At 72.7% G+C, this 53,936-nt stretch carries 58 protein-coding genes, 2 tRNA genes and 2 pseudogenes (1 of these 62 running past the window's edge); 24 read left to right on the top strand and 38 right to left on the bottom strand.

What is annotated here, in order from left to right; translation table 11 throughout:
• The 3 genes from ACWCV3_RS05250 to ACWCV3_RS05240 form a co-directional block, all read right to left on the bottom strand.
• A protein-coding gene (locus ACWCV3_RS05250; protein WP_451218588.1) for an FdhF/YdeP family oxidoreductase crosses the window boundary here: on the bottom strand, positions 1–636 show its 5' end (the start). It extends 1,689 nt beyond the left edge of the window; only the first 636 of its 2,325 coding nucleotides appear in the window; it begins with the start codon at positions 634–636; its stop codon lies beyond the left edge, outside the window.
• A 75-nt stretch (positions 637–711) separates the two neighbouring features.
• Positions 712–1,230 (bottom strand): SRPBCC family protein, encoded by a 519-nt coding sequence (locus tag ACWCV3_RS05245; RefSeq protein WP_451218586.1) that lies wholly within the window; start codon positions 1,228–1,230, stop codon positions 712–714.
• 449 nt (positions 1,231–1,679) lie between these two features.
• Positions 1,680–2,864 carry a baeRF3 domain-containing protein gene (locus ACWCV3_RS05240; protein ID WP_451218583.1) on the bottom strand — a complete coding sequence of 395 codons (1,185 nt, stop codon included), beginning with the start codon at positions 2,862–2,864 and terminating at the stop codon, positions 1,680–1,682.
• Between the two features lie 184 nt (positions 2,865–3,048).
• Between ACWCV3_RS05240 and ACWCV3_RS05235 the strand changes: the two genes are divergently transcribed.
• On the top strand, positions 3,049–3,222 hold the full coding sequence (locus ACWCV3_RS05235; protein ID WP_451218580.1) for a hypothetical protein: 174 nt from the start codon (positions 3,049–3,051) through the stop codon (positions 3,220–3,222).
• Between the two features lie 4 nt (positions 3,223–3,226).
• Here the strand turns inward: ACWCV3_RS05235 and ACWCV3_RS05230 are convergent, their stop codons facing one another.
• The 5 genes from ACWCV3_RS05230 to ACWCV3_RS05210 form a co-directional block, all read right to left on the bottom strand.
• Positions 3,227–4,417, bottom strand: a complete 1,191-nt coding sequence (locus ACWCV3_RS05230) for a sensor histidine kinase (RefSeq protein ID WP_451218577.1) — start codon at positions 4,415–4,417, stop codon at positions 3,227–3,229.
• Positions 4,418–4,433: 16 nt separating this feature from the next.
• Positions 4,434–6,122: a sodium/solute symporter gene (locus tag ACWCV3_RS05225; RefSeq protein ID WP_451218574.1), complete on the bottom strand. Its 1,689-nt coding sequence runs from the start codon at positions 6,120–6,122 to the stop codon at positions 4,434–4,436.
• Positions 6,119–6,451 (bottom strand): hypothetical protein, encoded by a 333-nt coding sequence (locus ACWCV3_RS05220; protein WP_451218571.1) that lies wholly within the window; start codon positions 6,449–6,451, stop codon positions 6,119–6,121. Before ACWCV3_RS05220 ends, ACWCV3_RS05225 begins: the two co-directional genes overlap by 4 nt.
• 114 nt (positions 6,452–6,565) lie before the next feature.
• Positions 6,566–7,339 (bottom strand): LytR/AlgR family response regulator transcription factor, encoded by a 774-nt coding sequence (locus ACWCV3_RS05215; RefSeq protein ID WP_451218979.1) that lies wholly within the window; start codon positions 7,337–7,339, stop codon positions 6,566–6,568.
• Positions 7,340–7,482: 143 nt separating this feature from the next.
• On the bottom strand, positions 7,483–9,363 hold the full coding sequence (locus ACWCV3_RS05210; RefSeq protein ID WP_451218977.1) for an ABC transporter ATP-binding protein: 1,881 nt from the start codon (positions 9,361–9,363) through the stop codon (positions 7,483–7,485).
• Positions 9,364–9,467: 104 nt separating this feature from the next.
• Between ACWCV3_RS05210 and ACWCV3_RS05205 the strand changes: the two genes are divergently transcribed.
• Positions 9,468–10,232, top strand: a complete 765-nt coding sequence (locus ACWCV3_RS05205) for a crotonase/enoyl-CoA hydratase family protein (RefSeq protein WP_451218568.1) — start codon at positions 9,468–9,470, stop codon at positions 10,230–10,232.
• A gap of 42 nt (positions 10,233–10,274) precedes the next feature.
• Here the strand turns inward: ACWCV3_RS05205 and ACWCV3_RS05200 are convergent, their stop codons facing one another.
• Together ACWCV3_RS05200 and ACWCV3_RS05195 are read right to left on the bottom strand one after the other, a co-directional pair.
• Positions 10,275–10,616, bottom strand: coding sequence for a hypothetical protein (locus ACWCV3_RS05200; RefSeq protein ID WP_451218566.1), 342 nt, complete (start codon positions 10,614–10,616; stop codon positions 10,275–10,277).
• A 13-nt stretch (positions 10,617–10,629) separates the two neighbouring features.
• Positions 10,630–10,962, bottom strand: a complete 333-nt coding sequence (locus ACWCV3_RS05195) for a hypothetical protein (RefSeq protein WP_451218563.1) — start codon at positions 10,960–10,962, stop codon at positions 10,630–10,632.
• 246 nt (positions 10,963–11,208) lie between these two features.
• On the opposite strand from ACWCV3_RS05195, the gene ACWCV3_RS05190 reads away from it, so the two are divergent.
• The 4 genes from ACWCV3_RS05190 to ACWCV3_RS05175 all read left to right on the top strand — a co-directional run bounded on the left by ACWCV3_RS05190 (position 11,209) and on the right by ACWCV3_RS05175 (position 15,951).
• Positions 11,209–12,294 (top strand): mechanosensitive ion channel family protein, encoded by a 1,086-nt coding sequence (locus ACWCV3_RS05190; RefSeq protein ID WP_451218560.1) that lies wholly within the window; start codon positions 11,209–11,211, stop codon positions 12,292–12,294.
• Between the two features lie 198 nt (positions 12,295–12,492).
• Positions 12,493–14,712, top strand: coding sequence for an NADP-dependent isocitrate dehydrogenase (locus tag ACWCV3_RS05185; RefSeq protein WP_451218557.1), 2,220 nt, complete (start codon positions 12,493–12,495; stop codon positions 14,710–14,712).
• A gap of 93 nt (positions 14,713–14,805) precedes the next feature.
• Positions 14,806–15,147: a hypothetical protein gene (locus ACWCV3_RS05180; protein ID WP_451218554.1), complete on the top strand. Its 342-nt coding sequence runs from the start codon at positions 14,806–14,808 to the stop codon at positions 15,145–15,147.
• Positions 15,148–15,162: 15 nt separating this feature from the next.
• Positions 15,163–15,951 (top strand): N-formylglutamate amidohydrolase, encoded by a 789-nt coding sequence (locus ACWCV3_RS05175; protein WP_451218551.1) that lies wholly within the window; start codon positions 15,163–15,165, stop codon positions 15,949–15,951.
• Here the strand turns inward: ACWCV3_RS05175 and ACWCV3_RS05170 are convergent.
• Together ACWCV3_RS05170 and ACWCV3_RS05165 are read right to left on the bottom strand one after the other, a co-directional pair.
• Positions 15,948–16,817: a glutathione S-transferase C-terminal domain-containing protein gene (locus ACWCV3_RS05170; RefSeq protein WP_451218549.1), complete on the bottom strand. Its 870-nt coding sequence runs from the start codon at positions 16,815–16,817 to the stop codon at positions 15,948–15,950. The two genes, ACWCV3_RS05175 and ACWCV3_RS05170, sit on opposite strands and share 4 nt — an antisense overlap.
• A gap of 114 nt (positions 16,818–16,931) precedes the next feature.
• Positions 16,932–17,054 (bottom strand): putative leader peptide, encoded by a 123-nt coding sequence (locus tag ACWCV3_RS05165; protein WP_451218546.1) that lies wholly within the window; start codon positions 17,052–17,054, stop codon positions 16,932–16,934.
• Between the two features lie 120 nt (positions 17,055–17,174).
• On the opposite strand from ACWCV3_RS05165, the gene ACWCV3_RS05160 reads away from it, so the two are divergent.
• Together ACWCV3_RS05160 and ACWCV3_RS05155 are read left to right on the top strand one after the other, a co-directional pair.
• Positions 17,175–18,011, top strand: coding sequence for an alpha/beta fold hydrolase (locus tag ACWCV3_RS05160; RefSeq protein ID WP_451218543.1), 837 nt, complete (start codon positions 17,175–17,177; stop codon positions 18,009–18,011).
• Between the two features lie 165 nt (positions 18,012–18,176).
• A complete protein-coding gene (locus ACWCV3_RS05155; protein WP_451218540.1) occupies positions 18,177–18,692 on the top strand; it encodes a DinB family protein in 516 nt (171 codons plus the stop codon).
• Here the strand turns inward: ACWCV3_RS05155 and ACWCV3_RS05150 are convergent.
• The 4 genes from ACWCV3_RS05150 to ACWCV3_RS05135 form a co-directional block, all read right to left on the bottom strand.
• Positions 18,616–19,056, bottom strand: coding sequence for a hypothetical protein (locus tag ACWCV3_RS05150; protein WP_451218537.1), 441 nt, complete (start codon positions 19,054–19,056; stop codon positions 18,616–18,618). The two genes, ACWCV3_RS05155 and ACWCV3_RS05150, sit on opposite strands and share 77 nt — an antisense overlap.
• A 384-nt stretch (positions 19,057–19,440) precedes the next feature.
• Entirely contained in the window at positions 19,441–21,639 is a 2,199-nt protein-coding gene (locus ACWCV3_RS05145) for a SpoIIE family protein phosphatase (RefSeq protein ID WP_451218534.1), read from the bottom strand.
• Positions 21,636–22,022, bottom strand: a complete 387-nt coding sequence (locus tag ACWCV3_RS05140; protein ID WP_451218532.1) for an STAS domain-containing protein — start codon at positions 22,020–22,022, stop codon at positions 21,636–21,638. Before ACWCV3_RS05140 ends, ACWCV3_RS05145 begins: the two co-directional genes overlap by 4 nt.
• A gap of 47 nt (positions 22,023–22,069) precedes the next feature.
• A complete protein-coding gene (locus ACWCV3_RS05135; protein WP_451218529.1) occupies positions 22,070–23,278 on the bottom strand; it encodes a phospholipase D-like domain-containing protein in 1,209 nt (402 codons plus the stop codon).
• A gap of 359 nt (positions 23,279–23,637) precedes the next feature.
• Here ACWCV3_RS05135 and ACWCV3_RS05130 point away from each other — a divergent pair, with 359 nt between their 5' ends.
• The gene (locus tag ACWCV3_RS05130; RefSeq protein ID WP_451218526.1) at positions 23,638–24,960 is read left to right on the top strand and encodes an aldehyde dehydrogenase family protein; all 1,323 of its coding nucleotides are present in this window, start codon (positions 23,638–23,640) and stop codon (positions 24,958–24,960) included.
• A 172-nt stretch (positions 24,961–25,132) separates the two neighbouring features.
• Here ACWCV3_RS05130 and ACWCV3_RS05125 read toward each other — a convergent pair whose 3' ends face one another.
• Entirely contained in the window at positions 25,133–25,465 is a 333-nt protein-coding gene (locus ACWCV3_RS05125; RefSeq protein ID WP_451218523.1) for a hypothetical protein, read from the bottom strand.
• Between the two features lie 421 nt (positions 25,466–25,886).
• On the opposite strand from ACWCV3_RS05125, the gene ACWCV3_RS05120 reads away from it, so the two are divergent.
• Entirely contained in the window at positions 25,887–26,807 is a 921-nt protein-coding gene (locus ACWCV3_RS05120; RefSeq protein WP_451218520.1) for a CDP-diacylglycerol diphosphatase, read from the top strand.
• Here ACWCV3_RS05120 and ACWCV3_RS05115 read toward each other — a convergent pair.
• Together ACWCV3_RS05115 and ACWCV3_RS05110 are read right to left on the bottom strand one after the other, a co-directional pair.
• Positions 26,786–27,826 carry a MerR family transcriptional regulator gene (locus tag ACWCV3_RS05115; protein WP_451218517.1) on the bottom strand — a complete coding sequence of 347 codons (1,041 nt, stop codon included), beginning with the start codon at positions 27,824–27,826 and terminating at the stop codon, positions 26,786–26,788. The genes ACWCV3_RS05120 and ACWCV3_RS05115 overlap by 22 nt on opposite strands.
• Positions 27,790–28,464, bottom strand: coding sequence for a HEAT repeat domain-containing protein (locus ACWCV3_RS05110; RefSeq protein WP_451218515.1), 675 nt, complete (start codon positions 28,462–28,464; stop codon positions 27,790–27,792). The genes ACWCV3_RS05115 and ACWCV3_RS05110 overlap by 37 nt, the downstream gene beginning before the upstream one ends.
• 405 nt (positions 28,465–28,869) lie before the next feature.
• On the opposite strand from ACWCV3_RS05110, the gene ACWCV3_RS05105 reads away from it, so the two are divergent.
• Positions 28,870–29,295 carry an ATP-binding protein gene (locus ACWCV3_RS05105; RefSeq protein ID WP_451218512.1) on the top strand — a complete coding sequence of 142 codons (426 nt, stop codon included), beginning with the start codon at positions 28,870–28,872 and terminating at the stop codon, positions 29,293–29,295.
• A 272-nt stretch (positions 29,296–29,567) separates the two neighbouring features.
• Here the strand turns inward: ACWCV3_RS05105 and ACWCV3_RS05100 are convergent.
• Together ACWCV3_RS05100 and ACWCV3_RS05095 are read right to left on the bottom strand one after the other, a co-directional pair.
• Positions 29,568–29,641 (bottom strand) — tRNA-Pro (locus ACWCV3_RS05100).
• 77 nt (positions 29,642–29,718) lie between these two features.
• Positions 29,719–30,237 carry a hypothetical protein gene (locus tag ACWCV3_RS05095; protein ID WP_451218511.1) on the bottom strand — a complete coding sequence of 173 codons (519 nt, stop codon included), beginning with the start codon at positions 30,235–30,237 and terminating at the stop codon, positions 29,719–29,721.
• 99 nt (positions 30,238–30,336) lie between these two features.
• On the opposite strand from ACWCV3_RS05095, the pseudogene ACWCV3_RS05090 reads away from it, so the two are divergent.
• Positions 30,337–30,747: pseudogene (locus tag ACWCV3_RS05090) on the top strand (Gfo/Idh/MocA family protein); the annotation flags it as partial.
• Positions 30,748–30,837: 90 nt separating this feature from the next.
• Complete coding sequence (locus ACWCV3_RS05085) at positions 30,838–31,842, top strand: Gfo/Idh/MocA family protein (RefSeq protein ID WP_451218508.1); 1,005 nt, start codon at positions 30,838–30,840, stop codon at positions 31,840–31,842.
• A 178-nt stretch (positions 31,843–32,020) separates the two neighbouring features.
• Here ACWCV3_RS05085 and ACWCV3_RS05080 read toward each other — a convergent pair whose 3' ends face one another.
• Complete coding sequence (locus tag ACWCV3_RS05080; protein WP_451218505.1) at positions 32,021–32,959, bottom strand: alpha/beta hydrolase; 939 nt, start codon at positions 32,957–32,959, stop codon at positions 32,021–32,023.
• Between the two features lie 124 nt (positions 32,960–33,083).
• Positions 33,084–34,481, bottom strand: coding sequence for an amino acid permease (locus ACWCV3_RS05075; RefSeq protein WP_451218502.1), 1,398 nt, complete (start codon positions 34,479–34,481; stop codon positions 33,084–33,086).
• Positions 34,482–35,219: 738 nt separating this feature from the next.
• Between ACWCV3_RS05075 and ACWCV3_RS05070 the strand changes: the two genes are divergently transcribed.
• Positions 35,220–35,675, top strand: a complete 456-nt coding sequence (locus ACWCV3_RS05070; protein ID WP_451218499.1) for a tellurite resistance TerB family protein — start codon at positions 35,220–35,222, stop codon at positions 35,673–35,675.
• A gap of 32 nt (positions 35,676–35,707) precedes the next feature.
• On the opposite strand, the gene ACWCV3_RS05065 is transcribed toward ACWCV3_RS05070, so the two are convergent.
• From ACWCV3_RS05065 to ACWCV3_RS05035, 7 genes are all read right to left on the bottom strand, one after another.
• Entirely contained in the window at positions 35,708–36,634 is a 927-nt protein-coding gene (locus ACWCV3_RS05065) for a M56 family metallopeptidase (protein WP_451218496.1), read from the bottom strand.
• Positions 36,635–36,642: 8 nt separating this feature from the next.
• Positions 36,643–37,029 carry a BlaI/MecI/CopY family transcriptional regulator gene (locus tag ACWCV3_RS05060; protein ID WP_451218494.1) on the bottom strand — a complete coding sequence of 129 codons (387 nt, stop codon included), beginning with the start codon at positions 37,027–37,029 and terminating at the stop codon, positions 36,643–36,645.
• A 48-nt stretch (positions 37,030–37,077) separates the two neighbouring features.
• Positions 37,078–37,284 carry a twin-arginine translocase TatA/TatE family subunit gene (locus tag ACWCV3_RS05055; RefSeq protein ID WP_451218491.1) on the bottom strand — a complete coding sequence of 69 codons (207 nt, stop codon included), beginning with the start codon at positions 37,282–37,284 and terminating at the stop codon, positions 37,078–37,080.
• 185 nt (positions 37,285–37,469) lie between these two features.
• Positions 37,470–37,829, bottom strand: a complete 360-nt coding sequence (locus tag ACWCV3_RS05050) for a PRC-barrel domain containing protein (protein ID WP_451218489.1) — start codon at positions 37,827–37,829, stop codon at positions 37,470–37,472.
• Between the two features lie 392 nt (positions 37,830–38,221).
• The gene (locus tag ACWCV3_RS05045; RefSeq protein ID WP_451218974.1) at positions 38,222–39,430 is read right to left on the bottom strand and encodes a cytochrome P450; all 1,209 of its coding nucleotides are present in this window, start codon (positions 39,428–39,430) and stop codon (positions 38,222–38,224) included.
• Between the two features lie 391 nt (positions 39,431–39,821).
• A complete protein-coding gene (locus ACWCV3_RS05040; protein WP_451218486.1) occupies positions 39,822–40,283 on the bottom strand; it encodes an ATP-binding protein in 462 nt (153 codons plus the stop codon).
• A 72-nt stretch (positions 40,284–40,355) separates the two neighbouring features.
• Positions 40,356–40,487 (bottom strand): hypothetical protein, encoded by a 132-nt coding sequence (locus ACWCV3_RS05035; RefSeq protein WP_451218483.1) that lies wholly within the window; start codon positions 40,485–40,487, stop codon positions 40,356–40,358.
• A 236-nt stretch (positions 40,488–40,723) separates the two neighbouring features.
• On the opposite strand from ACWCV3_RS05035, the gene ACWCV3_RS05030 reads away from it, so the two are divergent.
• Entirely contained in the window at positions 40,724–42,613 is a 1,890-nt protein-coding gene (locus tag ACWCV3_RS05030; RefSeq protein ID WP_451218481.1) for an alkyl/aryl-sulfatase, read from the top strand.
• Here the strand turns inward: ACWCV3_RS05030 and ACWCV3_RS05025 are convergent.
• A complete protein-coding gene (locus ACWCV3_RS05025) occupies positions 42,573–43,127 on the bottom strand; it encodes a DUF3291 domain-containing protein (RefSeq protein WP_451218478.1) in 555 nt (184 codons plus the stop codon). The two genes, ACWCV3_RS05030 and ACWCV3_RS05025, sit on opposite strands and share 41 nt — an antisense overlap.
• A 259-nt stretch (positions 43,128–43,386) precedes the next feature.
• Between ACWCV3_RS05025 and ACWCV3_RS05020 the strand changes: the two genes are divergently transcribed.
• Together ACWCV3_RS05020 and ACWCV3_RS05015 are read left to right on the top strand one after the other, a co-directional pair.
• Positions 43,387–44,763: a diacylglycerol/lipid kinase family protein gene (locus ACWCV3_RS05020; protein WP_451218475.1), complete on the top strand. Its 1,377-nt coding sequence runs from the start codon at positions 43,387–43,389 to the stop codon at positions 44,761–44,763.
• Positions 44,756–45,316, top strand: coding sequence for a phosphatase PAP2 family protein (locus ACWCV3_RS05015; protein ID WP_451218472.1), 561 nt, complete (start codon positions 44,756–44,758; stop codon positions 45,314–45,316). Before ACWCV3_RS05020 ends, ACWCV3_RS05015 begins: the two co-directional genes overlap by 8 nt.
• Before the next feature lie 114 nt (positions 45,317–45,430).
• On the opposite strand, the gene ACWCV3_RS05010 is transcribed toward ACWCV3_RS05015, so the two are convergent.
• Both ACWCV3_RS05010 and ACWCV3_RS05005 read right to left on the bottom strand, forming a co-directional pair.
• Entirely contained in the window at positions 45,431–47,137 is a 1,707-nt protein-coding gene (locus ACWCV3_RS05010; RefSeq protein ID WP_451218971.1) for a RecQ family ATP-dependent DNA helicase, read from the bottom strand.
• Between the two features lie 168 nt (positions 47,138–47,305).
• Positions 47,306–47,485: a hypothetical protein gene (locus ACWCV3_RS05005; protein WP_451218469.1), complete on the bottom strand. Its 180-nt coding sequence runs from the start codon at positions 47,483–47,485 to the stop codon at positions 47,306–47,308.
• 350 nt (positions 47,486–47,835) lie between these two features.
• On the opposite strand from ACWCV3_RS05005, the pseudogene ACWCV3_RS05000 reads away from it, so the two are divergent.
• The 4 genes and pseudogenes from ACWCV3_RS05000 to ACWCV3_RS04985 form a co-directional block, all read left to right on the top strand.
• Positions 47,836–48,000: pseudogene (locus ACWCV3_RS05000) on the top strand (EamA family transporter); the annotation flags it as partial.
• Between the two features lie 116 nt (positions 48,001–48,116).
• Positions 48,117–48,404 carry a DUF4190 domain-containing protein gene (locus tag ACWCV3_RS04995; protein WP_451218466.1) on the top strand — a complete coding sequence of 96 codons (288 nt, stop codon included), beginning with the start codon at positions 48,117–48,119 and terminating at the stop codon, positions 48,402–48,404.
• Positions 48,405–48,461: 57 nt separating this feature from the next.
• A complete protein-coding gene (locus ACWCV3_RS04990) occupies positions 48,462–48,836 on the top strand; it encodes a VOC family protein (RefSeq protein WP_451218463.1) in 375 nt (124 codons plus the stop codon).
• A 154-nt stretch (positions 48,837–48,990) separates the two neighbouring features.
• Positions 48,991–49,659, top strand: a complete 669-nt coding sequence (locus tag ACWCV3_RS04985) for a Type 1 glutamine amidotransferase-like domain-containing protein (protein ID WP_451218460.1) — start codon at positions 48,991–48,993, stop codon at positions 49,657–49,659.
• A 64-nt stretch (positions 49,660–49,723) separates the two neighbouring features.
• On the opposite strand, the gene ACWCV3_RS04980 is transcribed toward ACWCV3_RS04985, so the two are convergent.
• Positions 49,724–49,936: a hypothetical protein gene (locus tag ACWCV3_RS04980; protein ID WP_451218457.1), complete on the bottom strand. Its 213-nt coding sequence runs from the start codon at positions 49,934–49,936 to the stop codon at positions 49,724–49,726.
• A gap of 370 nt (positions 49,937–50,306) precedes the next feature.
• Here ACWCV3_RS04980 and ACWCV3_RS04975 point away from each other — a divergent pair, with 370 nt between their 5' ends.
• Positions 50,307–51,149, top strand: coding sequence for a putative RNA methyltransferase (locus ACWCV3_RS04975; RefSeq protein ID WP_451218454.1), 843 nt, complete (start codon positions 50,307–50,309; stop codon positions 51,147–51,149).
• A 4-nt stretch (positions 51,150–51,153) separates the two neighbouring features.
• On the opposite strand, the gene ACWCV3_RS04970 is transcribed toward ACWCV3_RS04975, so the two are convergent.
• Complete coding sequence (locus tag ACWCV3_RS04970) at positions 51,154–51,333, bottom strand: hypothetical protein (RefSeq protein WP_451218451.1); 180 nt, start codon at positions 51,331–51,333, stop codon at positions 51,154–51,156.
• Between the two features lie 47 nt (positions 51,334–51,380).
• Here ACWCV3_RS04970 and ACWCV3_RS04965 point away from each other — a divergent pair, with 47 nt between their 5' ends.
• Positions 51,381–51,776 (top strand): hypothetical protein, encoded by a 396-nt coding sequence (locus ACWCV3_RS04965; RefSeq protein WP_451218448.1) that lies wholly within the window; start codon positions 51,381–51,383, stop codon positions 51,774–51,776.
• On the opposite strand, the gene ACWCV3_RS04960 is transcribed toward ACWCV3_RS04965, so the two are convergent.
• Positions 51,742–51,815: transfer RNA gene (locus ACWCV3_RS04960), tRNA-Pro, on the bottom strand. The two genes, ACWCV3_RS04965 and ACWCV3_RS04960, sit on opposite strands and share 35 nt — an antisense overlap.
• A gap of 105 nt (positions 51,816–51,920) precedes the next feature.
• On the opposite strand from ACWCV3_RS04960, the gene ACWCV3_RS04955 reads away from it, so the two are divergent.
• Complete coding sequence (locus tag ACWCV3_RS04955; protein WP_451218445.1) at positions 51,921–52,487, top strand: DUF309 domain-containing protein; 567 nt, start codon at positions 51,921–51,923, stop codon at positions 52,485–52,487.
• On the opposite strand, the gene ACWCV3_RS04950 is transcribed toward ACWCV3_RS04955, so the two are convergent.
• Together ACWCV3_RS04950 and ACWCV3_RS04945 are read right to left on the bottom strand one after the other, a co-directional pair.
• Positions 52,423–53,307, bottom strand: coding sequence for an SDR family oxidoreductase (locus ACWCV3_RS04950; protein WP_451218442.1), 885 nt, complete (start codon positions 53,305–53,307; stop codon positions 52,423–52,425). The two genes, ACWCV3_RS04955 and ACWCV3_RS04950, sit on opposite strands and share 65 nt — an antisense overlap.
• A gap of 237 nt (positions 53,308–53,544) precedes the next feature.
• The coding region (locus tag ACWCV3_RS04945; protein ID WP_451218439.1) for an ALF repeat-containing protein at positions 53,545–53,936 on the bottom strand (392 nt) is incomplete at its 5' end.

The following is a 53,936-nucleotide window of genomic DNA, read 5'->3' as shown; positions in this document are numbered from 1 at the left end:
GGTGCCCTTGCCGGTGCCGAGCGTCTCGTGCAGGCCGAAACCGCTGGTCTCGTGGCACAGGTTGCTGCAGTCGGGCAGGTTGTTGGTGCCGAAGGCGCGGGCGAAGAGCTGGAGCACGAACGCCGACTCGTTGCTGGCACGGCCCGAGGTGTAGAAGCATGCCTCGTCCGGGGAGTCCAGCAACTTGAGCTCGTCCGCGAGCAGGTCCAGCGCGGCGGCCCAGCTGATCGGCTCGTAGTAGTCCGAATCGGCCCGCTTGATCATGGGCTCGGTGAGGCGGCCCTGCTGGTTGAGCCAGAGGTCGGACTGCTCGTTGAGCCAGGAGACGGGGTGGGCGCGGAAGAACTCGCGGGTGACGCGGCGCCCGGTGGCCTCGTCGTTGATGTGCTTGGCACCGTTCTCGCAGTACTCGTTCATGTGCCGGTGGCCCGGTGCCGGGTCGGCCCAGGCACAGCCGGGGCAGTCGATGCCGCCGATCTGGTTCATGGTCAGCAGCGTCGTCGCCGTGGTGCGCAGCGACGCCTCCTCGAGGGAGTACTCCAGGGCGTGCGTCACCGCCGGGACGCCCGCCGCCCACTTCTTGGGCGGGCTGACGGTCAGCGGCTCGTCCGGCTCGTGCTTCGGCGCCTTCTTCATGGGGAATGCCTCTCGCTCTGTCCTGCGGCACGCAGGAGGCCGCTCGGCCGTCCGGGGCGGCGGGCCGGCTCGTGGTCAGCCGACGGGCCACTTGGGGACGCGGCTCCTGGGCGGGTCGGGCTCGGCGGGCGAGACCCTGCCGTTGTGGATGGAGCCCCGCCAGGCGCCGCCGGCGTCGCCGAGGCCCTCGATGAACTCCTTGAAGTTCTCCAGCGACTCGCGGACGAGCTTGCGGGCCCGGTTCGCCGAGGCGGGCAGCCGGCCGCCGAGCCCGCGCGGCTCGATGTGCATGTTCACCGTGATCACGGTGCGGTCCGGGGCGGCCGCGCGGAAGGACACCTCACCCCACAGCCACGGGTGGCGCCCCACAGTGCGCCAGGCGATGTGCGAGTCCGGTTCCTGCTCGACGATCTCGGCCATGAACTCCCTGGTGAGCAGTCCCGTCCTCACCCTCCACCGGGTCATCGCGGGACCGACCTGGTCCACGCGCTGCACGGCGTCCATGATCCGGGGAAAGCTCTTGAACTGGGTCCACTGGTCGTACGCGGTACGGACGGGTACTCGGACCTCGACCGACACGTCGATGCTGCTCATGGTCCACCTGCTTCCAGGCGCGGATGCGTTCAGTCTTGCCGGACCGCGCACCCGTCGCCACAGCTCTCGCGGGCGCCCGCCGAGCCGCGTCTGCGAGCCTCTCGGCGCGAGGCCGGGCCGTGACGCGAAGCGCCGACCCCCTGTCGGAAGGATGTCCGCGCTGGTCACCCGTGGTTCGACGGGAGTGGGGCCGCTGGTCGCCGGTCATGCCGCGGGTCGCGGATGCGAGGTGACGGGCCCCGCGAGGGATTCCGATGAATTGGGCCGGGCGCGCTGGACGCGGTGATCGCCGACGCGGAAGGTCAGCCGGGTAGCGCCGGCCGGCACGGCGGGCAGCCGTGCCGTTCACGACGTCATGGCGGCGATCTTCGGCAGCGCCCGGTCCATGTGCCTGGCCGCCGTCTTCCACCCGCGCCGCGGTACGGCGGACGGCTCGGCCCGGCACCAGGTCAGTACCTGAGCAGCGCCGCCACGCCCCCCGCCTCGGCGAGGGTGCCGTCGGGGACGAAGAGGACCCGGGAGCCGGCGTCGACGGCGCGGTCGACCAGCTGCTCGACGATGTCGGTGGCCACGCCCAGGGTGTGCGGCGACGGCTCGACGTCCGGCCTGGGGTCGGGCAGTGTGACCGGTTCGGGCACCTCGACCAGCTCCAGTGCCCGGCCGTCCCCGGTGATCCGGCCCGCGAGGTCGAGCCCCTCCTCCACGACGAGCCGCGCCACCGACTTGTCCGCCACGGCCGTCCAGACCTCCTGAGGCCCGCCCGCGTACTTGCCGAGCCCGCGCGCCTCGCCCAGCGCGTCGACGGCCTCGGCGACCTGCTTCTCATGGAACTCGGCGAGGGCCGGCTCCAGCCGCTTCATCAGGTCCGCAGCCCGGTCCTTGTCCATGCCGGTCAGCGGCAGCGTGCCCGCGATCATGCCACCGTGCGTGGTGACGTCCCTGAATGTCGACAGGGTCTTGTCGCCGCCGATGACGAACAGCGGCAGATCGCCGTCGTGCTCCTCGATCGCGTCGCCGAGCCGCTTGTCGACCCGGCGGAGGTACTGCTCGACCCGCTCCCTGTGCCCCTCGTACGGCGCCGAGTGCGGGATCGGGCCCGGCAGCGCGTCCTCCGGGGACGGAATCTCCGGCTCGCACGGGAATCCGTGGTGCTCGACCTCGTCCAGGCGTTTCACCGAGCCGTGGTAGAGACGGCACATCTCCTGGTCGAGCACGAGCACCATGAACGGCCGGGACCGCTGCTCGGCGGCCGCCAGGTACCGCGTCAGGAACTGGTCGGCGAACTCCACGCGCGGGCGCACCGGCGCGGGCGACGTCATCTGCCAGACCTGGACCGGCTCGTCGGCGGCCACGTAGACCACCATGGCGTCGTCCGGGTGGAAGGGATCTGCCACCTGTTCGATCATCGTGGTGTCCAGCATGTGGTTCCGCAGTTCCAGCCGGGTCTCACGTGAGACGTCCGGGTCCCCCGCCAGGCGGCGCTTGGCCTCGGTGACGAGGTCCCGCAGCATGATGCGGTCCTTGTCGCTGAAGGGGAAGTCCGGATCGGTGGGCATCACCAGGGTGATGGCGGGGTACGACCTCGGCTCGCTCAGAGCGGCACGGATCTCAGGAGTCAGCTCAGAGGTATGCACCAAGTCAGCGTCGCACCGCGCCCCCGCGCCCGCACCTCGAAAGGAGGACCGGCCCGGTCGCCCGAACGGCGCAGCGGAAATACCATGGAGGTCAACGAAACGGGCACCTCTGAACGCCGGTGACCAGACCTCCCCGGACAGTTCTCCCGGACACGCGGACCTGTTGCGAGCAAGGAGCCCAGTCATGCGCAGGAACTCTCCGATGAAGGGCCATCACGGCCTGGGTGCGCGGGGACAGGGCAAGCTGCTCTACTACCACACCCAGATCCCCGAGGCGGCCACCCGCCAGGCGAAGGACCAGCAGCGTCACCAGCGCCAGCAGCAGGAGCGCAAGCAGCCCGACGGCCGCTGGACCTGACCGTTCACCCCTGGCGCGAGCCGGGGCGGAACTTCGGGACCCGTACGGTGATCTTCGTGCCCGCGCCCACACCGGTCTCGATGACCAGGCCGTACGTGTCCCCGTACACCTGGCGCAGCCGGCGGTCGACGTTGCTCAGGCCGATGCCGGTGTCCGGGCCGGCGGTGCCGCGCAGCAGGGCGCGCAGGCGGTCCGGCTCCATGCCCACGCCGTCGTCCTCGATGACCACGCGGGCCTCGGTGCCCTCGTCCTCCGCGATGATGGTGATGCGGCCGCGCTCGGCGGACTCCTCCAGGCCGTGCTTGAGCGCGTTCTCCACGAGCGGCTGGAGGCATAGGAAGGGCAGAGTCACCGGCAGCACCTCGGGCGCGATCCGCAGGGTGACCGCGAGACGGCGGCCGAAGCGGGCGCGGGCGAGTTCGAGGTACTGCTCGATGGAGCGCAACTCCTCGGCGAGCGTGGTGAAGTCGCCGCCCCGGCGGAACGAGTAGCGGGTGAAGTCCGCGAACTCCAGCAGGAGTTCACGAGCCCGCTCGGGGTCGGTGCGCACGAACGAGGCGATGCTCGCGAGGGAGTTGTAGATGAAGTGCGGGGAGATCTGGGCGCGCAGGGCACGGATCTCGGCCTCGATCACACTGGAGCGGGCCCGGTCCAGGTCGACCAGTTCGAGCTGTACGGAGACCCAGCGGGCGACCTCCTCGGCGGCCCGGCGCAGCCCCCCGGACTCCCCGTCCCCGAACGCGGCGAGCACCCCGGCGACCCGGCCGTCCACGGTCAACGGTGCGAGCACACCCTGCCGTACGGCGCAGTCGGCGTGCGCGCAGTCCAGATCCACACGCTGGGTGCGCCCCGCCCGCACCACGCCGGCGAGCCGCTCGGCGACCTGAGCACGGTGGTGCTCCCCCGCCCCGTCCCAGGCGAGCACGGCCTCCTCGTCGGCGAGCGCCAGCGCCCCGGTCCCGAGCAGTGGCCGCAACCGCCTGGCCGCCTTCCGCGCGGTGTCCGGTGTGAGCCCGGCACGCAGTGGGGGCGCGGCCAGCGAGGCGGTGTGCAGCGTATGAAAGGTGGCCTGCTCCACCGGCGTGCCGGGCCCGGCGGGATTGGCCTGCTGCCGCCGCAGCGCGACGTGCCCCGCCGCAGCCCCCAGCACGAACAGCGTCAGCCCCGCGACCCCCAGCAGACACACTCCGAGCACGCTCGACCCGGCCACCTCACACCCGCCTCTCCGGTAGATGCAGCCGCGCCATCGTGGCCGCCGTTCCGGCGGGGACCCGGTGCCGGGTCGCGAGCGAGACCAGGATCATCGCCGAGAAGCCGACCGGGACCGACCACACGGCGGGCCAGGCCAGCAAGGTGCGGGTCCAACCGGCTTGAGTGCTGCCGGTGATGGTCGTGGTGACGGCGGTGAGGGCCGAGCCCCCGCCGAGGAGGAGGCCGGCGACGGCGCCGGGCGGGGTGAGACCGCGCCACCAGATGCCCAGGACGAGCAAAGGGCAGAAGGAGGACGCGGAGACGGCGAACGCCAGCCCGACCGCGTCGGCGACCGGCAGCCCGCCCACCACCGTGCCGGCGGCGGTGGGCACGGCGATGGCGGGGACGACGGCCAGCCGGAAGTGCCGGAGGCCCAGCGCCGGGAGCACGTCCTGCGCGAGCACCCCGGCGACCGACATGGTGAGCCCGGAGGCGGTGGAGAGGAAGGCCGCGCAGGCCCCGCCCGCGACCAGCGCACCCAGGAGGTCGCCAGCGGCCCCGCCGACCAGCCTTTGCGGCAGTACGAGTACCGCGGCGTCGGTGTCACCGGTGAGCAGCAGGTCGGGCGCGTACAGCCGGGCCAGCGAGCCGTACACCGGCGTCAGCAGGTAGAAAGCGCCGAGCAGGCCGAGCACGATGACCGTGGTGCGGCGGGCGGCGCGGCCGTCGGGGTTGGTGTAGAAGCGGACGACGACGTGCGGCAGGCCCATGGTGCCGAGGAAGGTGGCGAGGATCAGCCCGTAGGTGGCGTACAGCCCGTGTTCCGCGTCGCTCGGGGCGGGCGGTGCGGAGCTTGTCTCCACCTGCGGCAGGGGCACTTGGGCACCGGCGGGGAAGAGGAGACCGGTGTGCGCCCCGATGCGGTGGCGTCCCTCGGCGAGGGTGAGCACGGCCCCGCGCAGCGGGTGCCCGTCGATGCTGCCGGTGGCGGTGACCCGTACGGGTTCCCGCACGGTGACGGTCAGCGGGCGGTCGACGCGGACCTCCGTGGACCGCTGGAAGACGGGCCGCTCGCCCCAGGCGGGCAGCGGGGCACGGTCGGCGTGCCAGGCGGCGAGCAGGAACACCACGGGCACCAGCAGCGCGGTCAGCTTGAGCCAGTACTGGAACGCCTGGACGAACGTGATGCTGCGCATGCCCCCGGCCGCGACCGCGACGGTCACCACGACGGCGACCACCAGCCCGCCGAGCCAGCCGGGCGCACCCGTGAGCAGCCGCAAGGTCAGCCCCGCTCCCCGCAGTTGGGGCAGCAGGTACAGCCAGCCGACGCCCACCACGAGCATCCCGGCGATCCGCCGCACCGCCCGTGACTCCAGCCGGGCCTCGGCGAAGTCGGGCAGCGTGTACGCGCCGGACCGGCGCAGCGGGGCGGCGACGAAGGCCAACAGGACGAGGAACCCGGCGGTGTAGCCGATGGGGAACCAGAGCATGTCGGCGCCCTGGGCGAGCAGGAGTCCGGCGATGCCGAGGAAGGAGGCGGCGGACAGGTACTCACCGCTCACCGCGAAGGCGTTGAGCCTGGGCGCGACGGTACGGGAGGCCACGTAGAAGTCGGAGGTGGTCCTGGACACCCGCAGCCCGAGCGCGCCGACGAGTGCCGTGGCGAGCACCACGGCGGACACCCCGGCGATTCCGTACGTCTGGTTCAACGCCCGCTCACGTCACCCTCGTTGCGCTCGGCACGGCGGACGTACCAGACGCCGGTGACGAGCAGGACGGGGTACGGCGCCACCCCCAGCAGGAGCCAGACGGCACCCTGACCGGTGCCGCCGGCCGGCAGCAGCCGGAAGAGCACGGGGAACAGCCCGAGGGGCAGGGCGATCAGGGAGCAGGCGAGGAGGCCGACGCGTACCTGACGTCGCATCAGTTCTCGTACGGCGAGATCGTCCGGCGCGGTGGATTCGGGGTACGCGGCCCGCGTACGGCCGGCCGGCGCCCCGGTGACCACCTCCCGGCGCGGGGCGGGTTCCGCACCCATGACGCACCCCCCGACACCCCGGTGATCACCTTGTTGCGGCGAGTGTACGCAGCACGGGCCGGGTGAGACAGGGTCCTGGCGGGTTCGGCACAGGGCCGCCACGGCGCGCCCGGATCAGCGGGCGCGTGCGACGGTGCCGGTGGCGCGGCGGGCCAGGAGGTCGCGCAGCTCACGGGCATTGCGACGGCTGACGGGGAGGACCCGGCCCGCGACCCGGACGGTGAGGTTCCCGCCGTCCAGCCTGAGTTCCTCGATCCGGTCGAGCGCGACCAGATGACTGCGGTGGACGCGCACGAACCCGTGGGTGCGCCACTGCTCCTCCAGCGTGGACAGCGGTACGCGCACGAGGTGGCTGCCGCGCCGGGTGTGCAGCCGGGCGTAGTCCCCGTGGGCTTCGGCGTACGCGATGTCGGCGACGGCCACGAACCTCGTCACCCCGCCCAGCTCCACCGGGACCTGGCCCGGGGCGGGCGGTACGTCCGGCCGGGCGCGGGGCCCCTGGCCGGCACGGGTCAGCCCGGCCACCCGGCGCACGGCCTCCGCGAACCGCTCCTGGCGCAAGGGCTTGAGGAGGTAGTCGACGGCCTTCAGGTCGAAGGCGCGGACGGCGAAGTCCTCGTGCGCGGTGACGAAGACGATGAGCGGCGGTACGGCGAACCCGCCGAGCAGCCGCGCCAGTTCGAGGCCGTTGAGGCCCGGCATGTTGATGTCGAGGAAGACCACGTCGACCGCGTCCGCGCCGCCCTCCACGGCCCGGCTGAGGGTGCGCAGTGCCTCGGTCGCCTCCAGGGCGGACAGCACGCTGCCGACCCTGGGGTCCTGGTCGAGCAGGTACAGCAGTTCCGAGAGCGCGGGTTCCTCGTCGTCCACGGCGAGGACCCGCAACAGGCCCTCGCCGTGGCCGCCCTGTGTCTCGGTCTGCCGCGTCCCGCTCATCCCCGCCGGTCCCTTCTTCCGTGTCCCTGGGAGGAAGGGTGGGCCCTTGAGGGGGTGGCGTCCAGCACGGAGCCGCGGCGGTTCACCGGGGCGCCTCAGGCCACCGTCACCGTCTCGTCGTCCTTGTCGGCGAACTGGGTGCGGTACAGCTCGGCGTACCGGCCTCCGGCGGCGAGGAGCTGGTCGTGGGTGCCGCGTTCCGCGATCCGGCCGGCTTCCACGACGAGGATCTGGTCGGCGGCGCGGACGGTGGAGAGCCGGTGGGCGATGACCACGGCGGTACGGTCCTGGAGCGCCTCGGCGAGGGCCTCCTGCACGGCCGCCTCGGAGGTGTTGTCGAGGTGGGCGGTGGCCTCGTCGAGGATGACGACGCGCTGGCGGGCCAGCAGCAGCCGGGCGATGGTCATGCGCTGGCGTTCGCCGCCGGAGAGCCGGTAGCCGCGCTCGCCGACGACCGTGTCGAGTCCGTCCGGCAGGGACCGTACGACCCCGTCCAGCCGTGCCCGGCCGAGCGCTTCCCAGAGTTCGTCGTCCCCGGCGCCGGGACGGGCGAGGAGCAGGTTGGCGCGGACGGTGTCGTGGAAGAGGTGGCCGTCCTGGGTGACCATGCCGACGGTGGCCCGCAGCGAGTCGGCGCTCAGGTCGCGCACGTCGACACCGCCGACCCGTACGGCTCCGCCGTCGGTGTCGTAGAGCCTGGGCAGGAGCTGGGCGATGGTGGACTTGCCGGCGCCGGAGGAGCCGACCAGGGCGACGGTCTCACCGGGGGCGGCGCGGAAGGAGACGCCGTGCAGCACCTCGGCGCCACCGCGTACGTCCAGTGCGGCGACCTCCTCCAGCGAGGCCAGGGAGACCCGGTCGGCGGCCGGGTAGGCGAAGCGCACGTCGTCGAACTCGATGGCGACCGGGCCGTCCGGCACCGCGACCGCGTCGGGCTTCTCGGCGATCAGCGGCTCCAGGTCCAGCACCTCGAAGACGCGCTCGAAGCTGACCAGGGCGCTCATCACCTCGACCCGGGCCCCGGCGAGCGAGGTGAGCGGGGCGTAGAGCCGGGTGAGCAGCAGGGCGAGGGAGACTACGGCGCCGGCCTCCAGGGTGCCGCGCAGCGCGAACCAGCCGCCGAGGCCGTAGACCAGGGCGAGCGCGAGGGCGGAGACCAGGGTGAGGGCGGTGATGAAGACCGACTGGGCGGTGGCGGTGCGTACGCCGATGTCCCGGACCTGGCCGGCGCGGGCGGCGAACTGGGCCGACTCCTCCTCGGGGCGGCCGAACAGCTTGACGAGAGTGGCACCGGGGGCGGAGAAGCGTTCCGTCATCCGGGTGCCCATGGCCGCGTTCAGCTCGGCCGCCTCGCGCTGCATCCGGGCCATGCGGCGCCCCATCCGGCGGGCGGGCAGGACGAAGACCGGCAGCAGGACCAGGGCGAGGAGGGTGATCTGCCAGGACAGGGTGAGCATGACGGCGAGGGTGAGCAGCAGCGTGACCACGTTGGTGACCACGCCGGACAGGGTGGAGGCGAAGGCCCGCTGGGCGCCGATCACGTCGTTGTTGAGTCGGCTGACCAGGGCGCCGGTGCGGGTGCGGGTGAAGAAGGCGACGGGCATCCGCTGGACGTGGTCGAAGACGGCGGTGCGCAGGTCGAGGATGAGCCCCTCCCCCAGCGTCGCCGACAGCCGCCGGACCAGGATGCCGAGCCCGGCCTCGGCGAGCGCGACCGCCGCGATGAGCAGCGAGAGCCGGACCACCAGGCCGGAGTCGTGGCCCGCCACGATGGCGTCGACCACGCGTCCGGCGAGCACAGGGGTGGCGACCGCGAGCAGGGCGGTCACGATGCCGAGCAGGACGAACCGGGTGATGCCCGCGCGGTGCGGTCGGGCGAAGGCGGCGATGCGGCGCAGCGTGGCGCGGGCGAGGGGCCGACGCTGCTGCTGCGCGGTCATCACGCTGTGCAGCTGCGTCCAGGCGGTCGTTTCCATGCTCATGCGTCAACGGTAGGACCTCAAGCTTGCCTGAGGTCAACCGTCCGGGGTCCGGGTGCGGCACAGTGGCCCTTCCAGCAGCTCGACGAGGAGGAGTCCCGGTGCCGGTTCGGGTGGAGACGCGGGGTCACGTCACAACGGTCGTCCTGTCGCGCCCGGAGGCGCGCAACGCGGTCGACGGCCCGACCGCGGCCGAACTGGCAGCAGCCTTCAGGTCGTTCGAGGCGGACGAGCACGCGCGCGCGGCGGTGCTGTGGGGCGAGGGCGGTACGTTCTGCGCGGGCGCCGACCTGAAGGCGATCGGCACCGAGCGCGGCAACCGGGTCGCGCCGGACGGTGACGGCCCGATGGGTCCGACCCGCATGCGGTTGTCCAAGCCGGTCGTCGCGGCCGTGGCCGGGCACGCCGTGGCGGGCGGTCTGGAGCTGGCCCTGTGGTGCGACCTGCGAGTGGCGGAGGAGGACGCGGTCTTCGGCGTCTTCTGCCGCCGCTGGGGCGTCCCCCTGATCGACGGCGGCACCGTAAGGCTTCCCCGCCTGATCGGCACCGGCCGGGCCATGGACATGGTCCTCACCGGCCGTCCGGTCCCGGCGGCCGAGGCCCGGGCGATCGGCCTCGCGGACCGCGTCGTCCCGCGGGGCCGCGCCCGCGCCGAGGCCGAGGAACTGGCGGCCGCCATCGCCCGGTTCCCCCAGAACTGCCTGCGCTCCGACCGCGCTTCACTGCTCGGTCAGGAGGGGCTGGCCGAGGAGGATGCGATGCGCCGTGAACTCCGTCACGGCGTGGCGGTGCTGGCGGAGTCGCGGAAGGGGGCGGCCCGGTTCGCCGAAGGTGCGGGACGCCACGGGACGTTCGGCGACGCCTGAACCCACCGGTGGCGCGAAGGCCCGTCACCGCGGCGACGGCCGTCACTTGTAGGTGATGACGACGCCGTCCCGGCCGTCGCGTCCCCTCCTCCCCCACGGGCCCCGCCGGCCGTCGTCGCCGTCCTCGCCGTGCGCCCCCGGCCGGCCCGTCGGCCCGGTGGGACCGGGGTCGCCGGACGGACCCGAGGGGCCGGGCGGACCCGGCGGACCCTGATGGGTGCCGCTGCCACCGTCCTCGAGACCGACGCGCTCGATCCGCATCGCGTCGAGCTGCTGTTGGTGGGTCGCGAGCAGGACCGCCTGCGCGACCATCACGACGGTCACCGCCGCACCCGCCGCCATGCGGCGCGGCGAACCGCGCAAGGCCTCTTTCAGGCTTCTCACATCGATCCTCACGCTAGCTCGCGGGCGGGGCGACGGCGTCCTTGCCGTCCGTGCCGTCCTTGCCGTCCTTGCCGGGCGGACCGGCCGCGCCATCCGTGCCGTCCTTGCCGTCCTTGCCGGGCGGACCGATGGGACCGGCGGGACCGGTGGGACCGGCCGGACCGGAGGGACCGGGCGGACCGGGCTCCAGGCTCTCCTGGAAGTCGACGGACTGCGTCTGCAGGCCCTGGATCTGGAGGTGCTGTTCGACGATGACCGCCGACTGCACGATGAGTGCGACGGTCAGCGCGGCACCGAGCACGAAGGGGCGCCGCGGAGCGCGCAGCGCTCGGGTCGGGATTCTCATATTCATCCTCACGCTGAGTGACGAACGAGAGTGTAAATGACGATATGCCATAAAAAGCGCACTTCCGCATCGAGTGTCCGCGCGGCATTCCGGGGCCTCGCACATGCGGCAGGATGACGGCACGTGCCCTTCCCCGGACCCTCCTGCCGGGGGCACGTTCGTACGACCCGGACAGCGAACAGGTGACAACGTGACGCGACTTCACAACAGGCTCCACACCGTCGTTTCGGCCACCGGAGGCGCCCGGTGAACCGCACGCCGACCCTGGACGACCTGGTCCTCGCCGGTATCGCGCTGGCCGCGGGCCTGGTGCTGGCCTTCCTGTCCCGCACGGTGCTGCGCTGGCTGGCCAAGCACGCCAAGCGCACCCGCTGGAGCGGTGACGACGTCGTCGTGGACGCCCTGCGCTCGGTCGTGCCGTGGGCCGCGACAGCGGGCGGCATCGCGGTGGGCGCGGCCGTGCTGCCGCTGACCCGTACCGTGCAGCACCACGTCAACCAGTTCCTCCAGGTCTGGCTGATCCTCGTGGTGACGCTGTCGGCGGCACGGGTGATCGCGGGCCTGGTTCAGAGCGTCACCCAGTCCCGGTCGGGCGTGGCCGGTTCGGCGACGATCTTCGTCAACATCACCCGCGTGCTGGTGCTGGCCATCGGCTTCCTGGTGGTCCTCCAGACCCTCGGCATCTCGATCGCCCCGCTGCTCACCGCCCTCGGTGTGGGCGGTCTGGCGGTCGCGCTGGCGCTCCAGGACACGCTGGCCAACCTGTTCGCCGGCATCCACATCCTCGCCTCCAAGACCGTGCAGCCGGGCGACTACATCCGGCTGAGCAGCGGTGAGGAGGGGTACGTCGTCGACATCAACTGGCGTCAGACGACCGTGCGCCAGCTCTCCAACAACCTGGTGGTCATCCCCAACGGCCAGCTCGCCAAGACCAACATGACCAACTTCACCCGCCCCGAACAGGAGTTGACGGTGCTGGTGCAGGCGGGGGTGAGCTACGACTCGGACCTCGAGCACGTGGAGAAGGTGACGATGGAGGTCGTCGACGAGGTGATGACCGAGATCACCGGCGCCGTTCCGGAGCACGAGGCCGCGATCCGCTTCCACACCTTCGGGGACTCGCGGATCGGGTTCACGATCATCCTGGGCGTCGGCGAGTTCAGCGACCAGTTCCGGATCAAGCACGAGTTCATCAAGCGTCTGCACCGCCGCTACCGCGAGGAGGGCATCCGCATCCCGGCCCCGGCCCGCACGGTCGCGCTCCAGCAGGGCTCGGTGCTGATACCGCACCAGCGCACGGCCGACGACGTGACGGCACCGTCCGAGCAGTGAGCCCTGCGGCGGCGCCCTCCCTCCGAGCGGCGCCGCCGATGACCGCTCTGCGGGACCGGACGTCGTCGGCGGTGGCGACGGGGGTGCGCCGGATGCCACCGCGCGCCGGGCGGTCGGTCCCGGACCCCTGTCGAACCGGACCCGGTCACGAGATATCTTGATGTCGAGCAATGTTGCAGACGTGGAGCGGAGCACCCGGTGACTGACTCGACCATCATCTACACCTACACGGACGAAGCGCCGGCCCTGGCGACCCATTCGTTCCTGCCGGTGATCCAGGCGTACGCCGCGCAGGCCGGGGTCCCCGTGGAGACCCGCGACATCTCGCTGGCCGGGCGCATCATCGCCGTCTTCCCGGAGTACCTCGACGAGGACCAGCGCATCCCGGACGCGCTCGCCGAGCTGGGCGGCCTGGCGAAGACGCCGGCCGCGAACATCGTCAAGCTGCCGAACATCTCGGCCTCGATCCCGCAGCTCAAGGCCGCCGTGGCCGAGCTGCAGGCCAAGGGCTACGCGCTGCCCGACTACCCCGAGGACCCGAAGACCGACGAGGAGCGCGAGATCCGCGCCCGCTACGACAAGATCAAGGGTTCCGCCGTGAACCCGGTCCTGCGTGAGGGCAACTCCGACCGCCGTGCCCCCGCGTCGGTGAAGAACTACGCCAAGACCCACCCGCACCGCATGGGCGCCTGGACCCCCGAGTCCAAGACCAACGTGGCCACCATGGGTGAGAACGACTTCCGCTCCACCGAGAAGTCCACGGTGATCACCGAGGACGGCACGCTCCGTATCGAGCTGGTCGCCGAGGACGGCACCACCACCGTGCTGCGCGACTCGGTACCGGTCCGCAAGGACGAGGTCGTCGACGCCTCCGTCATGCACGTCGCCGAGCTGGAGCGGTTCCTCGCCGCGCAGGTCGCCCGCGCGAAGGAGGAGGGCGTCCTGTTCTCCGTGCACCTGAAGGCCACGATGATGAAGGTCTCCGACCCGATCGTCTTCGGTCACGTGGTGCGCGCCTTCTTCCCGAAGACGTTCGCCGAGTACGGCCAGACGCTGAAGTCGGCCGGCCTGTCCCCCAACGACGGCCTCGGCGGTATCTACAAGGGCCTGGAGAGCCTGCCCCAGGGCGCCGAGATCAAGGCGTCCTTCGACGCGGAGCTTGCCGAGGGCCCGGCGCTCGCCATGGTCGACTCCGACAAGGGCATCTCCAACCTGCACGTCCCCTCGGACGTCATCGTGGACGCCTCCATGCCCGCGATGATCCGCACCTCCGGCCACATGTGGGGCCCGGACGGCGAGGAGCACGACACCCTCGCGGTGATCCCGGACTCCTCCTACGCCGGTGTCTACCAGGCCGTGATCGAGGACTGCCGCGCGAACGGCGCCTACGACCCGTCCACCATGGGCACGGTCCCCAACGTCGGCCTGATGGCGCAGAAGGCCGAGGAGTACGGCTCGCACGACAAGACCTTCGAGGTCGCCGCCGCGGGTACCGTCCGCGTGGTCGACGCCGGCGGCAACGTGCTCATCGAGCAGCCGGTCGCCGAGGGCGACATCTTCCGCGCCTGCCAGACCAAGGACGCCCCGATCCGCGACTGGGTCAAGCTGGCCGTCACCCGCGCCCGCGCCACCGGCGACCCGGCCGTCTTCTGGCTGGACGAGACCCGCGCGCACGACGCCAACCTGATCGCCAAGGTCAACCAGTACCTCCCGGAGCACGACACCGAGGGCCTGGACATCCGCGTCCTGCCGCCGGTCGAGGCCGCCAAGCTGTCGGTGGAGCGCATCCGGCGCGGCGAGAACACCATCTCGGTGACCGGCAACGTGCTGCGCGACTACCTGACCGACCTCTTCCCGATCCTGGAGCTGGGCACCAGCGCCAAGATGCTCTCGGTCGTCCCGCTGATGGCGGGCGGCGGCCTGTTCGAGACCGGCGCCGGCGGCTCCGCCCCGAAGCACGTCCAGCAGCTCGTCAAGGAGAACTACCTGCGCTGGGACTCCCTCGGTGAGTTCTTCGCCCTGGTCCCCGCCTTCGAGCAGTACGCCGAGGCCACCGGCAACACCCGCGCCAAGGTCCTCGCCGACACCCTGGACCGCGCCACGGCGACCTTCCTCAACGAGGACAAGTCCCCGACCCGTCGCGTCGGCGGCATCGACAACCGCGGCAGCCACTTCTTCCTCTCCCTGTACTGGGCGCAGGAGCTGGCCAAGCAGACCGACGACGCCGACCTCGCGAAGGCGTTCGCCCCGTTCGCCGAGTCCCTCGCGGCCGACGAGCAGAAGATCGTGGAGGAGCTCCTCGCGGTGCAGGGCTCCCCGGCCGACATCGGCGGCTACTACCAGCCGGAGAAGGCCAAGGCGGACGCGGTCATGCGCCCGTCGGCCACCTGGAACGCGGCGCTCGGCTCCCTGAGCTGACGCGAGCGGCGGCTGTACGCGCGTGCCCCGGCCGGACTCCTCCGGCCGGGGCACGGTCGTGACCGGGCCGTGCTGCGGCGGTGTTGCGGGGACGTGGCGTACATGCGGGTGGGCTCCTACCTGGACGACCATGCCGGGAAACCCGTCCGCCGCTTCGACGCGGGAAGTCACGTGGTGCTGACCGAGGCGGTGAACGCGCATGACGTGGGGCGCGGGCGGGGCGGCATCCGCACCGCGCCGGCGAGGGTACGCGCACCGGCACTGGTCGCCGGGGTGGGCTCCTTCCGGCTCCACCCGCTGTCCCGGCAGCGGGAGTCGGCCGCGCTGATCCCGTCGGCGGGCGGGGTGCGGGTGGCGGAGTCGCCGTACGGGCACGACGGGTTCCTGATCGAGACGGAGCAGGTTGGCAGACTGGTGGCCGAGTTGCTGCGCTGATCCCTGGGAGCCGATGTGTCCGAGCCCTCGTTCGAGCTGCTGCCGGGTGACCCGGCGTCGCCGGTCCTGCTGCACGTTCCGCATTCCGCGCGGGCGATCCCGGCCGGAGTGCGGGCCGGACTGCTGCTCGACGACGCCGCGCTGGAGCGGGAGCTGGACCACATCACGGACGCGCACACCGCGGAACTGGCCGAGCGTGCGGCCGAACTGGCGGGGCTGCGGCCGTGGCGGTTCGTGAACCGGCTGTCCCGGCTGGTGGTGGACCCGGAGCGGTTTCCCGACGAGCGGGAGGAGATGCGCGCGGTGGGCATGGGCGCGGTGTACACCCGCACCACGCACCGGGAGCCGCTGCGGGCCGAGGACACCGACCAGGGGCCGCTGATCGAGCGGTACTTCGAGCCGTACGCCCGCGCGGTCACCGAGGCGGTGTCGCAGCGGCTGGCCGCGACCGGGCGGGCGGTGGTGATCGACGTCCACTCCTACCCGTCCCGCCCGCTCCCCTACGAGCTGCACGGCGAGGGCCCGCGTCCGGCGGTGTGCCTGGGCACGGACGCCTTCCACACGCCGCCGGGGCTGACGGCGGCGGCGCGGTCGGCGTTCTCGCCGTACGGGAAGACGGGACTGGACAGCCCGTTCAGCGGGACGTACGTACCCCTCGCGCACTACGGCCGGGAGCGGCGGGTGAGCGCGCTGATGGTGGAGATCCGCCGGGACACGTACCTGACCGAGCCCGGCGGCCCGGCAGGACCGGGACTGGAACAAGTGGCCGGTGCGCTGGCCGTGCTGGTGGACTCCGTGGGTTAGTTCCTCCTGCTGGCGTGGGCCGCCCAGTCGAGGATCTGCACGGCGGCGCCCGCGGCTTCGAGGCCCTGGCAGTGGCCGTGGTGGCGGCGGGCGATGCCGTCGAGGTCGATGTGGGTGCCGAAGGCGGGACGGGCGGCGAGACGGCGGGCGTAGGACCACAGCGCGGTGAGGCCGGTGATCCGGTGCACGGCCGAGACGTCGAGGTGGCAGCGGTGCACGGTGTCGAGCTGTACCAGGCAGACCCAGAGGTCGACGTCGGCCGCGGTGAGCCGGCCCCCGGCCAGGTACTCCTCCTCGGTCAGCCACCGCTCCAGCCGGGACAGGGTGTCGAGGAGCACCTCCAGCGCGGCGGCCCGCCCGGCCGGGTCCTCGTCGGCGCGGCCCGCCCGCTGCGCGGCCTGTTCGATGCCCTCGGCGCAGAGCCGCTCCACGGCGTCGATGGTGGACTCCCAGCCTGAGGGCCGCAGCGGGTCGCCACCGGCGCGCGGGAAGAGGTCCAGGTCGCGCAGGATGTCCGGGGTGTGGGTGCTGACGATGCGTCCGGACCAGGCGTCGCTGAGCACGGGAGCGCGCGCCGGTCCCCGGTAGCGGTGCGCGCTGGCCTCGTAGAGCGGGCGGAGCGCGAGGTGGCTGCCGTCCGGGGCGTCGGGGACGGCGGGGAGCAGGATGACCGGACAGCTCGCGTCGAGACCGAGCAGGCTGTGGCCGATGGCCAGGCGCAGTCCGTCGGGGTGGGCGGTGGAGAGGTGGAGCCGGTAGCGGTGCGGCACGGCGTGGTGGCCGCTGCGGTCGTCCCGGCCGAGCCGCCCCCGGAAGGCGGAGCTGTGCCGGACGGTGGGAAGGGCGGTCGGCGCGGTGACGGGCATGTGTACGTCTCCCCAGGGGCGAGGGCGCGCACGGGCGCGCACCTGCGGGAACAGCGGCGGCTGACGTCGGGCGAGGAGTTGCGAGGAGGGCGCGTGGACGGGCGAAGGCCCAGGTCAGAGGCGCGGTCCGATGGCGCTGCACACTCGCAGCAGGTCGATGTGCAGACGGGAGGTGAGGAGAGGGACGCGCAGCGGCGTGCGGCCGCTGCGGCCGGTCACCGTCTCCAGGCGCGTCATGCGTCCCCACCCGTTCGCCGGACTTCCCCGGCTTCGAGTGTCGGCCCGCCCCGGACGCCGCGTCAAGAGGGGTCCGGCCCGGTCCAGCCCTGCGTCAGGACCTTACGTACCATCGCTGCCATGAGCCAGATCCTCTCGATCGCCCGCCCCGAGAGCGTCCGGAGCGTGCGCCTGGACACCGACCGGGGAACCTTCGCCGCCTTCACGGCCGCTCCCCCGGCGGTGCCGCGCGGTACGGCCCTGCTGGTGCCGGGCTTCAACGGCAGCAAGGAGGACTTCCTGCCGCTGCTGCCGGGTCTGGCCGAGGCGGGCTACCGGGTCGTCGCCATCGACCAGCGGGGCCAGTACGAGACGGGCCCGGCGTCGGAGAACCCCTCGTACGCGCCCGAGGACCTGGCGGCGGACGTGACCGCGCTGGCGGGGGTGCTGGGGCCGGTGCATCTGGTGGGGCACTCGTACGGCGGTCTGGTGTCGCGCCTGGCCGTGCTGAACTCCGCTTCCCCCGAGTCCACTTGGGCCTCGCTGACGCTGCTGAACTTCGGTCCGGCGGCCGTGTCGGAGCCGACGCGGGAGCGTCTGCGCCTTCTGCTGGACGCCCTGCGCACGACCGCGGTCCCGGATCTGTGGCCCTTCCTCCGCCCCGAGGACGGCGGGGTCTCCGAGGAGGTGCTCGCCTTCCTCTCGGACCGCTGGGCCCGCAACGCCCCGGAGGCCCTGCGCCTGGCCGCCGAGCGGATGATGGGCGAGCCGGACCGCAGCGAGGCCCTGCGCGGTCGCGGCGTTCCCCTGTCGGTCGTCTTCGGCACCCCGGAGGAGACGTGGCCGGAGCGTGCGGCGGCGGCGATGGCACGTGAGCTGGGCGCCCGCTACACGGAGATCACGGGTGGCGGGCACTCGCCGAACGTGTACGAACCGGAGGCGGTGGTCGAGGCGTTGACGTCGTTCTGGAGCGCGTGACGCCCATCGCTCGCCCCGCGCGGCGACCCTCTCCCGCAACTCCTCGGCAGTGAGGCCGAGTTCGCGCAGGGTGCGGGCCGCCGGCTGCGCCGAGGCGCTGGGACTGGACTCGGCACGCCGGCAATTCGGTCGACGCCGCTCGCGCGCCACGGAAGACTCCCTCCGATGACCCGACAGACCGACACGCCTCCCACCTGGGACGAGCGCACGCAGCTGACCACGTTCCTCGACTACGCCCGCGACACCGCACGCGCCAAGTGCGAGGGCGTCTCCGCCGAGGACGCCCGCCGGGCCCCGCTCCCCGGCTCTCCTGCGATGACCCTGTGCGGCCTGATCAGCCACCTCCGCTGGGTGGAGCACCACTGGTTCGAGGTGATGTTCCTGGGCGAGGACCCCGCGGGCCCCCTGGCCGAGGCCACCGACGAGGATCCCGACCCGGAGATGCGCACAGCTGTCGACACCCCGCTCGCCCGACTCCTCGCCGACTACGAGTCCCAGAGCGCCCGCCACCGCCGCCTGGTCTCCGGCCACGACCTGGAGGCCACCGCCGAACGCCCCATCAGCGACGGCCGCCGCGTCGACCTCCGCTGGATCCTCCTCCACCTCATCGAGGAGACGTCCCGGCACAACGGTCACCTGGACGTCGTACGCGAACTCCTCGACGGCCGGACCGGGGTGTAGGGCGAGCGGCCACCGCCACGCACAGGGCCGCGAGGGGAAGTTCCGCGAACACGGCCATGGCGACGGAGAGAGCAAGTGCCGGACCGGGCGGCGAGGTGGCCACGTCGACGCAGGCGTCGGCGAGGAGGAGCACCGCCGCGGCGGCCGCTGGGGCGCGGTGGCGGCGGTCGTGGCGCAGCAGACGGCTCCCGGCGGTGAACAGGGCGGCCGCCTCCAGCGCGTCGAGGAGCACCCACGCGGCGGCCTGGGCGGGCGGCAGGACGTCCGCGAGGAAGCCGAGCCAGGGCAGCAGGGCGAGACCGGCACCGACGAGTATCCGGCCGTGAACGGCACCGCCGCGCGGAGCGTAGGAGACGAGGGCCACGTCGCGGTTCCCTTCCGGCGTCGGGCCCCCGACGGTCGGGGCCCCTGATCAACCTTCGGGTTTCCGCTGGGCGCGGTCAGTAACACGTCTGTCCGTGCCGAGGCGGCGCCGAGCGGGCCCGGCTCGGCGTCTTTCCCGTCCCCCCACGGCAGAACCGCAACGACCGTCCGGGCCCCGCGCGCCCGGGCCCAGGAGGCCCCCCATGCCCGAGGTCGCGGCCCCGCACTTCCGCGACCCCGTCGAGGACGTCCTCGACGCTCTGCGGGAGAACCCCCCTGAGCCGCCTCGGTACCCCCCGGCGAACCCGCGCCCGGACGGACACCCGGGAACCGGACGTGACCGAGCCCGCTCTGCCCGTGCGGGACGGCCGCCGGCCCGTCCCGACTACTCGCCCGTCGCCGTGAGGACGAGCACCGCCTGGTCGTCGTCGATGTCGTGCCCGCCGGTGAAGACGCGCACGGCCTCGGTGAGCGCGTCGATCAGACGGCCGGCGGCGGGCGGGCGCGGAGAGCCGGCGAGGGCCTGGGCCACGCGCACGTCGCCGAACTGCTCGCCCTCGGGAGAACGGGCCTCGGTGAGACCGTCGGTGTAGAGCAACAGGCTCTCGCCCGGGCGCAGGTGCAGCCGACGCGGGCTGACGTGCGGGTCGGGCGCGACGCCCAGCAGGAGTCCGGAGGCGTCCGCCGCGCGTACGGTGTGCCCCGCGTCGACGACCAGTGGGGCGGTGTGCCCGGCGCGGATCAGCTCGATGTCCAGGCCCGTCGGGGTCGGCGTGAACTGCCCGTAGACGAGCGTGACGAAGCCGGTGCCGTGGCTGCCGGGACGGTCGCACAGGGCGCGGTTGACGGCCTCGACGACGGCCTGCGGTCCGGGCAGCAGCGGGGCCACGGCGCGGGCGGTGTGCCGTACCAGGGCGGTGGTGGTCGCGGCGGTCGCGCCGCGGCCGCACACGTCACCGAGCATGAACGCCCACCGGCCGTCCCGCAGCGGGAAGACGTCGTAGAAGTCGCCGCCGATGTCGAGTCCCTCACCGGCCGGGTGGTAGTACGTCGCCACGTCGGCGCCGGGCACGTCGGGCACGCCGGGCAGCAGCAGGCCGGCCTGGAGGTCGCGGGCGAGGGTCACCCGGTGGGTGTACTGGCGGGCGTTGCGGGCGGCGGACGAGGCCCGGCGGGCGAGTTCCTCGGCCAGCGCGACGGTGTGGCCGTCGAAGGAGCGGTCGCCGACGCTGAGCAGGGTCATGGCGCCGAAGGTGTTGCCGCGGTCGAGCAGCGGAACGCACAGGTAACCGGTGACGCCCAGGTCGTGCCAGGGGCCCGGCCCGGTGGGCGTACGCCGGGCTACCTCGCTGACCCCGGAGGCCAGGACCCGGGCCACCGCGTCGTCGGCGGCGTCGTACACCGGGATGTGGGAGGCGAGCAGTTCACCGCGCTCGGCGTCGGGCGCGGCCGTGGCGATACGGCGTACCCGGCCGGACTCCACGACGTCGACCGCGCACAGCGGGGCCAGGGTGGGGACGCACGCCTCGGCTAGGCGCTGGAGGGTCTGGGCGGCGTCCAGGTCGAAGGCCAGGGAGGTGCTGGCGTCCAGCAGGAAGCCGAGGTCGGCGCGGGTGGCCTTCTCGCGGGCCTCGGCGGCCGCTCTGGCCTGCTCGGCCTGGTGGCGTTCGATGGCCAGGGCCGCGGTGCCCGCGAAGATCCGGGCGAGCGCGAGGTCGTGGTCCTGGGGCGAGCGGGGCGTGCGGTGGTACATGGCGAAGGTGCCGAGCAGCGATCCGTCGCCACCCAGCACCGGGGTGGACCAGCAGGCGGCGAGTCCGGCCTTCTCGGCCAGCTCGCGGAAGTCCTGCCAGTACGCGTGCGTGGCGATGTCGGAGACGATCACGCTCTGCCGGCGGTGGGCGGCGGTACCGCAGGAGCCCACGCCCTCACCGGCGGCGATGCCGTCGATGGCCTGGTTGTAGAAGTCGGGGAGGCTGGGGGCGGCGCCGTGGCGCAGGTGGCGGCCGTCGGCGTCGGCGAGCAGCACCGACACCAGCACCTCCTCGGGCGCCAGGTCCTCGATGACCCGTGCCATGCCGTGCAGCACGTCGGCCAGCGGGGCCTGGCGGGCGATCTGCTCCAGCAGTGCCGCCTGCTCGGCCGCGAGCCGCTGGGCATGTCTGACCTGGGTGGTCTCGACGCCGATGACGCGCACGCCGGTGACGTTGCCTCCGGCGTCGGTCCGGGGCTCGTAGGTGAAGTCGAAGAACGCCTCGCGGGTGTCGGCTCCGGTTCCGAGCAGCACCCGGCGGTCCCGGCCGGTGACGGACCGGCCGGTGCGGTAGACCCGGTCCAGCAGGCCGATGAAGCCCTGCTCGGCCGGTTCCGGCATCAGTTCCGCGAGCGGCAGGCCGGTGCGGGCGCGCTCGTCGCCGCCGATCGCGGCGAAGAACGCCGGGTTGGCCGACTCCAGCATGTGCGCCGGTCCGGCGAGGGAGGCGAACACGGCCGTCGAGTGCCCGAAGAGCGCGCGCAGATCGTCGTCCGGGCCGTCCGCCGGCCGGCCGGTTTCGGGCTGGTCCAGCCCTGATACGCGCGTCATGCGCTCCGCTCCTCGTTCTGTTGGACCGCCGAGGCGGCGCCGCGCCGGTCCGCGCCCGCGGCAAGCGCCTCGGCAGCGTCCTTGTGCACGGAGAAGAGCTGGTCCAAACCTGTCAGGCTGAACAGACGTGACACCGAGGCGGGTACGGCCGCCAGGCGCAGGGCCCGCTGCTCGGCGGTGAGCCGCTGATAGAGGCGCAGCAGGGCGCTGATCCCCGAGGAGTCACAGAAGGTCAGGGCGGCGCAGTCGACCACGACCGGCGACGTCCCCGTCGATCGGTCCAGTTCGTCGTCGACAGCCTCGTGCAGTTGCACCACGCTGTCGAAGTCGAGTTCACCGCACAGTACGAGCAGCACGCCCAGCGCGTGCTGCCTCACGTCCACCGAGAACACCCTGAGTCGCCTTCCGCTCGGCTACCGCCTGCCTTTCGTCACAGGAAGCGTCGCACGGGCGTGACCGCGGCTTCCTTCACCCGCTGGAAAGCGGCTCTGCGCCGCCACCTGGCGAGGTCGATGGCGACGCTGCGCTCGAGGTCGGCGTCGTAGTCGCGGTCGAGGGACGCGGTGAACTCCTCGTCCAGGACGGCGAGCATGACCTCCTCGTCGTGGTCCATGGAGCGGCGGTTGAAGTTGGTGGAGCCGATCAGGGCCGCCACCGAGTCCACGGTGATGATCTTGGCGTGCATCATCGTCGGCTGGTACTGGCGGATGTCGACGCCCGCGCGCAGCAGCTTGGTGTAGTGGTGCTGTCCGGCGAGCTGGCAGGCCCGCTGGTCCGTGTAGGGGCCGGGCAGCAGGATCTCCACCTTGACGCCCCGGCGCGCGGTGCGGCACAGCAGGTCGATGAAGTAGTCGTCGGGCGCGAAGTAGGCCGTGGCCAGGCGGAACCGTTGCTCCGCCGAGGTGAGCATGACCCGGATCAGGGTCTGCATGTCCTGCCAGCCGATGCTGGCCGAGCCGCGCACGACCTGGACGATCGAGCTGCCGATCTGCTCGTGCGCGGTGAAGCGGTCCCGCTCGTCGTAGAGCTCGTCGTGGCACTCGGCCCAGTTCTGCGCGAAGGCGGCGGCGATCCCGTCGACCGCCGGTCCGCGCACCTGGACGTGGGTGTCACGCCACTCGCCGGGGTTGCGGGCGTCGCCGCACCACTCCTGCGCGATGCCGACGCCGCCGGTGAAGGCGGTGACCTCGTCCACGATCAGTGCCTTGCGGTGGCAGCGGTGGTTCTGCTTGAAGGGCGAGAGCCAGACGGGCTTGCGGAACCAGGCGATCTGGACTCCCGCCTCGTCCATGAGGTCCAGCAGCCCGCGCTCGATCCGCTTGGCGCCGAACCCGTCGAGCAGCAGCCGTACCCGCACACCCTCCCGCGCGCGGTCGGCGAGGGCGACGGCGAAGTCGTGGGCGATCTGGCCGCGCCAGTACACGAAGGTCATCATGTCGATCGTGTGCCTGGCCGAACCGATGGCCTGGAGCATGGCGGGGAAGATGGCGCTGCCGTTGCGCAGCGGGACCAGCTCGTTCCCCTCGGTGGCGGCGACGCCGATCAGCCGCTCCAGGCGGCGGCGCAGCCGCTGCTTGCGGGCGTCGGCGTCCAGGGCGCCGTCAGGTGCCAGAGCTACCGGTATGCCGTCGAGGGTCACAGCGAGTTCTCCAGTTGTGCCGTTGGGCGGATCGGATCGGGACGGCCGGTGGACCCCCGAGAAACCACATGCCCGGCTCTCGCCCCATCATCCCGCGCCAGTGAACCACCACACACGTGACCGGCATCACAATGCGTGGACCGGTTTTGTCGGGTCATCACACGATCCCGGCCGCCCACGGCACGGACGGCGTACGGGCGGCGCGTTCACGGACACCGGCGCCCAGCGCATGACACGGCGGTCGCCGCCGGCGGTGACGGCGGCGCCGTGATCCACGTCATTCCGGGCAATCCGCGGAATGCGCCCGGCCGCCTGAAAGGTTGGTGTTTACATCTGATCGTCGAGGATGCGAGGCACCCATGAACCACTCCCCCACCGAGCAGGCCGCCGACATCGTGGCCCGACTGCGCGGCACGTTCCGCACCGGGCGGACCAAGTCCGTCGAGTGGCGCACGGAGCAGTTGCGCCGGCTGCGCGCGATGCTGACCGAGCACGGGGACGACCTCGCCGCCGCCCTCCGTGCCGACCTGGGCAAGAGCGCCGCCGAGGCCCAGCGCACCGAGATCGATTTCACGATCCGCGAGATCGACCACACCCTGGAGCACCTGACGGAGTGGCTGCGCCCCGAGCCGGCCCCGGTCCCCGCCCACCTCGGCGCCGACGCCACGGCCTGGACGCAGTACGACCCGCTCGGCGTCGTCCTTGTCATCGCCCCCTGGAACTACCCGGCCCAGCTCCTCCTCGCCCCCATGGTCGGCGCCCTCGCGTCGGGCAACGCGGTCGTGGCGAAGCCGAGCGAGCTGGCCCCGGCGACCTCGGCCGCGCTGGCCGAGCTGATCCCGGCCCACCTCGACACCGACGCGGTCGCGGTGGTCGAGGGCGGCATCCCGGAGACGACGGCCCTGCTGGCCCAGCGCTTCGACCACATCTTCTACACCGGCAACGGCACGGTGGGCCGTGTCGTGATGCGGGCGGCGGCCGAGCACCTCACCCCGGTCACGCTCGAACTCGGCGGCAAGTCCCCTGCCTTCGTCGACCGGGACACCGATCTCGATGTGGTCGCCGACCGGCTGGCGCGCGGCAAGTTCCTCAACGCCGGGCAGACGTGCGTCGCCCCCGACTACGTCCTCACCGACCCGGAGACCGCCCCCGCCCTGGAGGCGGCCCTGGTCCGCGCGGTCGAGGGCCTCTACGGCACCGACCCGTCGGCCTCGCCGGAGTACGGCCGCATCATCAACGAGCGCCATTTCGACCGGCTCGCCGGCCTGCTCGGCTCCGGCCGGGTGGCGGTCGGCGGGCGCAGCGACCGTACGGACAAGTACATCGCGCCGACCGTTCTGGCGGAGGTGGCACCTGACGCGCCGGTGATGCGGGAGGAGATCTTCGGGCCCATCCTCCCGATCGTCACCGTGCCGGACCTGGACGCGGCGGTGGACTTCATCAACGACCGCGACAAACCGCTCGCGCTGTACGTCTTCACCGACTCCGACACCACCCGCGACCGCTTCGCCGCCGAGACCTCCTCCGGCGGCCTCGGCCACGGCCTCCCCGTCGCCCATCTCACCGTCTCCGACCTCCCCTTCGGCGGTGTCGGCGAGAGTGGCATGGGCAGCTACCACGGCCGCTACTCCCTCGACACCTTCAGCCACCGCAAGGCGGTACTGAACAAGCCGCTGGCCTGAGGGTTGTCCCGTGATCCCCGGCGGATCAGCGCGCGGCGGCGGATGCGGTGCGCCGCAAGGCGGAGGGTCGTCCGCATACTGGGCGTACGGGGGCGATCCGGCAACGCGGCGAGGCGCCGTAGCTGTCGTCGCGCGCCCGCCGGGGGGGCGGTCAGCCGTCCGTCGTCGGCGGTCAGGGCACGGTGACCTGCCGCTCCGCGCTGGGAGCCGCCTCGTGTCTGCGGACCGACGGCACCGACAGCACCAGCCCCACCGCCGTCACCTGCCACAGCACGCCGAACCCCGGCAGCCGCTCCGCGCCCACGACCCCCGACACCGGCCCGGCGAGTGCCAGCCCGAGCGGCCCCAGGGCGAAGGCCCCCAGGCTGTCGAACGCGCCGACACGTCCCCGCACCTCCGCCGGGATGTCGCGCTGGATGACGGTCGCGGCCAGGGTGGTGCAGACGGCCGCACCGATCCCGGCGAAGAAGGCGGCGCCCGCGACCCACGCCAGAGGCAACCCCATGGCCGGCCCGGCCACAGGAACAGCCCACCCGGGCATCGGCCAGTTGGACCTGCCGGCCCGTCGTACCAGACCCGGCGCGGCCATCCGCCTGACCTGGGACGAGGGTGCCGCCCGGCTCCTCCCCCCGCTCCTCGCCGGCCGCACGGCGGGCCCGGTGTTCGTCACCTCCCGCCGGGCCCCCGCCACCACACCCCCCGCCGACCGCTGCCCGGCGACCGGCCGCGGCCGTCTGTCCTACAGGCAGCGCGCGGCCAGGGTGACGGAGCGGGCACGGTCGCGCCCGGTGGTCGCCGGTGTCACCCGAAGACGCGGAGCCGTTCCGAACGGTCACTCATTCAGCCGATGGGTCGAACCGCCGTAAATCAATTTCCGGCACTTACTCTGCGAAAACCCCCAGCGCCCACTCCAGTGGAGAGCACAGATGAACGACCAGCAGAACGCGAATGAAGTCCCCCGGCGGAAGTTCGTCGCGCTCTCCAGTGCCATCGGCGCCGCGACGGTCCTGACCGGCGCGGCCGCGATGAGCGGCGGTACCGCCGCCGCGGCGAGCGGTGTCGAGGCCGGACCGACCCCCGACTCGTGCCCCACCACGCCTCCCCCGGGCGGCTCCAGCTCCTGCCCGCCCACCAGCCTCCAGGGCATCTGCGGCCGGCCCACGGACAACGACCCGTTGTGGAACGACGTCCAGTACTGCACCAGCGGGATCGTCCCCCCGCCGCCGCAGCCCAAGCCGGACTGCCTGAAGATGACGTCGGATTACGTGGTGCTGCGCGGAAAGCCGGAGACGACGCACAACTATCTCCTGTCTCCGGCGTGCCGCGTCACGGGCATCGAGTGCCCGTTCCTCGTGACCAGCGGGCCGCCCAACTACTGGAACGAGGCATGGCAGAACGCGCGCAGCGGCGGAGACGTCCCCGTGCAGTACCCGAACATCGGCCTGGGCATCAACTCGCAGGGCGCCCGGCGCTTCGACCAGATGCACATCCACATGGCCGGCGTCCGGGCGAGCACCCAGCGGCGACTCCAGGACCTCGAGTCGCAGGGCCGTATGGCCACGTCCCCCGCGCAGTGGGCGAACCCGGCCAACCAGGCCCCGATCACGGGCTCGACGGGCGACCGCGTGTACCGCATCCTCCGGCTCCCCAACCTGCGGGACAACCTCTTCAACCTGCTCTACACGAACGTGGTCCGGCCCAACTCGCTGAGCATGGCCGACCAGACGATCATCGTGGTCCCGAAGATGACCGCCACCGGTTTCGCCGGCGCCTTCTACGTGCTCAACAGCGACACGTCGATCCACGACGGCACGAGCACCTGCGACTACCTGCTCGTGTACAGCTGAGGCACTGCACGGGCCCGCTCCTCCAGGACGCCCGCCAGGGCCGACGCGACGAGGGCGACCGTGCGTTCCTCGTCGTGGGCGAGCCGGCGCAGGATCTCCAGCGGGGCACTCCCCTCCAGTTCGACGAGGGCCTGGATGACGCGGATGCGCGTCGCGGAGTCGGCGGTGGGAGCGGCCATCCGTTCGGCCAGGAGGGCGGTGATCCGCGTCGCGCAGGCGGGGTCCCGGGAGAGGACTCCCAGGGCTTCGGCCGCGTCCACGTCGTTGGTGCCGTCCACGACCATGCGGACGAGCGTGGGCACGGCCGCCGCGACTCCCCGGGCGCCCAGCGCGAGGGCGGCCTGTCCGCGCACGAGGGTGTCGGGGTCCTCCAGCCGGCCCGTGAGCACCGGGATCGCGCCCGGCACCTCCGCCATCCCCGCGATCGCCAGCACCGCGCGCCGCCGGACGTCGACGTCCTCGGAACGGGCGGCGGCCGCCAGTGCCGCCACACCGTCTTCTCCCGTCCGGGCCAGGGCCCAGCGCAAGGCGCCCGCGACATGCGGATCGGCCTCGGCCAGTACCGCCCCGGCCAGCAGCTCCGCCGGAACCGGCACGCCCTCAGGCCGGGTGAGGACGGCCTGCTGTCTGCGGGCGGCGCTGGTCGAATCGAGTTCCCGCACGAGTGCGACGACACGGAGGACGTCCTGCCAGTCCGCGGGGGCCGACGCGTCGATCACCCGGAGGCGTTCGAGCAGCTCCCGTTCACGCGCGAGGCGGTCCTCGGTCCACCGGATGAGGTCGCCGACCAGGGCGGACGGCGTGAACGCCGGGTCCTCCAGCGCGCGCCCGATCTGCTTGAGCGACAGTCCGAGGGACCGCAGGCTCTCGACGTGGAAGATCCTTCGGACGTCGTCGGCCGCGTACTCGCGATACCCGCCGACGGTCCGCCCGGTCGGCCGAACCAGCCCCAGTGCGTCGTAGTGCCGCAGCATCCGCGCGCTCACCCCGGACCGCCGGGCGACTTCCCCGATGAGCAACGCACGTCCTCCCCACCCTCCGCGACCGGGCGTCCCGGACCGAGCACGACCGTACGCCTCGCCTCCTCGACCGCCGCGTCGAAACCGGCGTCCGGGTTCCGCCGCAGCGACTCGGTGGCCCGCGCATGGGCCGCCACGTCCGGTTCCGGATGCCCGGCGGCCCGCTCCAGCGCGGGCCGGCTCTTCTCTCCGAGGTCGACCAGAGCCCGGCTCAAGCTCCGCCGCACCTCCCGGTCACCGCGCCCGAGCTGCCGGGCCAGTTCGTCGGCCAAGGTACGCTCCTCCGCCTCGGGCACGAGTACGACGGCCGCGCGCCACGCGGTCCGCGCGACGTCGTCGTCGGCGTCACGCAGGAGGTCACGGGTGATCCAGCCCCACGTGCTCCTGTCGTTGACCTTGGAGAGCGTGTGCAGCGCCTGGCTGCGGGCCTGGCCGCACTCCGAGCCCAGTTCCTTTCGGAGCCGGGGCAAGGTGATGTCCGGCGGCAGACGCGTCAAGGCCCAGGACAGCATGTCCCGCACGAAGAAGTCGGGCTCGACGGCACACCGCTCGACGAGCGTCTCCAGAAACACGGGGTCGGCATGCGAACCGACCGCCATGGCCGCCTGAAGCCGAACCGAGGTGTGGTCGGCACCCATGGCCTTGAGCAAACGAGTGTGCTGAGCGGTCGTGTCGATGAGGACCACCTCCAGTACCCCAGTGGAAACCTTGCCACCGTGTCAGGGTCAAACCGGATGTGCTCAGGGCGGCGCACGCCTCGTGACTCCGACTCGGTACAGGGCGGGCAAGAAGGGGCTTTTCGGTCACAGGCGGCCGGTGACGTCCAGAGGCGCCGTCCGCGTTCACGCTGTTCACCCGTTGATCCCGGACTCCTACGGGGCGCGTGAGGCGGACAACCACGAGAGACCGCCACCGCTCTGCCTGGGACCGTGATGCGGTCCAGCTGCTCCTGCAGGGGTAACGTGCCCTGCACGGACCGGGCGGTAGGGGTGGGGCGCCCAGCGGGGACTGAGGGGCGAGCGACGATGAAAGCGTCATCCGAGATGACCGACGGCCTCCCGGGGGACGGGGCGTCGCCGACGGTGGCCTCTCTCGTCCTGGAGGGCGACGGCGCCCGCATCGGCGGGGCCCGCCGTTTCGCCGCCTCCTTCCTGAGGACAGCGTGCGGCGCGGCGGGGATCCAGGTCGACCTCAAGACGGTGGAGACAGTCCAGTTGATAGTGAGCGAACTGGTCACCAACGCCCTGAGGCACGCGCCCGGTCCGGCACTGCTGCACCTGAGCGTCTCCGACGGGGCGCTGCGGATAGAGGTGCGGGACGACAGTCCCGTCGCACCGGCGGTGCGCGCCCCCGACCCGACGCGGGTCGGACAGCACGGCCTGGGGATAGTGACCGCGCTCGCCCGGAGCGTCAGCGTCGAGGCAGCCGGGGCCGGAAAGAGCGTCACGGCCGTCGTCGGTCTGACCTGACCTCCGCCGGCCGCACCCCGGATCCGTCGAGGGTCGTGGACGATCGAGCGGCCTGCTCCAGGGACCGGACGATCCCCGCGGCGTCAGAAGGGGCAGATACGCGTGCGGCCGGGAGAAGTACGGGGACGCTGTCCGTCCTCCAGTGACCGGCTGCCGGGGCGGCCCTCTCCGCACGACCTCCCCAGCCGGAGCAAGGGTCCCGGTCCCCGAGAACGGCCGAGAGCCGGTTGCGGATTTCTCCGTAACCGGCCCCTGCCTGCGACTTCGTAAAGTCGGGACGACAGGATTTGAACCTGCGACCCCTTGACCCCCAGTCAAGTGCGCTACCAAGCTGCGCCACGTCCCGAGGTGATCCGGCGGAGTTCCGCGTGATCACGCAGGTCAACCCTACCGCACCCGCGCCGGTGCCCGTGCGGGGGCTGATCACTTGATCAGGGCGTTCGCGATGACCACGACGAAGCCGAGGAGGGCGTCGGCGAGGCCGATGAGGAGGGCGGAGGGCCAGCGGCGGGCGGCCCAGCGGGCGGTGATCACACCGAGGGTGAAGAGGATGGCGATGTTGAGATAGAGGGCGGGGTACTCGACGTCACCGGGCGGCCACCACCCCCACCCCGCGCCGGCCAGCAGGAGAACGGTCGGCAGGACGGCCGCGACGAGCGGCCACTCGTCGCGAAGGGCGCGCAGCACCTCACCCCGGCGCCGGGGCCCGCGTTCGGCGATGTGGTGGGCGTAGCCGTGGGCGAAGGCCGAGGCGAACGCGGTGACCAGCACCCACAGCGCGTCGTACCGCCGGCTTGCCGCCGAGCCGTGCCCGTGCTGGGTCAGCGCGGCGACCAGGGAGCTGGCCAGCACGGCGCCGTACACCCCGCCGAACAGGACGGCCTCGCGGGTGTCGCGCCGCGACCGGGGTACGCCGGTCTCCGCCGTCGGGTCAGCAGCCATGCCCCCACGATCACCCGGCCCCCGTGCCCCCGCACCCCGGTGTGCACCGGTCGGGGGCGCGCGAGCCGGGGTTGACACCCGGCATTTGTCCGCACAAAGGTGGGCCCGGCAGATGTTGATCCGGTTCGGAGAAGGGCTGCCGTCGTGGATGCGCTGGGTGTCGCCGTCGCCGGTTTCGGCTGGATGGGCCGGGTCCACACCCGCGCGTACGCCCGTCTCCCGCACCACTACCCCCGGCTGCCCCTGCGCCCCGAGCTGATGACGGTCGCCGAGGAGGTGCCGGGCCGCGCGGAGGAGGCGGCCGCGCGGTACGGCTTCGCCACCGCCACCCGCTGGCGCGAGGTCGCCGCCGACCCCCGCGTGCGCGCCGTCAGCATAACCGCGCCCAACTTCCTGCACCGCGAGATCGGCGTCGCCATGGCGGAGGCGGGCAAGCACCTCTGGATCGAGAAGCCGGCCGGGCTGAGCGGCGCGGACGCGGTGCGCGCGGCCGGTGTGCTGGACGCGATGGCGGTGTCGGCGGAGAGCCGGGGTGGGTCGACCTGCCGGTGAGCTGAAGCGCGGCATCTGTCCCAGCACACGCAAGGAGCACTCGAGCACATGCGTATCGGAATTCTAGGCCTCGGCCGTATCGGCGCCTTCCACGCCGAGACCCTGTCCGGGCTGGCCGACGTCACCTCCCTCGTCGTCGCCGACCCGGTAGCGGACGCGGCGAAGAAGGCCGCCGAACGGTACGGGGCCCAGGTCGCCGACTCCCCGGAGGCCCTGCTCGCGGCCGGGGTCGACGGCGTGGTGGTCGCCGCCGCCACGGACGCCCACCCGGCGTTGATCCGGGCCGGGGTCGCGGCCGGCGTGCCGGTGTTCTGCGAGAAGCCCGTGGCCCGCACGATCGCGGAGGGCGTGGCGGTGCTGGACGCCGTGCGGGAGGCCGGGGTGCCGGTCCAGATCGGCTTCAACCGCCGTTTCGACGCCGGTTTCACGGCCGCCCGCGCCGCCGTCCTCTCCGGCGAGCTGGGCAAGCTGCACACGGTGCGTTCCACCACCCTGGACCCCGCGCCGCCGCCCGCCGCGTACGTCGCCGCGTCCGGGGGCATCTTCCGCGACTGCTCCGCGCACGACTTCGACATGATCCGCTGGGTGACCGGCCGCGAGGTGACCGAGGTGTACGCCGTCGGCGGCAACCGGGGTGCGGCGTACATCGCGGAGGCGGGCGACGCGGACACCACGAGCGCGGTCCTCACGCTGGACGACGGCACGATCGCGGTGGTCTCCAACTCCCGCCACAACGGGCGGGGTCACGACGTGCGGATGGAACTGCTCGGGTTCGTGGACTCCCTCGCGGTCGGGCTGGACGACCGGCTGCCGATCCGCTCGGCGGAGCCCGGCGCCACCTTCCCCTCGGGTAGCCCGCACGACTTCTTCATGGACCGCTTCGCCGACGCCTACCGCGCCGAACTCACCGCGTTCACGGAGGTGGTGGCCGGTACGCGCCCCTCGCCCTGCACCGTCGGGGAGGCGCTGGAGGCGGGCTGGATCGCGGAGGCGTGCACGCTCTCCCTGCGCGAGCACCGGCCGGTGCCCCTGGCGGAGGTGCGCACCTGCTGAGGGCTCGGGCACGCGGGCCGGGACGACATCGCCGGGACAGCCCTCAGCGGCGAGGACAGGCGCGCACGGGCACCGGAGCCGAAGCCCCGGCGGCCGTCGGGCGGCATCAGGTCAGGTCCGGACTCCCGCACGATGCGCGTCAGCGTGCCGGTCGGGGCGCTGCTCGCGCCGGTGACGGTCATGTCCGCGGTCGGCCGGGAACCGGAGAGCCGGTCGGGGGATGAGCCGGTCGGTCGACGAGGGCGGCGAGTTCACCGAGGACGCGGGCCGCCGGCGCGGGTTCGACCAGCCACTTCAGATGGCTGCCCGCGAGGGTGCGGACGTCGTAGGGGTTGTCCGGGGTCAGCGCGTCGCCCTCACGGATGAGCCGGTCCTGGAGGGCGAGCGGCATGCTCGCGTCGTCGGCGAGGCGGACGTAGGTCTTCGGGACGCGGCCCCAGGTCTCCGCCCGGGCCCGGTCGGCCGCGGTGCCCGTGTCGAGGTTCTCGTCGGGCTGGAAGGTGTTGAGGAACACCAGGAACTCGTCGTCGGTCCCGTCCGCGAGGAAGGCGGCCTTGAGCGCGGCGAGGGCTCGCGGGTCCGCGGTGCGGAAGTTGACGCGCAGCAGACCCAGCTCGGCCGGGTCGCCGGCCAGGGCGAGGGCGAGCGAGGCGGGGTCGACCGTCGCCATCTCCGGCTCGGCGTAGTACTGCCCGGCCTCCAGTTCGACCGGCGCCCAGGCCGAGACGTACACCAGCCGGTCGATCAGGTCCGGCCGCGCGTTGGCGGCGGCGGTGGCCGTGATGCCGCCCCGGCTGTGCGCGACGAGGATGACGGGACCGTTCGCCTTGGCCCGCTCCAGCGCCACGATCAGGTGGGCCACGTTGTCGGAGAGCGTGACGCCCTTGATCGCGCCGGGCGCGGCGGCGAGTCCCTCGGGGTCCTGCGGTGCCTGGTAGGCGTGCGCGTAGGTGGCGGCGAAGCCGTGGCCGGGCAGGTCCACAGCGGCCGAGCGGTGCCCGAGCAGGCCCAGCTCGGCCTGGAGCGGTGCGAACGAGAAGGAGCTGGCGAAGGCTCCGTGCACCAGTACGAAGGTCGGCTGCACCGTCTGATCACCTCTGTCCGCGAGAACCGTCATCGGTGGGCCACCGTAAGCAGCCGAAGATCACCGGCGCCAGCGGTAGGAGGCGCTCCGCTTGTGCGGGTGGCGGGTACGCCGGAGCCCGGCGGGCCCTGAGGGAGGCCACCGGGCTCCGGGTGGGTCAGCCTTCGGCGCGGCGCCGCCGTCCGGCCATGACGGCGTAGACCAGGATGCCGGCGAACAGGAACAGCACGCCCTGGTAGACGGCCGCGTAGCCCGCGCCCGCGACCAGCCAGACGGAGAAGCCCGCGGCGACCGCGGCGACGACCGCGTCGCGTACCAGCCGCCGTCCGTCGACCTCGTCGCGGCGGCCGGAGGCGAGGTGGTGGAGCTGCGCGGCCGTCGCCAGCAGGTAGGGCACGGTCGCGGTGAAGGTGGTGACCAGCACCAGGACCTCGAAGACGTGCGCCGAGCCCGCCATGAAGTTGTAGACGGTCAGCAGCGAGGACAGCACGACCGTCACGCCGACCCCCACGGTCGGCACCCCGCGCCGGCGCCGGGTGAAGGCGGCCGGGAAGAGCCCGTCACGCGCGGCGGCGTACGGGGTCTGCGCGCTGAGCAGGGTCCAGCCGTTGAGGCAGCCGGTCATCGAGACCAGCGCGGCCAGCGCCACGGCCCAGCCGCCCCAGGTGCCGCCGAACATGGCGTTCACGGCGTCGGAGAAGGGGGCGGTCGACTTGACCAGGCTGTCGTGGGCGACGGTCCCGAAGACGGAGACCGTGCCGAGGAGGTAGACGAGGGCGGCACCGGCGGTGCCGATCACGGTGGCGCGGCCGACATTGCGGCGGGCGTCGCGGACCTCGCCGGCGCTGACGGCGGCGGACTCCACGCCGAGGTAGGAGTACAGCAGCAGCGCGGCGGACGCGGAGATCGCGCCGACCGGGCTGCCCCCGCCCGCGTTGAACGGACCGAGCTTGTCCGGGTCGAAGAAGAACAGGCCGCCGACCGCCACGAGCAGCAGCGGTACGAACTTCAGCACCGTGGACACGAGCTGCACGGCGCCCACCCAGCGGGTGCCGGCGAAGTTGGCGAGGGCCGGGAGCCACTGGATGACCAGGGCCGCCAGGCAGGCGGTCCAGCGGTGGTGGCTGACCGGGACCAGTACGTCCAGGTAGCCCACGGCGGCGACGGCGAGCGCGGCGTTGGACACCCAGGTGGTGATCCAGTACGCCCAGGCCGCGAGGAACCCGGCGAAGTCGCCGAACGCCTCGCGGGCGTAGACGTACGGTCCGCCGGTGCGCGGGTCGCGCTGGGCCAGCCGGCCGAAGACCAGGGCGAGCGCGATGGCGCCGACCGTGAGGACGCCGAGGGCGACCAGGCTGACCGTGCCGTAGGGGGCGACGGAGGCGGGGAGCAGGAAGATGCCTCCGCCGATGATGTTGCCCATGACCAGGGCGGTGGCGACGGGCAGCCCGAAGCGGCGGGCGTGCCTGGTCGCGGTGGCGCCCGGTTCCTCGGCCGGGGCGCCGAGGGGTCCCGCCGCCGGAGCCGGCGACGGAGCGGTCCCGGTGACCTGCATGGGTGGGGGTTACCTCTCGCGGAACTGGCCGTGACCGGCACAGAGGGGGGACGGGCGGTGACCTGGCTCACGAGAAAAGGCCAGGTGAACGGCCCTCCCGGAACACCGGGTCGGACCCAATGGTCGGTGATGCCCCAAGTCGCCGCCAAATCGCCGCTTCTTGTCCCGTCCCGGCCGTACGATCGCGCAAAAATCGCGCTTACGGGGCCTTGACACCGATGGATGTTCACCCTTTCCGGTGACCCCCGAGCCCGTCTCAGGACCCGCCTCGGGGCCGCCGTCGACGCGGCCGCCGCCCGGCCCGCCCGGCGCGCGGAGAGGTCGGCCCGGAGTCCGCCGTGGGCCTTCAGGCCGGGAAGGCGCGGGGGGCGGGCTCTGCCTCAGGCATGGCGTGATCGTCGCGTCCGGACCGACGGAACGTCCGCGCCACCCCGGTTCGCCGGTGGACCGGGGCCACGACCCCGCCTATGCTTCTACAGACTTGTAGAAGCGCGGCGATGGGAGCCGAACCGTGCCACGGTTCACACTCCGGCACGGGGACGGGCGCCGCCGTCGCGGGGGGGGCGCGGCCGGACGCGCCGGCGGCGTGGCCGGCGGGATGGTCGCGGCCGAGGCCGTGGACGGGGTGGGCGACTTCTTCGAGGACGGCGAAGAGGACCGAGAACTGTTCCCCGACGGGGGACATCCGGGAGCCGGGCAGCGGCGCGGCTCCTTCCGAATTCGAGATCTGGAGTGCTCATGGCCCTGTGGGACCGCATCAAGGAATCCGCCACCACCATGCAGACGCAGTTGGTGGCACGGAAGAACGATCTCAAGAGCGGCGCCTTCCGCGACGCGTCGATGGCGATGTGCGCGCTGGTGGCTGCCGCTGACGGAACCGTGGACCCCTCCGAACGGCGCCGGGTCGCCCAGCTCATCGCCGGGAACGAGGTGTTGCAGAACTTCGACGCGATGGATCTCCAGCGCCGGTTCGAGGACAACCTCGGCAGGCTGACCGCCGACTACGACTTCGGCAAGGTCAGCGTGCTCCAGGAGATCGCCAAGGCGAAGAAGAAGCCCGCCGAGGCACGTGCCGTCATCCAGATCGGCATCGTGATCGGCGGCGCCGACGGTGACTTCGACAAGGACGAGCAGGCGGTGGTCCGCGAGGCGTGCTTCGCCCTCGACCTGCCGCCACACGAGTTCGACCTCTGAAAGACGCGTCCGGGGCCCGGAGGCGGCCGCCCCTACAGGGGGGTGGCCGCCTTCAGCACGAGGAAGAGCGTCACCGCCGAATTGGCCGAGGACAGCGCCGAGATCATCGTCCCGGCCGCGGCCGTCCAGGCGGCCACTCCCACGGCGGTGAACAGCGAAGGCCAGACGTGCGCGGTGGGCGCGGGCCCCAGCAGAGCGGCCACCCGGCGGGGTACGGGTCCCGGAGCGGCGAACCCGGCCAGGAGGGGGTGCGTCCGTGAGGCCAGCGCCGCCCTCCCGATGGCACGGGCCACGGTCTGCCGGTCGCGCACCACCCCGGCCGCCTCCTCGTCGGCCCACCGCTCCACGGTGTACGACACGGCCGTACGCAGCGGGCGCAGGAACGGGTTGGCCCGCGCGGCCAGCCGGACCAGCAGCAGGAACCGGTGGTGGCCACCGGCCAGATGCGCCCGTTCGTGCGCGAACAGCGCCCGCCGCTCCCGTGCGGCCAGCCGGGACAGCATGCCGGTCGACACCACCACCCGCCCCCGGCTCCGGCCCGGCAGGGCGTACGCGTAGGGCTCCGGGTCGGGCAGTACGGCGACCGTGCGCCGGGGCAGACCCGCGAGGCTCCGCTCCGCGCGCCGGCGGACCCGTACATGCCGCCAGAACACGCGCGAGCAGCCCGCGAGCACGGTGACCAGGGCGGGAATCGCGATCTGGCCCGCCACCTCGTCGTACGGGACGGCCTCGCGCACCTCGTCGTCGGACCAGGCGTCCGGGAGGGGGTTTCCGGGGAGCTGGGCGGTGCCGACCACCATGAGGAGAGTCAGGCAGAGCGTGCTGCACAGGGCCAGCACGCAGGCGGTGACGGTGAGCAGCCGGGTAGCGGCGCGGGGATGCAGCCGCTGTTCGGCCAGCCGGGCGACCGGCCACGCCGTCAGGGGGAGCACCAGCGGCAGCAGGACGAACACGCCCATGGATTCTCTCAGCCTTCTCCGTCCGGGCCCGACTCGCCCAGCAGGTGACGCAGAAGACGTTCGTCGTCCGGTGCGAGGGAGGTGACGAAGCGGGACAGCACCGCCTCGCGGTCGCTCTCGCCGTCCAGCACCTTGCGCATCCGGTGTGCGGCGAGGCCGGCCTGGTCGGAGACGGGGGTCCACACGAAGGAGCGGCCGACCCGCTCGCGGGTGACGGCGCCTTTGGCGAGGAGGCGGGTGAGGATGGTGATGACGGTGGTGTAGGCGAGGTCGCCGCCGAGGTGTTCCTGCACCCAGCCGGCGGACGCGGGCGTGCGGGCCTGGCGCAACGCGGACAGCACCAGCCCCTCCAGCTCGCCCTGCCCCCGTCGCCGGGTACGCCCCTGGTCGTTCACGCCCGCTCCCTCCGCCGTGCGTAGATCGTAGGCCGCCGTCGGGGCGGCTCAGCTCCGCTCGTCGCGGGGCAGGACGGTGCCCTCGACGACGGTGCTGCCGGCGGGCGGGGCGTCCTGCGTGCGCAGGGCGCGGGCCTCGCTCTGGAAGATGCGGGTGGCCTGGCCGGCCGAGCGGACGAGTCCGGGCAGTTTCCGTGCGCCGAGGAGGACGATCAACACGATGAGGAGCAGGGCGACTTCACTCAGGCCGAACATCGGGGGCGGTTCCTCCCAGCGGGGGGTGACGGGCGGGACCGGCCGGTCCCGTCCACCATCATCGTCTACATTGCTGTAGAAGTCTCGTACGGAGTCCCGTCGGGGACGGAAACAGGAGCAGGGCCCGGCGGTCGATCCCCCGGACCGCCGGGCCCTGCTCCTGCGCCTTGCTGCGAAAGCCCCGCTCAGTGCCCCGAGCCGTGCCGGCCGTAGTGACCGCTGATCTGGTCGCGGTAGGCGGCGTCCCCCAGGTGCTTGTCCTTGTCGAACTCGGGCGCGTCCTTGATCTGCTCCTTGGTCCGCGCCACGTGGAGCGTCCGCTCCTCGTGGTCGATCCCGGTGATGGTCCCGGCCGGCAGCAGCACCTCCTTGCCGAAGATCCACACCCCCGTGTCCACGACGATGTACTGCTCACCCACGTCGTTCGAGTGCTTGTCCACCTTGCCGATGTGCCCGTCGAGCGCCTCGACCTTGTACCCGCTCAGATCGGCGTCCGGCGTGTGTCCGGCGGTCGGGCCGTAGCTCCAGATGTTCTCGGCGGTCATGGACGACACCTCCATACTCCGGCCCCAGGAGGTGGATGCGGTCCGCATCCGATCTCCCGCCAGGGGCTCAACGCACGGATGTCCGGCCTCGGGACGGGCAAACCCACCGCCCCTTCCGGAGACACCGCGCTTCCGCCGGCCGACAACGCGGAACCCGCGACGCACCTGACGCAGGCACGCCCTACGCCGCCCTGCGGCAGCCGTGCCCCGCCATCCGTCCACCGCCGGAACAGGTCCGGCGCTGCCCCGGCTCTCTCGGCATCGCTCGGCCGGGCCGGGTTTCCTCGTGGGCGTCGACTGCTCCGCTGTTGCGACACGCCGTCGTCCGCCGGCACCTCCACCGGCCGGGCGGGCCGCGGCAGAGCGCGTACCGGAGCGCGGCGAGCACCGGTTCACCAGGCCACCGGCAGCTCCAGGGGAAACCGCCGGATCGTCTCCGTGTCCCAGCGCACCTGCTCCGGCGGCACGGCCAGCCGCAGTGCGGGGAAGCGCTCCAGGAGCCGCCCGATGGCCACTTCGAGTTCCGCCATGGCCAGGGGAACGGCGATGCAGCGGTGTCCGCCCCAGCCGAACGTCATGTGCGGACGGCTGGGCCGGTGGATGTCGATGACGTCCGGGTTCGGATAGCGCTCCGGATCGCGGTTGGCAGCGAGGTAGGACACGTGGACGAAGTCTCCCGCCCGGATCTGCGCGCCGCCCAGTTCCAGGTCCTCGAGAGCCAGCCGGGGGATTCCGACGCCGTTGCGGAAGGGGATGTAGCGGAGCATCTCGTTCAGCGCTCCGGTCAGGTCCTCGGGACGGCGCCTGAGGTGGTCCGCCAACTCGGGGCAGGTGAGGAGCAGATAGACGATGTTGCCGATCTGGCAGGTCGCCGTGTCCTGCCCGCTGAGTGCCAGGGTCAGCGCGGTGATCGCCAGTTCCCGGTCGCTGAGGCAGTCCTCGCCGTCCCGGGCTTCGGCCATCAGGCTGATGAGGTCCTCGCCCGGCGACTTCCGGCGCTGTTGGACGAGTTCGCCGAAGTAGGACGTGAGATCGGCCTTGGCCGCCACGGCGGCCTCCTTGGTCCCGGCCCCGACGACCAGCAGCCGGCGCACGGAATCCTGCGTGCGCGCCCAGTCCTCGCGCGGGACGCCGAGCAGGTCCATGACGGTGTGCTGGGGAAGCGTGTCGGCCAGGATCTCCACCACGTCGGCCGGCGGACCGTGCTCCTCCATCTCGTCCAGGAGGCTGTCCGCGAGCCGGACGATCCGGGGCCGCATCTCGTCGGCCCGCTGCTGGGTGAACGCCTGTGAGGCCAGTTGGCGGACCCGGCTGCTGTGCGGCGGATCCATGACGTTGATCGACTCGGGCGAGACGATGGGCTCCGGCGTCAGCCGGGGGTAGTCGTGGGCGGTGATACCGGCCCGGCTCAGCCGGGGGTCCGTGGTCACCCTCTTGACGTCGTCGAAGCCGGTGACGATCCAGGCGTCGGCTTCGCCGTAGGGCAGTCTGACGCGGGCCGGGGTGTCCCGGCGCATCAGATCGGCGAGCGCGGGATCGAACTCGAGCGCCTCACTGTAATCGAACGGGCACTCGACGGCCCTTTTGTCGCTGGGCACCAGGGGGCTCCTCCGACTTCGGAACGGGTGGGGGAACAGAGGCGCCCACCGCGTGAAGGGGCCCTGGGCGATACGCGCGGTCACGGGAGCCCTCGGTTACGCAGAGTAGGCGCGATCAGAGTGTGGCCGGACACCGGGGAACTCCGAAGCCGCCACGCCACGCCGACGAGCCAGGTTCTGCCGGACGGCCCCGCCTCGGACGTGCGGGCAGTCCCTCCGGACGAGGGACTCCTCGGACGTGGGGGCAGTCCCTCCGGACGAGGGACTCCTCGGCCGCTCCGGTGTCCGCGGGTGGGCCGCGTCCCGCTCGGAGTCACGCGGCGGACGAGCCCCGCCCCCGCGGACCCCGCCGGCCGGCCACGCGAGTACGCCCGGATGCCGGTGTGCCGTCGAGTCAGCCCCCTGCCTCACCCGCGTCCCGCTCCCCCGGCGTGTCCACCTCCGCCCAGATCGTCTTGCCGCTCCCGCTCTCGTACCGGGTACCCCACCGATCGGCGAACTGGGGGACGATGAACAGCCCCCGGCCACCCTCGTCCCCCTCCTGCGCGTGCTGCAGCAGAGGCGCGTTGCCGCCGCCGCCGGAGACCTCGATCGTGAGGGCCTGGTCGAAGATGAGGCGGAGGAGGGCCGGTGGGGAGCCGTGGCGGACCGCGTTTCCGGCGAACTCGCTGACGATGAGCCGGCCGTCGAAACGGACCTCCGCGTCCGGTCCCCACGCGCGCAGGTGCCGCTCACAACAGGCGCGTGCGGCCTCCGCCGCCCCGGGGCCGTCGGGGAGGGCGAGGGCGGCGACGCGTTCGCGCGGGAAAGCCATGACCCGGCACACGAGCAGTTCGGGTCGGGCGTCGCCTTCCACGGCACCTCCCCGACCAGGATGCGCAACACGACGTCGGGACGCACTCCGGGCGCACCGCCTCCGCTCCGGCGATCACCTGCGCCGGGGCGGGACCATGTCCGGGTCGGGTGTGCGGCGGCCGACGGCGCGGAAGGCGGCCGGCGTCACCAGGGCGGCCGCTCCCGCACTGACCGGCTCCCGCTCCGGCGAGCGGCCGGACGACATGAGTCCCTCTCTTCGAAGGTGTCCTGCCGCGGCTGGGCGAGGTGAGCGGAACCCGTTGCCCGTCGCCACGTTGAATTCCAGGTCCGGTTCTGCGCGAAGCCGTACATGTCCGTGCCGCCGGAACGCAGCGCGTCGGTCATCGGGCCTGCTCCCCCGAACGGGCGGGTGCGCTCGCCCGCGCCACGGCGGTGGGTAAGGGTGGGCGGGGCCGAGTGTCACCTCGAGGGAGTCGCCGCATGGCCGGTAACAGCGCCGCAGAACCAGCTGTCAACAGGGGTAACGCCGAGATCGGCGAGCGCTTTCCCTTCGACGACGTGCAGGACTTCGAGAACGCGCGCCGGGGGTTCGTCGGCACCACCGAGGAGACCGTGGTGCGCGGCGACGACGGCGAGGTGTGGAACCTGGCGGCGTACGGGTTCCTCGACCGGGAGTGCCCGCCCACCGCGAATCCCAGCCTGTGGCGGCAGAGCCGGCTGGTGGCCCTGCACGGCCTCTTCGAGGTGACCGGGGGCATCTACCAGGTCCGGGGCTTCGACCTGTCCAACATGACGATCGTCGAGGGTGACAGCGGGGTGCTGGTGATCGACCCCCTCATCAGTACGGAGACCGCCGCAGCGGCTCTCGCGCTGTACCGCCGTCACCGCGGGAACCGCCCGGTCACCGGGGTGCTGTACACACACAGCCACGTCGACCATTTCGGGGGCGTCCGAGGTGTGCTCGGCGACGAGGACGTGGCCGCCGGGGTGCCGGTCATCGCCCCCCGGGGTTTCCTGGAGCACGCGGTCAGCGAGAACGTCTACGCCGGTACGGCCATGGGGCGCCGAGCCGCCTACATGTACGGGGCCGCCCTGCCCACCGGTGAGCGCGGGCAGATCGGCGCCGGGCTCGGACAGACCACGTCCACCGGTACGGTCACCCTGATCCCGCCCACCCTCTCTGTCACACACACCGGGCAGACGGAAACAGTGGATGGCATCCCCATGGTCTTCCAGCTCACGCCGGGCACCGAGGCCCCGGCCGAGCTGAACATCCACTTCCCGGACCACGCGGCGCTGTGCATGGCGGAGAACGCCACCCACAACCTGCACAACCTGCTCACCCTGCGCGGTGCCCAGGTGCGCAACCCACACGTGTGGGCGCACTACCTCACTGAGGCGATCCAGTTGTTCGCCCCCCATGTGGACGTGGCCTTCGCCTCCCACCACTGGCCGACGTGGGGAACGGACCGCGTCCTCGGCTTCCTTTCCGAGCAGCGGGATCTGTACGCGTATCTGCACGACCAGACCCTGCGCATGCTCAACGAGGGCATGACACCGCTGGAGATCGCCGAGGCCATGCGGATGCCCCCGGCCCTGGAGCGTGCCTGGCACACCCATGGCTACTACGGCTCGGTCAGCCACAACACCAAGGCGGTCTACCAGCACTATCTCGGCTGGTTCGACGGCAACCCCGCCCACCTCTGGGAACACCCGCCGGTCGAGGCCGCCATCCGCTACGTCGACTTCATGGGCGGAGCCGACGCCGTGCTGCGCCGCGCCCGCGAGTCCTTCGCCTCGGGCGACTTCCGCTGGGTCGTCCAGGTCGTCAACCACGTCCTGTTCGCCGACCCCGACAACGCCGAGGCCCGTGGCCTCCAGGCGGAGGCCTTCGAACAGCTCGGGTACGGCAGCGAGAACGGCACCTGGCGCAACTTCTACCTCACCGGTGCTCTCGAGCTCCGCGAGGGCCCGGTCGGCACCCCCGCGGCTGCCGCCTCGCCCGACATCATGCGCGCCCTCCCTCTGACCCAGCTCCTCGGCTCCCTCGCGATCCGGGTCGACGGCCCCCGGAGCTGGGACGCCGACCTCGCCATCCGGTTCCGGCTGCGTGACGGCGACCCGGTGTCCCTGCGGCTGCGCAACGGCGTCCTGATCCACACGGTCGGCGAGACCCCCGGCGAGCGGGCCCCCGACGCGGAGATCGCCCTCGCGGACACCGACCTCCGTGCGCTGCTCCTCGGCGCCACGTCCTTGGGTGACCTCGCCGCCGAGGGCCGCGCCGAGATCACCGGCGACCCGGAGAAGCTGGCCGAACTGTTCGGCCACCTCAGCGAGCCGGACCCGGACTTCGCCATCGTGACACCGTGAGCGCGGTGCCGTCGGCGGTGAACGCCTGGCGGAAGGTGAAGGCGCGCGGACCGGAACCGTGGTCCCGCAGGTGTTCCAGTCGGGTGACGCCGTCCTGCCACGTGGGCGTCACGTCGTCGGCGGTCCACCAGAAGACGTGACTGGGGTGCCCTGTTCTCTCGAACCAGTCGTGACGCCGCTTCAGGGCCTCGCCGTGCAGGCCGCTGTGGACGGCGTCGAAGGCGTGGTGCGGGCCGGTCCAGAGGGAGAGGGTCGCGGCCAGGGCGGTGGTTTCCGCCGTCCGGCCCTTGTCGTACCAGGCGGGTACGGCGAAGTCTCCCCACGCCCCCCAGTCCGCGCCGAACAGCTCGCCCCGGCCGCCCTGTGCCGGTTCCGCGTGAGCGAGGTACCCGGGATGCCGGCTGATCTTCCGGTAGACGGCCGCGCCGATGTCGTAGAACTCGCTTGTGAGAGGTGTGGCATCGGCGAGGGGTGACCTCAGGACGCCGAACGTGTACAGGGCCAGCTGTGGCAAGTGTCTCTCCCCGGGGCCGAAGACGGGGCGAAGGTAGCCGCATCGGCGGGCCGTGTCGAAGTTGCTTTTTCTCCGGCCGAGTGGCTTCCGTCATGCGGCGGATCCGGCCCGGTTGCGCGTCGTCAGCGCATACCGCCCGCTGCGTTCGGCGGTCTCGGGACGGTCCTCGGACCCGTATAGCCGACCGGAACAACCCTCCGGGCGGGGCTCTGCGTCAGGCTGGTGGGGCGGGGCGGGCGAGATCTACCAGGAGGACGTCATGGGCGGGGCACGAACGGCGCGGTCCCGGGCGGGCCTGACGGCCCGGCTGCTCGCGCGGTGCGCCGTGGTGGCGGCGATCGGCGCCGCGGTGGTGCTGCTGCTCGCGGTCGGCGGGGGCGGGCTGTTCGTGGCCCTGGCGGCGGTGGTCGGTCTGGTGCTCTTCGCCGCCGGCGTCTGGTGGTTCCTGGCCCGGCGGGGCGTGATGCGGCTGCTGGGAGCGTTCGTCGCCGTCGCCGCGCCGATCGGCTTCCTGGTGTTCATCACGCGCAGCGGTCTGTGGCTGGTCGCGCTGGTCTCCGCCGCGTGCTGGTCGGTCGCGGCCTTCACGGGCCGCGCGGCGCTGCGTGCGGCGCGACCGCACCGGCCCCAGCGGCCCACCCGTGCGCGTCCGCCGAAACGGCCGGTGCTGATCATGAACCCGGAGTCCGGCGGCGGCAAGGTCGGCCGCTTCGGCCTCGTGAAGCGGGCGGAGGACCTGGGCGCGCGCGTGATCAAGCTCGACCCCTCGCAGCCGGCCGACGTCACCAAGCTCGCCGAGCGGGCCGTCGCCGAGGGAGCCGATCTGCTCGGGGTGGCCGGCGGCGACGGCACGCAGGCGCTGGTCGCGGCGGTCGCCGCCGAGCACCACCTGCCGTTTCTCGTGATTTCCGCGGGCACCCGCAACCACTTCGCCATGGACCTCGGCCTCGACCGCACCGACCCCGCCCGCTGCCTCGACGCCCTGACCGACGGCGAGGAGGTCCGTGTCGATCTCGGCGACGTCTCCGGCCGCCCCTTCGTCAACACGGTGTCCTTCGGCGTGTACGCGGACATCGTGCAGAGCCCCGAGTACCGCGACAACAAGACCGGTACCGCCCTGGATCTGATGCCGGACCTGCTGGCCGGCGAGGGCGTGCGGCGGCTCGGCGCGAACCTGGACGGCGACCGCCTCGCCGGGCAGCAGGCCCTCCTGATCAGCAACAACCCGTACGTCTCGCCCGACGAGCTGAGCGGCGGGGGGCGCCGGCCGCGACTGGACACGGGTGAGCTGGGCGTCATCGGGATCAGGGTGGAGAACGCGGCCCAGGCGGCGGATCTGGCCGTACGGGGCTCGCAGGCGCCCGGGCTCACCGTGACGACCGCGCACCGGGCCGAGGTGACGGCCGGAGAGGAGCAGATCCCGGTGGCGGTGGACGGCGAGGCACTGTGGCTGCGCACACCGGTCACCTGCTCGGTACGGCCGGGCGCGCTGCGGGTGCTGCTGCCCCGGGACCGTCCCGGGGTGCCGCCGCCCGCGCCCCCCATCGACTGGCGGAGACTGCTCGTCCTGGCGTTCGGCCCGGTCGAGCGCACGGCGCCGGCGGAGCACACAGCACCGGGAGAGAAGCATGCCTGACCGCGGTACCGTCCCCACCGTCCTCGGCGACCTGCGCGCGGTCGACGGCGCGCTGTACGCCGCCGTGGCCGCCACGCCGACGCCCGCGCTGGACCGGGCGCTGCGGCTGCTGTCGCACGCGGCCGACCACTCGAAGATCTCGCTCGGCGCCGCGGCGGCCCTCGCGCTGCTGCCGGGCCGGCCGCGCCGCGCGGCGCTGGCCGGGGTCGTCTCGGTCACGCTCGCGTCGGCGGCGGCGAACCTGTTCGGCAAGCGGATGGTGCGGCGTCACCGGCCCGACTGGGAGGCGGCGCAGGTCGCGGTGGCCCGGTACGTGCCCATGCCCGAGTCGGCGTCCTTCCCCTCCGGCCACACGGCCTCGGCCACCGCGTTCGCCACCGCGGTGGGGGTCGTCCTGCCTCCGGCCGCCGTCCCGCTGGGTTCGCTGGCGGTCGCCGTCGGGTACTCCCGCGTCCACACGGGCGTGCACTATCCGGGAGATGTCGCGGCGGGCGCGGTGCTGGGGTTCGCGGCGGCCGCGGTGTCGCTGGCCGTGGTGCGGGGGCCGCGCTGAGGGGCTCGCGGTCTCCATGTGTGGGGTCCGTCTCCTGGACGGAGGCCGCATATGGGCGGGGCCACATGCGGGGAGACCACGTGGGGTGGACTCACATGTGGCCGCCGCACATCCTCAGCACACGGTCAGCAACTGGTTCTTGTTGATGACCTGGAGAGACAGCGTGCGATACCCCACCGCCTCGAACAGCACCGTCAGCCGCTCGTTCTCCTCGCTCATGACCGATCCCTGTCCCCACTGCTCGTGCCGTACGAGGGTGCCGGGCGGGAAGGGATGCTCATCCCCGGCGGGCGCCGGGGAGACCGGTTCGGGTATCGGTCCACCCGTACCGGCCAGCACGGCGGGCCCGCCCTCCGCGCCACCCACCTGGGCCAGTTCGGCCGCCTCGCACCGATCGCAGGCGCCGCAGGACTCGTCCTGGTCGCCGCTCTGCCCGAAGTAGCCCAGCAGGAACCGGCGCCGGCAGCCGGTGGCCTCCGCATAGCCCCGCATCATGTCGACCCGGGAGCGTTCCAGCTGCTGGTGGGCGTCGGCCAGTTCGATCGCCTGCCGCGCGGCGGTGGCCGGGTCGAACCGGCCGGTCTTCGCCAGTTCGCCGTCCTCGGTGGTGTGGACGGCGTCGACCTGCTCCAGGAGGTTCACGACGGCCGTCAGGCGGCTCGCCGTCAGGTGGGTCTCGTCGCGCAGCTCGGTCGGCGGGACGGGGCCGTCGTGTGCCTCCAGCGTGCTCACGACCTGGGTGACGGTGTCCGGGTCCGGGCGTCCGGCCGCGAAGAACCGCTGCAGGCCGAGGTCCTGGGGCCGGTAGGCGAGAATCGCGCGGGCCTCCTCGCCGTCCCGGCCGGCGCGGCCGATCTCCTGGTAGTACGCGTCCAGGGAGCCGGGGACGGAGGCGTGCAGCACGAAGCGGACGTCCGGCTTGTCGATGCCCATCCCGAAGGCGGAGGTCGCCACGACCACGTCCAGTTCGCCCGCCATGAACCGGTCGTGCACGTCGCCCCGCTCCCCCGCGGGCAGCCCGGCGTGGTACGCGGCCGCGTCCAGCCCGAGCAGGCTCAGTTCCTCCGCGTACTCCTCCGCCTCCCGGCGCGTACCGGCGTACACAAGGCCGGGCTTGGCCTCGGCGGCCGCGCGCTCGACCACGGCACGCTTCTTGACCGCGGCCTCACGGAACGGGACGACCTCCAGGTGGATGTTGGGCCGGTCGAAGCCGGTGACGACCTCGTGCACGTCCCGCATGCCCAGGCGGCTGACGATGTCGGCCCGGACCGGTGCGGCGGCACTCGCGGTCAGGGCCAGTACGGGGGGCCGGCCGAGCCGGTCGATGACCTGGCCGAGGCGCAGGTAGTCCGGGCGGAAGTCGTGCCCCCAGGACGACACGCACTGGGCCTCGTCGACGACGAACAGCGCGGGTCCGGCGGCGGCGAGCTGCTCGACCACCTCGTCCTTGGCGAGCTGCTCGGGCGCGAGGAAGAGGAAGTCGACGTCGCCCTCGCTGATCCGGTCCCACACCGCCGCGTTCTCGCTGCCGCTCTGGGACGAGTTCACCGCCGCCGCCTCCGTGCCGTCCCGACTCAGCAGGCCCCGCACCTGGTCCCGCTGGAGAGCGACGAGCGGTGACACCACGACGGTCGGTCCCGGCAGCAGCAGCCCCGGCACCTGGTAGACGGCCGACTTCCCTGCCCCGGTGGGCATCACGACCAGCGTGTCCCGCCGCTCCATCACCGCTTCCATCGCCACCAGCTGCTCCGGCCGCAACTCCTGCCAACCGAACACGTCCGACGCGCTCTTGCGCAGCCGCTTCGCCGACGCGGTACTCATCATGCTCCCCCTGTGCTCCGGGCCCTTCTCAGATCACCGGAATCGGCGCCTGGGTGAGCACCCGATACCCCGCGGAGACCCAAGTAGCGCCCTGACGGCGGGGGAATCGGTCTGGCGCCCGGTCGTCACGAAGCTCCGAAGCGTCTGCCTCGCCGCCCCCGTGACCGCTCACGCGGGCATCTCGGGTGGCGCCACCCATCCCTCCTTCAGCGCCCGCACCGTCTCCACGACCGCCGGGCCGGCCGCCCGCCCGGTACGCCACAGGGCGTACAGCCGGCGCACCGGTGCCGGATCGGGCGGCACCTCCACCGCATCGGACGCCAGCGGCCCGCGCCCCAGCCGGGGCACGAGCCCGATGCCGAGCCCGGCTCACGGAGGGTGCGGACGAGCCAGCCGTGGCACACCCGCCCCGGCGGCCGGCACACCCACCGCTGACCGCCGGGTCCCCATCTGTCCGTCGGCATGGTCGCCCAGGGAGCGGTGGGCATGGCGGTGCCGTGCGGCTGGGGTTCCACATCGCTGAGCCGCACGTCCAACGCCGATTGCCGTAAGCCCAGTTCGGCCAACATCTCCCGTGCGGCGGTGGCGAGTCGGCGCGCCTCGGCGGTGAGGCGCACGCCTCGGCCGTCCCGTTCCAGCAGGACGGACCCGGTCTCGCGCTCCAGCTTGGTGATCTGCCGGGACACGGCGGACGGAGTGGCATGTCCTGCGCCGCGCTCTTCCTCGGCGAACCGGTGAGCGGCCTGCGCTGGTGCGCGGCGGCGTTGCTGATCGGCAAGATGGCGCCGGCGTCCGTCGCACCTCGGCGCCGGGCGCCGGAGCCCGTGGCGATCAAACTGCCGGAACCAGCGGGAAAGTCGTGAATCACAGGTTCCGCTTCATCCCGGGTTTCCTGGGGAATGCCGCAACTCCCCCTGGGCACACGGAGCCCAGACACGCAAAGCACCGGCATTCCCCATTTCATGGAACGGGAGTTCTCATGACCAGTTACGGTGGCCAGCCGGCCGCTCGATCCGGTTCGCGGACCAATGGCCTCGCCATCGCGGGCCTGGTGTGCGGCATTGTCGGATTCTTCTTCCTCAATGTCGTTCTCGGCCCGCTGGCGATCATCTTCGGAATGGTCGCGGCACGTCGGTCGGGTGCCCAGGGCGGTCGTGGAATGGCGAAGGCGGCCGTGGTTCTCGGCATCGTGGACCTCGTGGTCTTCGCCATCCTCATGATCGCGGCGGCGAACAACGGCGGATTCCACTGGTACGTCGGAGGCTGATCTCCGAATTGATTTCCGGGGACGCGTACGGGAAAGGGCTGCGGGCAGGGACGGACCATGACGAACCTGCTCGCAGCCTTTGTCCTCAGCACCCCGGATCCACCCGCGCTGGCCGATTTCTATCGCGCCCTGCTGGGCTGGGAAGAGGTCGACCGTGAGCCCGACTGGGTCCGGCTCAGGTCCCCGGAGCGCGAACGCCCCGGCCTGAGCTTCCAGCTGGAGAGGGATCACCGCCCCCCGGCCTGGCCGTCCCGCCCCGGCGACCAGCAGATGCAGGCCCACCTCGACATCCAGGTCGACGACCTCACCGCCGAGACCGAACGCGCGTGTGCCCTGGGTGCCACGGTGGAGGAACACCAGCCGCAGGACGACGTCCGCGTACTGCGCGACCCCCACGGCCATCTGTTCTGCCTCTTCCTCCCCGGCGCCTGAGCGGCGCGCCCGGCTCACCCGCTTGCCCACGACGGCACGGCGGGGGCACACGGCAGTTCGACCAGGGTGACGGCTCGGGGGTACGGCCACTGAGCCGGCCCGGCGCTCGCTGCGCGGCGTTGCCCGAGTCCGGCGCACGTGATTGGGTCGGCCGATGGAACTTCTGCTGACGTCGGCCGGCCTGCGCAACGAGACGCTCAGGGACGCCCTGCGGGACATGGTGGGAAAGCCGTTCGGCTCGGCGAACATCGTCTACGTCCCCACGGCGTCCATGGCCGAGTCCGGCGACCACGGATGGCTCCTCGCCGACATGGCCCGCGTGCACGGGCTGGGCTGGCGGGAGTTCGACATCCTGGAACTCAACGGCCTGCCGCGGCGGCTCGTGCTCGACCGGCTGCTGCGCGCCGACGTCATCTACGCCGGCGGCGGCAACCACTATCACCTCGCCCGCAGCATCACCGGAAACGGCCTGGCGGACGGCTTCCTGGAAGCGCTGGCGGACCGGGTCTACGTGGGGCTGAGCGCCGGATCGATGATCCTCAGCCGGCATCTCACCACACACTCGGCGGACGTCCTCGGGGACACGGCGGACCTCCATCTGCTGGACGCGACCACCGTGACCCCGCCCTTCGGTCTCCTCGACTCGTACCTGAAGCCCCATCTGTACTCACCGGACTTCCCCGAACGCGACGACGCCTGGGCGGATCGCATCGTCGCTCGGGCGGACTTCCCGATCCACTTCATCGACGACGACACGGCGCTCCGTGTGCGCGACGGCAAGACGGACGTCGTCTCGGAGGGCCGGTGGCGCTTCCACCCGTGACCGGCCGGCGCTCACCGCGGGCCCAGCAGGCGTAGCAGGCCGGCCACGCAGTCCGGCGACGCGGTCACGGAAGCCGTCGGCGGTGCGGCGCGGCGAGGGCGCGGCCGGAGGTGGGGCACCAGTCCCACCACCGGTCCAGTGCGGCGGTGTCGTGCCGTTCGGGCCGGCCGCGGGCACGGGCCTGCGCGGTGACCTTGGCCCCGCCCGCCACGGGGCCGACGGCGAGGGCGGGCATCCCGGCGCGCGGCGCGAGACCCATGCCGGACGACACGATCACGGTCTTCGTCCGTCCGCGGAACTCATCGAGGCCAGGAGCGGCAGGACATGCCGACGACCGCTGTGTCGCGCGAGCACCGCGCACGATTCCTCGAGGTCGTCACAACTCCCGGTCGATCGAAACGGGCTGTCACGTCGACGCAACGGGGCTGCTGTCGGCGCAGTAGGAATTGGCGAGGCCGCATGCACGGCATTCCTTGGGCAATTGCCCGGGAATTCGGCCGCTGGTGATGTCGTGCGCGCCAGTGGGGTTCACCGGCGGCGGACACATGGCGCGGGGATTCTCCGCCCCCGACTCCGGTCGACTGCCGGTGCGGGCGCCTGCGTTAGGGTTGGCCGGGCCGCCGACGCGCGCGAAGGAACGGTGCCTCATGCTCAGAAGGATCGTGCGACACCTCGCCTGCCCGCACTGCGGTGCCTCGCTGTCCCTGGGCGACCGCGCGCTTTCCTGCCCCTTTGGACACTCCTTCGACATAGCGAAGCAGGGTTATGTCAATCTGCTTCCGGGGGCGACGAAGCTGCGCGCGGACACCAAGGAAATGGTGGAAGCGCGTGACGCGTTCCTGTCGGCGGGGCACTACGCCCCCGTGACGCACGCGCTGGTCGAGCTGGCTCGGCGGACGTCCGACCCGGCTGTGCCCGGTTGTGTCGTCGACATCGGCGGCGGGACGGGCCACTACCACGCGGAGGTCATGGACGCGTTCCCCGACCTCGACGGGCTGCTGCTGGACATTTCCAAGTTCGCCGTGCGACGTGCCGCGAAGGCGCATCCGCGGATAGCGGCCGCCGTCACCGACGCCTGGCAGACGCTTCCGCTGCGGGACGACAGCGCCGCCATGGTGATCAACACGTTCGCTCCCCGCAACGGTCCCGAACTGCACCGGATCCTGCATCCCGGTGGTGTCCTTCTTGTCGTCACACCCCTGCCCGATCACCTGCAGGAAATCATCGGCTCACTCGGTCTGCTGCAGGTGGACGAGGGCAAGGAGTCGCGTCTGGCTGAGCAGCTCGCCCCGCACTTCTCGGCAGTCGCCACGGAGCGCCTGACGCGGACCATGGCGCTCGATCACCAGGCTCTGGCTCAGCTCGTGGGCATGGGGCCCAATGCCTGGCACCGTGATGCGCGGGAGGACGGCGAACGGATCCAGCGGCTGCCGGCGCCGTCCCATGTCACTCTCTCCGTGCGGCTGTCCGCCTACCGGTTGTCGGCGTAGCGGCTCAGGCCGCGCCCTTCGACGCCTCCGCCGATTGCTCGAGGATGCCGCAGGCGGTGTCCACTCCTCGTTCCTTGGCGACCAGTTCGCCCAGGCGCCTGGCGCGGGCCACCATCGCGGGGTCGGTGACCGTCTGCCGGACGCTCCTCGCCGGCGCCTCCGGGGAGAACCGGGCGAAGGGCACCGGGCGGGCGGCTTCCAGGGCTCCTGGCGCGGGCGCGGCCCTTCGCCGTGGAACTGACCGGCCACGCGGGCCTGGCCGAGGCCGTGGCCGGCATCGAGCGCCTTGACCTGCTGGTGCACAGCGCCGCAGTCGCCACGCTCGGACCGGTCGCCCGGAATCCGGCCCAGGCGTGGCGGGACACGCTGGAGGTCAGGGTGGTCGCGGTCGGCAGGTTCGCCGCGCGGGCCTTCGCCGACGCGCTGCGCGCCGGGGAAGCCGGCTCGCGTGTCACCACGGTCCACCCCGGCCGGGTGATCACCGCGACGCAGCGCTCGATCCGTGTGTCCCGGTCTCCAACTGGTCCCCGGGACGACCGAGGGCCGGTTTCGGACTGCTCCGAAACCGGCCCTGATCTGCGACTGTCTCCAGTCGGGACGACAGGATTTGAACCTGCGACCCCTTGACCCCCAGTCAAGTGCGCTACCAAGCTGCGCCACGTCCCGATGCACTGACTCGCGGTGACCCGCGTGATCGCGCGAACAGCACTTTACCCCACGTACGGGACTCCGCCGAAGCGGGTGGTGGACCCGAGGGGCAGAATCGGCCGCATGGCAGACGCAGAGGCGGGCGGAGCGACCGGCGGACGCGACCGGGACACCGAGGGGCGGGCGAGGAACGCGCGGCCCCGCGACGGGCTGGGACGGCCCCTGCCGTACGGGGTCGAGGGGGTCGAGCGGCAGCCCGAAGGGGTGCTGCGCAGCCCTGAGGAGACGGTCGCGGAGGCGCAGACGCTGCTGGACGCCGGGAAGCCGTTCCACGCGCACGAGGTGTTCGAGGACGCCTGGAAGTCCGGTCCCGACGCCGAACGCGAGCTGTGGCGCGGGCTCGCACAGATCGCCGTGGGCCTCACCCACTCCGCCCGCGGCAACACCACGGGCGGCCCTCGCCTCCTGCGCCGGGGCGCGGCGGCGGTGACGGCCTGGTCCGCGGAGAACCGGTCCCGCCCCTACGGCCTGGATCTCCCCGGCCTCGCCGCCTGGGCCGGAGACCTCGCCGGGCGGGTGGAACAGACCACTGCCCCCGTAGACGCCGCCGTCGAGGCACCCCGCCTCACGCTCGCCGCCCCTCCCGCCACGCCTCGTCGGCCGCTCCCCCCGCACCCAGCAACCCCGTAGGCGGCAGCGTCCGCTCGGCCTGCAGGCGGGGCAGCGCCCTGCCGGAGACGTGCCGTACGACCGGCGGCAGCACCGCGCGCCCCCACTGGGCGAGCCGGAGCCACGCCGGTACGTACACCGACGTACGCCGGTGCTCCACCGCGCGGACCAGGCGCTCCGCGACCACCTGCGCCGGGTACACCTTGCGGGCCGGGGCGGGCATGTGGGCGCGGAGTTCGCGGAGGACGGGGTAGTGGTCGGCGTCGCGGGTCATGTCGGTGTCGGTCCAGTTGATGTAGGCGATGCCCACGCCGACGGACTCGTGGGCGACCTCGGCCTGGAGGGAGCGGGCGAACGACTCGACGCCGGCCTTGGACGCGCAGTAGGCGCTCATCATCGGCGAGGTGCCGAACGCGGCCAGCGACGCCACCTGGAGGAAGTAGCCCGAGGTGCCCAGGAGGTTGGCGAGGAACGCCCGCGCGGTCAGGGCACTGCCGACCAGGTTGACGTCGATCACCCGCCGCCACGACTCGGGCACGGACCCCGCGAAGGGACCGCCCTCGGCGATCCCCGCGTTGGCCACGACGACGGACGGCCGCCCCAGCCGGTCCCGTATCTCCACCGCCGCGCGCTCCAGTGCGCGGAAGTCGGTGATGTCCACCTCCAGAGCGAGCACCGGCGGCGGGAGCGAGGCCGCCACCTCCTCCAGTCGCGGCCCTTCCAGGCCGAGCAGCGCCAGTCGCGCGCCGCGCTCGGCGAACGCTCCGGCAAGAGCCGCGCCCAGACCGCGCGCGGCTCCGGTCACGACGACGGTACGGCCTGCGAGGGGACTGTCGTACATGGGGCGCTGCCTCCGTCCACGGGACCCGGCCGGTCCGGGCTCACCGGAAGGGCCGAGTACCCATGTGCGACGGGAAGCGACTCCCTGCCGGGGGCGGGGGTGACCGCAGGGCCCCGCCCGGCTCGCGGAGCCCGCACCCCCGGGGGCTCGTCGGTCCTTGCGGGTCGGCCCGCGAGCGCCGAGGTGCCGTGCCGGACCCCGCTCCCTGAACCGGCGTGATCCAGACGAAAGACCCTACTAGTGCACCTGGTACTGACCCACCGCGATGAAGTACCGCAGGTCCTCCAGCGTGCCGTCGAGCGCGGCGGAGGCGGCCGCGCGGAGGGCGGCGCTGGACCCGGGGTCGGCGAGGATGCGGAGGGCGGCCACCCGGTCGTCCTCGCCCTGGGCCAGCCGGTAGCCCGTCTCCAGGAACGCCCGCTGGTCGTCGATCGTGCCGTCCAGGGCCTTGCCCGCCTCCCGGATCACGGCCTTGCCGCTCTTCGGGTCCGCGAGAATCCGGGCTATGGCCACCCGGTCGTCCTCGGCCTGCGCCAGCCGGTAGCCCGTCTCCAGGAACGCCCGCTGGTCGTCGATCGTGCCGTCCAGGGCCTTGCCCGCCTCCCGGATCACGGCCTTGCCGCTCTTCG

The sequence above is a fragment of the Streptomyces sp. NPDC001781 genome (assembly GCF_053596035.1).
The sequence above is the reverse complement of the archived record's forward strand: the minus strand, read 5'-3'. Positions and strand labels throughout refer to the sequence as shown.

What these genes read in the sequence shown, in the direction of transcription:
- ACWCV3_RS05245 (WP_451218586.1), bottom strand. Translation starts at nt 1,230, where the DNA reads ATGAGCAGCATCGACGTGTCGGTCGAGGTCCGAGTACCCGTCCGTACC.
- ACWCV3_RS05235 (WP_451218580.1), top strand. Translation starts at nt 3,049, where the DNA reads ATGCGCAGGAACTCTCCGATGAAGGGCCATCACGGCCTGGGTGCGCGG.
- ACWCV3_RS05220 (WP_451218571.1), bottom strand. Translation starts at nt 6,451, where the DNA reads ATGGGTGCGGAACCCGCCCCGCGCCGGGAGGTGGTCACCGGGGCGCCG.
- ACWCV3_RS05210 (WP_451218977.1), bottom strand. Translation starts at nt 9,363, where the DNA reads ATGGAAACGACCGCCTGGACGCAGCTGCACAGCGTGATGACCGCGCAG.
- ACWCV3_RS05195 (WP_451218563.1), bottom strand. Translation starts at nt 10,962, where the DNA reads ATGAGAATCCCGACCCGAGCGCTGCGCGCTCCGCGGCGCCCCTTCGTG.
- ACWCV3_RS05170 (WP_451218549.1), bottom strand. Translation starts at nt 16,817, where the DNA reads ATGCCCGTCACCGCGCCGACCGCCCTTCCCACCGTCCGGCACAGCTCC.
- ACWCV3_RS05165 (WP_451218546.1), bottom strand. Translation starts at nt 17,054, where the DNA reads ATGACGCGCCTGGAGACGGTGACCGGCCGCAGCGGCCGCACGCCGCTG.
- ACWCV3_RS05160 (WP_451218543.1), top strand. Translation starts at nt 17,175, where the DNA reads ATGAGCCAGATCCTCTCGATCGCCCGCCCCGAGAGCGTCCGGAGCGTG.
- ACWCV3_RS05155 (WP_451218540.1), top strand. Translation starts at nt 18,177, where the DNA reads ATGACCCGACAGACCGACACGCCTCCCACCTGGGACGAGCGCACGCAG.
- ACWCV3_RS05145 (WP_451218534.1), bottom strand. Translation starts at nt 21,639, where the DNA reads ATGACGCGCGTATCAGGGCTGGACCAGCCCGAAACCGGCCGGCCGGCG.
- ACWCV3_RS05130 (WP_451218526.1), top strand. Translation starts at nt 23,638, where the DNA reads ATGAACCACTCCCCCACCGAGCAGGCCGCCGACATCGTGGCCCGACTG.
- ACWCV3_RS05125 (WP_451218523.1), bottom strand. Translation starts at nt 25,465, where the DNA reads ATGGGGTTGCCTCTGGCGTGGGTCGCGGGCGCCGCCTTCTTCGCCGGG.
- ACWCV3_RS05120 (WP_451218520.1), top strand. Translation starts at nt 25,887, where the DNA reads ATGAACGACCAGCAGAACGCGAATGAAGTCCCCCGGCGGAAGTTCGTC.
- ACWCV3_RS05110 (WP_451218515.1), bottom strand. Translation starts at nt 28,464, where the DNA reads ATGGGTGCCGACCACACCTCGGTTCGGCTTCAGGCGGCCATGGCGGTC.
- ACWCV3_RS05105 (WP_451218512.1), top strand. Translation starts at nt 28,870, where the DNA reads ATGACCGACGGCCTCCCGGGGGACGGGGCGTCGCCGACGGTGGCCTCT.
- ACWCV3_RS05095 (WP_451218511.1), bottom strand. Translation starts at nt 30,237, where the DNA reads ATGGCTGCTGACCCGACGGCGGAGACCGGCGTACCCCGGTCGCGGCGC.
- ACWCV3_RS05085 (WP_451218508.1), top strand. Translation starts at nt 30,838, where the DNA reads ATGCGTATCGGAATTCTAGGCCTCGGCCGTATCGGCGCCTTCCACGCC.
- ACWCV3_RS05080 (WP_451218505.1), bottom strand. Translation starts at nt 32,959, where the DNA reads ATGACGGTTCTCGCGGACAGAGGTGATCAGACGGTGCAGCCGACCTTC.
- ACWCV3_RS05075 (WP_451218502.1), bottom strand. Translation starts at nt 34,481, where the DNA reads ATGCAGGTCACCGGGACCGCTCCGTCGCCGGCTCCGGCGGCGGGACCC.
- ACWCV3_RS05070 (WP_451218499.1), top strand. Translation starts at nt 35,220, where the DNA reads ATGGCCCTGTGGGACCGCATCAAGGAATCCGCCACCACCATGCAGACG.
- ACWCV3_RS05065 (WP_451218496.1), bottom strand. Translation starts at nt 36,634, where the DNA reads ATGGGCGTGTTCGTCCTGCTGCCGCTGGTGCTCCCCCTGACGGCGTGG.
- ACWCV3_RS05055 (WP_451218491.1), bottom strand. Translation starts at nt 37,284, where the DNA reads ATGTTCGGCCTGAGTGAAGTCGCCCTGCTCCTCATCGTGTTGATCGTC.
- ACWCV3_RS05050 (WP_451218489.1), bottom strand. Translation starts at nt 37,829, where the DNA reads ATGACCGCCGAGAACATCTGGAGCTACGGCCCGACCGCCGGACACACG.
- ACWCV3_RS05035 (WP_451218483.1), bottom strand. Translation starts at nt 40,487, where the DNA reads ATGTCGTCCGGCCGCTCGCCGGAGCGGGAGCCGGTCAGTGCGGGAGCG.
- ACWCV3_RS05030 (WP_451218481.1), top strand. Translation starts at nt 40,724, where the DNA reads ATGGCCGGTAACAGCGCCGCAGAACCAGCTGTCAACAGGGGTAACGCC.
- ACWCV3_RS05020 (WP_451218475.1), top strand. Translation starts at nt 43,387, where the DNA reads ATGGGCGGGGCACGAACGGCGCGGTCCCGGGCGGGCCTGACGGCCCGG.
- ACWCV3_RS05015 (WP_451218472.1), top strand. Translation starts at nt 44,756, where the DNA reads ATGCCTGACCGCGGTACCGTCCCCACCGTCCTCGGCGACCTGCGCGCG.
- ACWCV3_RS05010 (WP_451218971.1), bottom strand. Translation starts at nt 47,137, where the DNA reads ATGAGTACCGCGTCGGCGAAGCGGCTGCGCAAGAGCGCGTCGGACGTG.
- ACWCV3_RS04995 (WP_451218466.1), top strand. Translation starts at nt 48,117, where the DNA reads ATGACCAGTTACGGTGGCCAGCCGGCCGCTCGATCCGGTTCGCGGACC.
- ACWCV3_RS04990 (WP_451218463.1), top strand. Translation starts at nt 48,462, where the DNA reads ATGACGAACCTGCTCGCAGCCTTTGTCCTCAGCACCCCGGATCCACCC.
- ACWCV3_RS04985 (WP_451218460.1), top strand. Translation starts at nt 48,991, where the DNA reads ATGGAACTTCTGCTGACGTCGGCCGGCCTGCGCAACGAGACGCTCAGG.
- ACWCV3_RS04975 (WP_451218454.1), top strand. Translation starts at nt 50,307, where the DNA reads ATGCTCAGAAGGATCGTGCGACACCTCGCCTGCCCGCACTGCGGTGCC.
- ACWCV3_RS04955 (WP_451218445.1), top strand. Translation starts at nt 51,921, where the DNA reads ATGGCAGACGCAGAGGCGGGCGGAGCGACCGGCGGACGCGACCGGGAC.
- ACWCV3_RS04950 (WP_451218442.1), bottom strand. Translation starts at nt 53,307, where the DNA reads ATGTACGACAGTCCCCTCGCAGGCCGTACCGTCGTCGTGACCGGAGCC.